Raw genomic sequence first — 55,475 nt, 5'->3', positions numbered from 1 at the left:
GCCCGGCCCCACCGTGCTGCTGCGCGGCGACATGGACGCGCTGCCCGTGACCGAACGCACCGGCCTGGCGTTCGCCGCTCCCGCCGGCACCGGGCGTATGCACGCCTGCGGCCACGACCTGCACACCACCATGCTGGCCGGCGCCGCCCGGCTGCTGGCGGCGCACCGCGAGGAGCTGGCCGGGGACGTGCTCTTCATGTTCCAGCCGGGCGAGGAGGGTTACGACGGCGCCGGGCACATGCTCGCCGAGGGCGTGCTCGACGCCGCCGGGCCCGACCGCCGCCCGGTCGCGGCGTACGCCCTGCACGTGTCCTCGGGCCTGTTCCCCGGCGGGGTCTTCGGGGCGCGCGGCGGCCCGCAGCTCGCGGCGTCCAGCGTCCTGAATGTCACGGTGCGCGGCGCGGGCGGCCACGGCTCGCAGCCCCACCGTTCGCTCGACCCCATACCGGCCGCCTGCGAGATGGTGACCGCGCTGCAGACCTGGATCACCCGCAGCTTCGACGTCTTCGACCCGGTCGTCCTCACCGTCGGCAGCTTCCACGCGGGTACCGCCACCAACATCATCCCCGACACCGCCACCTTCGCCGCGACCATCCGCAGCGTCTCCGCCGCCCACCAGGCGCGGCTCGCCGAGGGCACGGTACGGGTCTGCGAGGGCATCGCCGCCGCCCACGGCCTGGAGGTCGAGGCCGACTTCGCCGAGCAGTACCCGGTCACCGTCAACGACCACGCCGAGGCGGAGTTCGCCGCCGGCACCGTGCGCGAGACCATGGGCGAGGAGCGCTTCACCCCCATGCCCCACCCCATCCTGGGCGCGGAGGACTTCTCCCGCGTCATCGACGAGGTGCCGGGCGCGATGATCTTCCTCGGGGCCACCCTCCCGGGGCTGGACCCCGAGACCGCGCCCAGCAACCACTCGCCGCTCGCGGCGTTCGACGAGGCGGTGCTGCCTGACGGCACGGCCCTGTACGCCGAGCTGGCCGCCCGCCGCCTCGCCCGCGCCGCGTAGGAGCCCGGGGCCCGGGGGTCAGTCCCCGGGCTCGATCTCCACGTGCCGGACGCCCGTTTCCGCCGCCTTCGGAATGATGACGGTGAGCACGCCCTCCTTCAGCGTCGCGGTCACGGCGTCGGCGTTCACCTGCCCAGGCAGCGTCGCCCGGTACTCGAAGTGCCCGGTGCGGCGCGTGCTGCTGTGCAGGGTCCCCTTGATCTCAGCCTCCTTCAGCTCGCCGGTGATGGCGATCTCGCGCTCGCCGACGGAGATGTCGACGTCCTCGTGCTTCAGGCCGGGGAGCTCCGCCTCCACGACGTAGGCGTCGTCCGTCTCCGTCAGATCGGCGAGCGGCGCCCAGCTCACGCGCTCCGCCGGCGTCCCGTACCCGGGGGCGACCGTGGACTCCAGCAGCGACCCGATGCGGTTGAAGAGATCGTCGAACTCATAGAACGGGTACCGCGACATCATCGGCCGATGCCGTCGGGTGGGGAGTGTCATCGCGTCCCACCTTCCTGTCTCTCCGTGATGGGATAAAGGCACACAAAACGTGCACACTCCTCCATGGTAGGAGTCGCTGCGACCATCGCTCCGCGCAAGGCACCGGGAACCCTCGGTGGCCTTGTTTAATTTTGGACCAAAGTCTGAGAAGGTCATGACCGTGCCTGCTGGCACCGCATGGGGCTGGGAGAAAGCCAAGTGAACGACGGCGCGGAGGAAGGGTCCGCGCCGGTCCATCGGGTTGCACCACCAGAAGGGCCTTCACTGCCATGCCGCACGTCACACGTGACATCACTCCACCCGGGGTGGCCGAGGGGCATCCCCTCCTGCGCCATCTCAGCCGGCACGACCGCCGCCTCTTCCGGATCTTCGGAACGGGCCCGGTCCGGCCGGTGCTCGACACGCACATCCACCACGCCTTCGAACGGCACGCCGCCGCGCGGCCGTCCGCCCTCGCCGCCGAACACCTCGGCCGGACCATCACCTACGGTGAGCTCGACCGGCGGGCCGAACGCCTGGCGGCCCGCCTCGCCCGGCTCGGCGTGCGTCCCGGCGACCGGGTCGCGCTGTTCACCCGCCGCTCGATCCCGATGCTGATCGGGCTGCTGGCCGCCCTCAAGGCGGGAGCGGCGTACGTGCCGCAGGACGTGGGCACCACCCCCGCCGCGCAGCTGCGGCACGTCCTCGCCACCTCGCGGGCGCGCGTGGTGCTCACCGAGTCTGCCCACGCCGACCGCGTCCCGGGCGCCGAAGGGGTCACCGTCCTGTCCGTCGACACCGCGACGGACGGACGCGACGCGGGCGAGGGCCGCGACGCGCGCGAGGGCCGCGATGCGGGCGAGCGCCGCCTCGCCACCGTGCCGCCGGGCGAGGACTGCTACGTGCTGTTCACCTCCGGCACCACCGGCACACCCAACGGCGTCGCCGTCACCCACGCCAACGTCTGCAACCTCCTCCTCACCGAGCCGGGAGACCTCGGTATCCGCCCCGGCGACCGCGTCGCCCAGATTCTCAACATCGCCTTCGACATGGCCGCCTGGGAGATCCTGGGGGCGCTCAGCCACGGCGCCGCCCTCGTCATCCGGGGCCGCGACATCGCCGAGGCGGTGCGCGCCTCGCACGTCGTCATCGCCACGCCGACGATCCTCAGCACCCTCGATCCCGCGGCCTGCCCGGGCGTGCGGACGGTGGCCGTCGCCGGAGAGCCGTGCCCCCGCCCGCTCGCCGACGCCTGGGCCCACGGCCGCGCGTTCTACAACGGCTGCGGCCCGACCGAGACCACCATCGTCAACACCATGCAGCTCCACACCCCGTCGGCCGCCCGCCTGACCATCGGACGGCCCACGCCCAACAACACCGTCTACGTCCTCGACGAGCGCGGGCGGCCCTGCCCCATCGGCGAGACGGGCGAGATGTGGGCCGGCGGCGCGGGCGTCTCGGCCGGCTACCTCGGCAACCCGGAGCTCAACGCCGAGCGCTACGCCCCCGATCCGTTCCTGGGCCCCGGACACGTCATGTTCCGCACCCGGGACCTCGGACGCTGGACGCCCGACGGCGAACTGGAGCACCTGGGCAGGACCGACGACCAGGTCAAGATCCGCGGCTTCCGCGTGGAGCTGGACGCGGTCTCCGCGGTCCTGGAGTCCTCCCTGCCCGGCTGCGCCCGCGCCGCCACCGTCAAGCTCGACGACCAGACCCTCGTCTCCTTCGTCGCGCCCGGCTACCTCGCCGGCGAGGCGGCGCGCGCCGCCGTCGCCGCGGCCCTGCCCTACTACTGTGTCCCGGCCGCCGTGCACGCCCTCGACGCCCTGCCCCTCACCAGCCGGGGCAAGATCGACAAGGCGGCCCTGCGCCACCTGGCGTCCGAGCTGAACGAGCGCGCGCCGCGCGCCTCCGAGCTGGTGGGGGAGGCCACGTCGTGACCGCGCCCCTGACCGCCACCTCGGCGGCGCCCCCCGCGCCGCCCGCTTCGTCGGAGCTGCCGGAGCTGCCGCCCCCCACCGGCCCGCTCCGCCGGGCGTTCAAGCACCCCCTCCTCATGCACTACAACCGCCTCATCGCGCTGGTCTGGGCGGTCAACCTCGCCGCCCTCTGGCACGGCCTGTCCGACGGCGACGGGATGGCGGCGCGATCCGTCTCCTACGCCGCGCTCGCCAACCTCACCCTCGCGGTCGTCGTCCGCCAGCAGTACGTCATCAACGCGCTGTTCTGGCTGGCCACCCGAGCGCCCACCACCTGGCCGCTGCGCGTGCGCTGGACCCTGGCGAAGGTCTATCACTTCGGCGGCCTGCACGTCGGCGGCGCGACCGCCGGCGCCGCGTGGTTCCTCGGCCTGCTCCCGGTGCTGGCCACCGGCGGCGCGCCGGGCGATGTGCTCGCCGTCTCCTGCCTCCTCGGGGCGTTGCTCGTCACCATGATCGTCACCGCCCTGCCGCCGCTGCGCGCCCGCCACCACGACTTCTTCGAGCGGGCCCACCGCTTCGGCGGCTGGAGCGTGCTGCTGCTGTTCTGGGCGCAGACCGTGCTGGTTCTCCGCGACCGGGGTGAAGGGCTCTGGTCGGCCCCGGAGACGTGGGTGCTCGCGGTGGTGACGTTCAGCGTCGCGCTGCCCTGGCTGCGGCTGCGCAAGGTGGACGTCGCGATCGAACGCCCCTCCTCCCACGTGGTGCTGGCCCGCTTCGACCACGGCGTCACGCCCTTCGCCGGCTCGTCGACCACGATCAGCAGGAGCCCGCTGAAGGAGTGGCACTCCTTCGCCAACGTCCCCAGCCCCGGGCGGTCCGGCTTCCGCCTGACCATCTCCCGGGCCGGAGACTGGACCGCCTCGTTCATCGACGACCAGCCCGCGCGGGTGTGGGTGAAGGGCATCACCACCGCGGGCGTCGCCAACATCGAGACGCTGTTCACCAAGGTGATCTACGTCGCCACCGGCAGCGGCATCGGACCGTGCCTGCCGCACCTGCTCGCATGCCAGGTGCCCTCCCGCCTCGTCTGGGCCACCCGCGACCCGCGGCGCACGTACGGCGAGTCACTGGTCGAGGAGATCCGCGCCGTCCAGCCCGACGGGCTCATCTGGGACACCACCGAGCACGGCAAGCCCGACCTCGTCTCCCTGGCGTACGCCGCCTACCGGGACTTCGGGGCCGAGGCCGTCATCTGCATCTCCAACAAGAAGACCACCTGGCGCGTCGTCCACGGCCTGGAACGCCGGGGCATCCCCGCCTACGGCGCCATCTGGGACTCCTGAACCGCCGGCCGCGCCACTCGAAAGGGCCTCTTTCATGATCGACACGCTCAACCACATCAAGGTGGAGCGCGAGGAACGGGTCGTCACCGTCCGCCTCCACCGCCCCGAGGTGCTCAACGCCCTCAGCAGCGAGCTGATGACCGAACTGGTCACCACCCTCCAGCCCCTCGACCGGGACCCCGGCGTGGGCTGCTTCCTCCTCACCGGCTCCGAACGCGTCTTCGCCGCTGGCGCCGACATCCGCGAGATGGCCGCCAAGACGGCCGGCGAGATGTTCGACGAGGACTACTTCGCCGGCTGGGAGGCGTTCACCGCGCTGCGCACCCCGAAGGTCGCCGCCGTCTCCGGCTACGCCCTGGGCGGTGGCTGCGAGCTCGCCATGATGTGCGACCTCGTCATCGCCGCCGACACCGCCGTCTTCGGGCAGCCGGAGATCACGCTCGGGGTGATCCCGGGCATCGGCGGCACCCAGCGCCTGACCCGCCTGGTCGGCAAGGCCAAGGCCATGGACCTCATCCTCACCGGCCGCACCATGGACGCCGAGGAGGCCGAACGCTCCGGCCTGGTGTCCCGCGTCGTCCCTGCCGGCCGGCTGATGGAGGAGGCCACCGCCGTCGCCCGGACCATCGCCGGCTACGGAAAGCAGGCCGCGATGGCGGCCCGCGAGACCGTCGACCACGCCCTGGAGGTGGGCCTGGCCGAGGGCACCCGCTACGAACGCCGCGTCTTCCACGCGCTCTTCGCCACCGAGGACCAGAAGGAGGGGATGAGCGCCTTCCTGGAGAAGCGCCCGCCCCACTTCACCGGGCGCTGACGCTGACGCCGCGCGGACGCCGGCCCACCCACCGGGTGGTGTGGGCCGGCGTCCGCCTCGCTCACGCCGCGTTCACGCCGCCGTCCGCACCTCCGCCACCCGCACCGGCCGCCGCTCGCGCAGCGACAGCGTGCACGCCTCCGCGATCCACCCCGCCTCCAGCGCGTCCGCGACGGTGCACGGGGAGGGGCGTTCGCCCGCGACGACCTCCGTGAACGCCGCCAGCTCCGCCCGGTACGCGGCGGCGAAGCGGTCCATGAAGAAGTCGTGCGGCGTGCCCGCGGGGAAGGCGGCGCCGGGCTCGACCGAGCGCAGCGGCAGCCGGTCCTCCAGTCCGACGGCGATGCTGTCGGCGAAGCCGTGCAGCTCCATGCGCACGTCGTAGCCGCGGGCGTTGTGGCGGCTGTTGGAGACGACGGCCAGGGTCTGGTCGTCGAGCGTGAGGACCGCGGCCGTGGTGTCCGCGTCCCCGGCCTCGGCGATATACGCCGCCCCCCGGTTGCCGCCCGTGGCGTACACCTCGGCGACCTCGCGGCCGGTGACCCAGCGGATGATGTCGAAGTCGTGGACCGAGCAGTCGCGGAAGATGCCGCCGGAGGCCGCGACGTAGGCGGGCGGCGGCGGGGCCGGGTCCAGGGTGGTGGACCGCACGGTGTGCAGCGGCCCCAGCTCGCCGCCCGCCACGGCCGCGCGGGCCGCGGCGAACCCGGCGTCGAAGCGGCGGTTGTACCCGATCTGGATCTCCACGCCGCCGTCCCTCACGGCGTTCAGCACCTCCACGCCCTCCTTCATGGAGCCGGCGACGGGCTTCTCGCAGAAGACGGGAACGCCCGCCCGGACCGCCGCGAGGATCAGCCCCGGGTGGGCGTCGGTGGCGGCGGCGATGACGACGCCGTCCACGCCGGCGGCCAGCACCGCCTCCGGCGAGTCCGCCGCCTCGGCCTTCCCGCCGGACCGCCCGACGACGGCCCGCGCCGCGTCCGCGACCGGATCGGTGACGACCAGGGACTCGACCCCCGCCAGCCCGGCCAGGGTCTCGGCGTGGAACGCCCCGATCCGCCCCAGCCCCATGATCCCGATGCGCATGATGATGTCGCTCCTTGCTTGTGGTGCTCAGTCCTGCTGCTCAGTCCATGCCGCCGATGACGTTCTGGTCCCAGTCGATGACCGAGCCGGTGACGACGCCCGAGCGGTCCGAGAGCAGAAAGACGACGAAGTCCGCGATCTCGTCCGGCTGCCCCAGCCTGCCCATGGGCAGCCCGCGGCCCGCCGCCTCCCGCCAGTCGTCGCCCGCGCCGTGGAACGCGCGCTGGGTGGCGTCCTCGCCCTCGGTGTCGGTCCAGCCGATGTTCAGGCCGTTGACGCGGATCCGGTCGAAGCGGTGGGCGTGGGCGGCGTTGCGCGTCAGCCCGATCAGGCCCGCCTTGGCGGCGACGTAGGGCGCCAGGAAGGGCTGCCCGCCGTGGGCGGCGATGGAGATGATGTTGACGATCGCGCCCGGGGCCTTCCGCGCTGTCATGTCCTCGACGGCCGCCTGCATCGCGAAGAACGGCCCCTTCAGATTGACCCCGACGTGCGCGTCGAACAGCTCCGGGGTGGTGTCCAGCAGCGAGCCGCGCGCGGTGAGCCCGGCGGAGTTCACCAGGCAGTCGATCCGCCCGTGCGCGGCCACCACGCGCCGCACGGCGCCCTTCGCCTGCGCGGCGTCGGCCAGATCGGCCCGGAGGAACGACGCGTCTGAGCCCGCCTCGGCCAGCTCAGCCGCCAGCGCCTCGCCCGGCCCCGGCCGCCGCCCGGTCACGGCGACGATCGCGCCCTCCCGGGCGGCGGCCCGCGCTATGGCCGCGCCCAGCCCCTGACTCCCGCCGTTGACCAGCACCACCCTCCGCTCAAGCAGCTGTCGCCCCATCACCTGTCTCCTTCCTGATGGCCGCGTCCCTCAACGCCTCCCGCAACGCCCCCGCCGCCCACCCCTCCTCCAGCGCCCGCCCGGTCAACTCGGCCTGCGACGGCGGCGCCAGCCCATCGACCGGCGGGTCGCGGTCGAGGTTGGTCGGAAACGGGTACCCCTCGGCGGACGCGGCGATCACGGCCGCCAGCCACTCCCTGCTCACGCCCTCGGCCTTGCGCCGCGCGAGCACCGGGTAGACGGCGTTCACCACGGCCTCCCGGTCCACCGTCTCCATCGCCCGCCCGAAGGCGGACGACACCTGCAGCAGATTCGCCATGCGCCGTATCCCCGCCGACCGATTCGCCCCGGCGGCGTGAAAAACGGCCGGATTGAAGAACACCGCATCCCCCTTCCCCAACGGCAGCTGCACGTGGTTCCGCTCGAAGTACGCCCGGAACGCCGGCAGCCGCCACGCCAGATATCCCGGCTCGTACTTCTGCGAGTGCGGCAGATACATCGTCGGGCCCGACTCCACGGGCATGTCGCAGTGCGCCACCGCCCCCTGCAGCGTCAGCACCCGCGACAGCCGATGCACGTGCGCGGGGTACTTGGCCGCGGTCTCGTTCGCCATAAACCCCAGGTGATAATCCCGGTGCGCGCTCTGCGCCGCCCCGCCCGGATTGACCACGTTCACCTGCGAGGTGACCTGGTACCCCGGCCCGAGCCAGGCGGCCGAGACGAGCGCGAGCGTCTCGTTGGCGTAGTAGTCCGAGAACGCCTCGGGATCGCGCGACGCCAGCTTCTCCAGGGCGTTCCACACCCGGTCGTTGGCGCCCGGCACGCCGAAGTGGTCGCCGGCCCGCGCGCCCGCCCGCCGCTGCTCGGCGATCAGCGCCTCGAACGCCGCGGTGACCCGGTCCACCACCGACTCGTCCGGGAACGCCCCCCGCACGACGACGATGCCGGGCCCCTCGGCCAGCGCCCGCACCAGCTCGTCGGCCCCCGGCAGCCGGCCGCCGTCGTAGACCAGGACGTTCCGCTCCACGCCGGCGGCGCCCGGGTAGTCGCCGGGATCGGTCGCCGTCTCGACCAGGGCACGGAGGTCGTCGAGAACGCAGTCGTCCTCGGACAGCCGGGTGGGGGACATCGTCGCGCTCTCGCTTCTCTCGCTGCTCTCGCTTCTCCCGGGACTTGCCACTACGGGTGCTCCCCTCGATTCTTGACAGCCACGTACCATCAATCAACCACCATCCACCCATCAAAAACCCCTCAGGAAGCGGCGTGCCCCACCCCTACCCCATCAAGGAGATCGCCCGCCAGGCCGGGCTCAGCGAGGCCACCGTCGACCGCGTGCTCAACAACCGCGGCGGCGTACGCGAGAGCACCACCCGCGAGGTGCACCAGGCCATCACCGACCTGCACCGCCAGCGCGACCAGGTCCGGCTGAACGGCCGCACCTTCATGATCGACCTCGTGATGCAGGCGCCCGAACGCTTCACCACCGCCGTCCGCACCGCCCTGGAGGCCGAGCTGCCCTCCCTCCAGCCCGCCGTCATCCGAGCCCGCTTCCACCTGCGCGAGACCGGCCCGGTCGACGAGCTGATCGCCACCCTCGACCGCATCGCCCGGGGCGGCTCCCAGGGCGTCATCCTCAAGGCCCCCGACCTCCCCGAGATCACCGCCGCCGTCGCCCGCCTGGCCGCCGCCGGCATCCCCGTCGTGACCCTCGCGACCGACCTCCCCGCCAGCGGACGCCTCGCCTACGTCGGCATCGACAACCGCGCCGCCGGCACCACCGCCGCCTACCTGATCACCCAGTGGCTCGGCGACCGCCCCGGCAGGGTGCTCACCACCGTCAGCCGCGGCTTCTTCCGCAACGAGGAGGAGCGCGAGATGGGCTTCCGCGCCGCCCTGCGCGCCGCCCACCCGCCCCGCCCCGTCGTCGAGACCACCGAGAGCGACGGCCTCGACGCCACCCAACGCGACCTCGTCCTCGACGCCCTGACCCGCCACCCCGACATCCGCGCCGTCTACTCCATCGGCGGCGGCAACATCGCCACCCTCGACGCCTTCGCCACGCTGGGCCGCGACTGCGCCGTCTTCATCGCCCACGACCTCGACCACGACAACACCCGCCTCCTCCACGAGCGCCGCCTCTCCGCCGTCCTCCACCACGACCTGCACGAGGACATGCGCCGCGCCTGCCACACCATCCTCCGCACCCACCACGCCCTCCCCGCCCTCCCGGCCCCGGCCCTTCCCTCGCCGATCCAGATCGTGACCCCGTACAACATGCCGCCGGTGGCCCCCCGCGACTGATACGCCTCGGTGGGGCACCGCCGGACACCGCTATGCTGTGCGCGAGGCCTCAGTAGCTCAGGGGATAGAGCACCGCTCTCCTAAAGCGGGTGTCGCAGGTTCGAATCCTGCCTGGGGCACCAGATCACATTGGGTGATGTAGCAGGTCAGGGTCGGCACTGGCCTCACCCGGACCCGCATGGATACGAAGCGCCTTCTGACCGTTGACCGTTGATGACGAACGTCGTCCTCCTGTCGGCGGAGGTCCACTGGTACCGCAGTACCAGTCACCCCTCGAAGAGTCGCCCGCGGTCCCAGCGATTCCGTCTTTCCCGCCCATAGCTTCGAAAGCAGAGGTCACGACCCTTCCGTGGCCGGTATCGAAGCGAGAAAGGGTGACCTCGGTGATCGAAGCGCGAGAGCTGACCAAGCGGTACGGCGACAAGAGGGTCGTGGACCGGCTGAGCTTCGCCGTCAAGCCTGGTGAGGTGACCGGGTTCCTCGGCCCCAACGGCGCGGGCAAGTCGACGACCATGCGCATGATCGTCGGTCTGGACGCCCCTACCGCGGGCTCCGTCACCGTCAATGGCCGCGCCTACGCGGAGCACCCGGCGCCGCTGCACGAGATCGGAACTCTGCTTGACGCCAAGTCCGTCCACCCCGGGCGCAGCGCGCGTGGCCATCTGATGGCGTTGGCGCACACGCACGGTATTGCGCGCCGCCGGGTGGACGAGGTGATCGAGCTGGCCGGGCTGACCAGTGTGGCCGGCAAGCGGGTGGGTGCCTTCTCGCTCGGCATGGGGCAGCGGCTCGGTATCGCCGCTGCGCTCCTCGGCGATCCGGAGATCATCATGTTGGACGAGCCGGTCAACGGCCTGGATCCGGAGGGCGTGCTGTGGGTGCGCAACCTCCTTCGCGGACTTGCCGACGAGGGCCGGGCGGTCATGCTCTCCTCGCACCTGATGAGCGAGATGGCGCTGATCGCCGACCACCTGATCATCGTCGGCCGCGGACGACTGCTCGCGGACACCACGCTGGACGACTTCACACAGACGGCCGACGGGGGTGGCGTGAAGGTCGTCACCGACCAGGCGGAGCGGCTGCGCCCGCTCATCGCAGGCCCGGATGTGGTGATCACCTCCGATTCCTCCGTGGAACTGGTGGTCTCCGGGCGCACCGCTCGGGAGATCGGAATGATCGCCTTCTCGCACGGGGTGCCGCTGTATGAGCTGACTCCGCAGTCCGCCTCCCTGGAGACGGCCTTCATGGACCTCACCCGCGACGCCGTGGAGTACCACAGCGCACCCGCCGACAACGCTCACACCGACCGAGAGGCGGCATGATGACTACCTCCTCGCTTTCCGTGGCTCCTGCCTCCGCGACGTCGGTGCGCAGGGTGACGACCCGCGGGGTACTGCGCTCGGAATGGGCCAAGCTCTGGTCGTTGCGCTCCAGTTGGATCATCCTGGCCGCCTCCGTGGTCGTGCTGTTCGTCTTCGGGGCTATCGCTGCCTTCATGTACAGCCCCGCCGCGGGAGCGGACTCCGGTCCGTCCCTGTCCGAAGGCGCCACCGACGCGGTCAGCCTGGCCTTGACGGGCTCGCCGTTCGTGTCGCTGATCGTGGGGTCGCTCGGAGTGCTGCTGTTCGCGGGCGAGTACAGCACGGGCATGATCCGCTCCACGCTCGCCGCGGTCCCCAGGCGGCTGCCGGTGCTGTTCTCCAAGAGCGCCGTGGTGGCGCCGGTGGTGCTGGTCCTCACCACGATCGGCGCGCTGGTGGCGTTCCAGCTGGGCGCGATCGGCCTGGACGGCGAGAAGATCGCCCTGTCGCTGGGGGACGACGGTGTGCTGCGCAGCCTGCTCGGTGTCGGGGTCTACATGGCTCTCGTGGCAGTGTTCGGCGTGGCGCTGGGCGCGCTGCTGCGCTCGGCTGCCGGGGGCATCGCCTCCCTGCTCGGCATCCTGCTGATCCTGCCCAACCTGGCCTCGCTGCTGCCCAAGTCGCTGGCCGACACGCTCCACCCGTACTTCCCGAGCACGGCCGGAGAGGCCATGTTCTCCCTGCACCGGTCGGCCGACTCCCTCTCGCCCGGTGCCGGGTTCACGGTCTTCGCCGGCTGGGTGGCCCTCGCACTCGCCGCGGCGGCCATCCGGCTGAAGCGGACCGACGCCTGAGCAGGGAAGTGGAGACAATCGGGCCCATGAGTCCGCACCGCGCGGCCGGCGCCGCCGACCGGGCCCAGGGGGCGGCGCCCTCGCCGTCCCCTGGGCCCGAGACCGGCTGGGGACATCCCCTGCTGGACTGGCTGCTGCGCCGCCAGCGCCGCGTGCAGCAGCTGGGCCAGCGGCATCCCTGGCTGCTCGACACCGCGGTGGTGCTGATCGTCGCGGCGATCGGCCTGACCGACCTGCTCTCCGGCGGCTCTGGCGACGGCCCCTTCGGGAACACCGAAGGCCGCGACCACCTGCCGGCCGCCGTCTCGTACGTGGTGTCCGCCGCGCTCATCGTGCCGCTGTGGTGGCGCCGCCGCGCCCCGGCCCTCGTGTATTTCGTGATCGCCCTGGTCACCCTCGTCCAGGGGGCGCTGGGCCTGCAGGTGGCGGCCGACCTCGCCGCACTCATCGCCCTGTACACAATGGCCCGCTACGGTTCCCTACGGCTGGTGGGCTGGGCCGCCGCCGTGGCCATCGCGCAGGTCATGGTTCCGGTCCTCGTCATCCTGCCGGATGAAGGCTGGCTGCAGAGCCTGTTGTTCCAGCTGGCGACGGTCACCGCTGCCGCCGCCGTCGGGCTGACGCTGCGCACCCGCCAGATGTATCTGAGCGCGCTGGAAGACCGCGCCCGACGCCTGGAGATCGAACGCGACCAGCGCGAACAGCTCACCGTCGCCGCCGAACGCTCCCGGGTCGCCCGTGAGATGCACGACATCGTCGGCCACAATCTCTCCGTCATGATCAGTGTCGCCGACGGCGCCGCCACCCTCGCCGCCAACAGAGGCGAGCAGTCCGAACAGTCCCTGCGCATCCTCGGCGACACCGGCCGTCAGGCCATGAGCGAACTACGGCGCGTCCTCGGCGTCCTGCACGAGAAGCAGCACGGCGAACGGCCGCTCAGTCCGCAGCCCGGCATCCGCGATCTGGACGCCCTCCTCTCCCGGGTCCGCACCGCGGGACTGGACGTCACCTATCGGACCGTAGGCGACCTCGACACGCTCGGTAGCAGTGTGCAGCTGACCGTCTACCGCATCGTCCAGGAGGCCCTGACCAATACCCTCAAGCACGCCGGTGCCGGCTCCACCGCCGAGGTCGCCGTGACCGCGGACGCCGGGCAGGTCCGCGTCCGGATCGCCGACACCGGAACCCCACCAGAGGTACGCGTGCCGGGGCAGCAGCCCGACGATCCCGGGCACGGCCTGGTCGGCATCCGCCAGCGGGCCGCCCTGTACGGCGGCATCGCCACCATCGGCCCGCGCGACGACCGGCCCGGCTGGATCGTCGACGTCGTACTCCACGCATCCGACACGCCCGCCCCGCCGGCACCAGGAGAAGAACCGCTGCCATGACCACTGTGCTGATCGCGGACGACCAGCCCTTGCAGCGCATGGGCTTCCGCATGCTCATCGAGGGCACCCCCGGCCTGACCTGCGTCGGCGAGGCCGAACACGGCGCGGAGGCCGTCCGCATGGCAGCCGAACTGCGCCCCGACGTCGTCCTGATGGACATTCGCATGCCCGGTATGGACGGGCTGGAGGCAACCCGCCGGATCACCGCCGCCGGAGGCCGGACCCGCATCCTCATCGTGACCACCTTCGACCTCGACGAATACGCCCACGACGGACTACGTGCCGGAGCCAGCGGCTTCCTGCTCAAGGACGCCCGCCCCGAAGAGATCGTCGCCGGCATCCACGCGGTCGCCACCGGCGACGCCGTCGTGGCACCCAGCCTGACCCGGCGCCTGCTGGACGCCTACGCCCACCAGGTCCTCACCCCGACCACCACTCCTGCCACCGAGGACCCCCGCCTCGCCACCCTCAGCGGCCGCGAGAGGGAAGTGCTCATCGCCATCGGCCGGGGCTGGAACAACACGGAGATCGCCGAACGGCTCGTCCTCACCGAATCCACGGTGAAGAAGCACGTCGGCCGGGTCCTCGCCAAGATCGGAGCCAGGGACCGCGTCCAGGCCGTGATCATCGCGTACGACGCGGGACTGGTTCGGGCACAGCCGTAGCGGCGTATGCATGCTAGGGAAGCAGCACGGCGAAGCGAGCGCCTTCGTCGGCCGCCGTCCTGAGTTCGACGCGGCCGCCGTGGGCCTCCAGGATCGCGGCGGTGATGGCCAGGCCGAGTCCGGTGCCGCCGCGGGTGCGGGAGCGGGCCTCGTCGACCCGGTAGAACCGGTCGAAGATGTTCGGCGCGGCCTCCAGCGGCACGCCAGGCCCTTCGTCGATCACTTCCAGCACGACGCGGCCGCGCGATTCCCGACTGCCCGCCACGGCTACGGGAGGTTCTGGCCGTTGGACCGGCATGCCTACGCGGATGTGCACGGGTGTGCGGGGCGGGGTGTGGGCCATGGCGTTGCTGACGAGGTTCGTGATCACCTGGCGCATCCGGTGTTCGTCCACGGTGACCCGGATCGGTTTTTCGGCGCTTTCCAGGACCAGCGGCCGCTGGGGGTCGCGGACCCTGGCGTCGTGCACGGCGTCGTCGACGAGCGTGCGGATGTCGAGTTCGGCCAGGTCAAGGGCGCGTTCCTGGTCAAGGCGGGCCAGCAGCAGCATGTCGTCCACCAGCCGGCCCATCCGGATCGCCTCGTCCTCGATCCGGCCCATCAGCCGGTCCACATCGGCCCGGTCCGGCGCGCCGCCGCAGCGGTTCAGTTCGGCGAAGCCACGGATCGACGTCAGCGGGGTGCACAGTTCGTGCGAGGCGTCCGCTACGAACCTGCGCAGCCGCGCCTCGGACCGCTCTCGTTGGCGCAGCGCGGAGGAAAGCCTGCCGACCATGGTGTTCAGCGCGCCACCGAGCCGACCGACCTCGGTATGTGTATCCGACGCGACCCGCAGATCGAGGTGGCCGCCGGCGATGTCCTCCGCGGTCTTCTCGATCTTGGTCAAGGGCCGCAGCCCGAGCAGGACCAGCAGGAACCCGACCCCGCCGAGGGTGAGCAGCAGAGCGATCCCGACCCCGACCTCGATCCAGATCAGCTGTGTCACGGTCGCCTCGGTGGTCTCCGTCGACTGCGCGGCCACGATGATCCGCGGCCCGTCGGGCATCGTCTTCTGCGACACCATGACGCGCCAGTCGGCGCCGCCCTGCCTGTCGGCGACCATGAACGGGCGCCGAAGGTACTGGTCGACGTTGGTCGAGTTGATCACCGGCAGTTCCGGCCCCACCGCGCCGGCCGGGGCGGACAGCTGCGGCGTCCCGTTGTTGTAGAGCACCTGGAGCGCGAATTCCGTGGGCAGGCCGTGGGAGTTGCGCCAAGGGTCATCCGGCGACGGCTCCAGCTTTCCCGGGCGGCCGTCCACTCGGTGCACAAGGTCTCTCAGCTGCTCGTCCATCCGGTCGATCATCGACTCGCGGATCAGCACGACGCTGGCGGCCCCGATGGTGCCCAGGCCGAGGGTGGCCAGCACGAGCAGCGCCATGACCAGGCGCGTCCGTAGGGTCCACGGTCTGCGCCACCGGTTCTTGCTCATCGTTCTTCCCTGGGCAGCCGCAGTGAGTAGCCGATGCCCCGGATGGTGTGGATCAGCGGTGGTTCCACCGAGTCGATCTTGCGGCGCAGATAGCTGATGTACGACTCGACGATCCGGCCGTCCCCACCGAATTCATAGCTCCACACCCGGTCGAGGATCTGCGGTTTGCTGACCACCCGCTCGGCGTTGACCATCAGGTACCGCAACAGGTTGAACTCCGTGGGCGACAGCCGGACCAGCCGACCGCCCCGGTGGACCTCGTGGGCGTCCTCGTCGAGCACGAGATCGGCGTACCGGAGGGTGCCGTCGTCCTGCGGGATGTCGGTGCCGCTGCCCGTGCGCCGGAGGATCGCCCACAGCCGCAGCACCACTTCCTCCAGGCTGAACGGCTTGGTCACGTAGTCGTCGCCACCGGCTGTCAGGCCCGCGATCCGGTCTGCCACGGCGCTCCGCGCGGTCAGGAAGAGCACCGGCAGCCGGTTGTGCACCGTGCGGAGGACGCGGGCGAGGCTGAAGCCGTCGGTGTCGGGCAGCATCACGTCCAGAATGACGATGTCCGGCGGGACGCGCCGGGCCGTGGCCAGCGCTTCGGCTCCGCAGTTCGCCGCGTGCACGGTGAACCCGCTGAGCCGGAGCGCTGCCGACAACAGCTCCAGGATGTTCGGTTCGTCTTCCACTACGAGGACGGTCGCCTCGCCACGTCGATGCTGGTCCACGTGACCAGCATCGACGACGAACCTGGGAACTACCTGGGAACTATCTGAGAACGCTGTGATTCACGCATCCGTGCACTCGTGCAGCGTTGCGCCCTCGCCCGCGGTGAGTACGGGCTTGCAGTTCTGCTCGACCCACGTGGACCGCTCGATGATCCTTTCGCCGTCCGCCATCCCGCCGCCGGTGAGCACGAACCGCAGCTTGCCCTCACGCACCCACGCGGACAGCTGGGCCGTCGAGGGCGCCGGGTCCCGGCCGTCGAACCCACCCATTCCGACGACGGTCTCGTCGGTGGCGACGATGTACGTCTTCGCGGACTGGGAGCCGCCCTCGACCGCCAGCGTGATCTCGGCTCCGGACGAATGCGACGTGACGTAGTCCAGGATCTTGCGCTGGTCAGCGTTGAGTTCCCCGCTGTCCCAGCCATCAGGCATCTCGTCGTCCACCGGCCCCGCGGCCGGCAGGCTCTCGATGGCTGTGGTGGAGACCGCACCGGCAGCCGACCACACGGCAGGTGCCAGCAGCACCGCGCCGAGCCCGAGCACGAGCCCCACCCTCGGGACCGTGCGCAGTGCCAGGATCAGGATCGCGACCACTGCGACGATCAACACCGCGTACCGCAGCCAACCGTGCCACGAGGTGTCCCGGGAGATGAGCACCCACGCCCACACCGCGGCCACTGCGACGCAGGCGGGCAGCACGAGCCAGCCCCGTCCCTCCGGCTCTCGGTACTTCTGGAACGCCCACACCGTGCCCGCACCGATGAGTGCTCCGATCGCGGGTGCCATGACGATGGTGTAGTACGGGTGGAAGACACCCTTCTGGTAGCTGAACACCAGGGCGAACACCACGAGCCAGCCGCCCCACAGCACCCAGCCCGCGCGGTGGGCGGTGTCCGCCGGGGCCGACCGGCGCCACCGCCGGAAGCCGAGCACCGCCGCCACCGCCAGCGCGATCAGAGCCAACGGCAGCAGCCAGCTGATCTGCCCGCCGACCGCCTCGTTGAACATCCGGCCGGGACCGGACTCGCCGCCGAAACTCGTGCCACCGGGGCCACCGGGGCCACCGGGGCCACCGGGGCCACCAGGCCCACCGGGGCCACCTCCGCCCGGCGGGGGCGTACCGGTCGCCGCCCCGCCGTTGCCCGTTCCCTCACCGCCGAACACGCGGCCGAGCCCGTTGTAGCCCAGCACCAGATCCAGGGCCGTGCCGTCGGTGCTGCCGCCGATGTACGGCTTCTTGCCCGGCCACAGGTCGACCGCCGCGACCCACCACAGTGAACTCGCCAACAGCACCACGGCCGCACCGGCCAGGTCGAGCACCTGACGACGCCAAGGCGCCAAGCCGGCGGCCAGGTACGCGGCGAAAAAGACAGGAACGACGACGTACGCGGCCGCCATCTTCGCCAGGAAGCCGCAACCGATCAGGAACGCCGCGAACAGCAGCCACTTCGTCCTCTTGCCTGGTTGCAGCGCCTTCACCGCGCGGGTGAAGGCGTAGGCCGCCGCGACGAGCGTGAGGACGAGCATGGTGTCGGTGTTGTTCGTGCGGGTGATCGCCACGGTGATCGGCGTGAGCGCGAAGACCAACGCCGCGATCAGCGCGGCCTTCTCCCCCGCCCACATCCGGACCGTCCGGTGCAGCAGGAAGATCGCCGCCACGCCTTCGACCACCTGCGGCAGCAGCACGGACCAGCTGTGGAAGCCGAAGATCCACACCGAGACCACCTGCGGCCACAACGCCAACGGCGGCTTGTCCACCGTGACCACACCGGCCGGGTCGAACGAACCGAACAGGAAGTTCGTGAAGTTCAACGACATCGACTTGACCGCGGCCGTGTAGTACGTGTTGCCCCAGCTTCCGCTCCACAACACCCAGGCGTACAGCACCGTCCCCAGCGCGAGGATCGCGATGAGCGCGTACCGCGGCCAGTGTGGGGGACGTTGCTGAGGAGGTTCGACGGGCACTGCCTGCTCCGTCAGTTGCGCTTGGCCGGTATCGGCGGCGGTCATACGTTTCCCTTTTCTTGTTTGAAGACCCAGCCACGCAGCAGGACGAACCGGCCGGCCGTGCCGAGCACGGACGCGCCGAGCAGCACGAACAGCTCCAGGAGACGCGAGGGTTCGGCCACCGCCGAGTGCAGGATGAGCAGCGCGGTCGATGTGAACGCGTAGTAGAGGCCGAAGACGATGAGTCCTTGCAGGTGCGCTCTGCCGGACGAGCCACGGGGGCCGAGGAACGTGAACCGCCGGTTGGCCTCGGTGTTGAATATCGTGGTGACCACGAGCGCCAGCAGGTTGGCTGCCAACGGGTGCATCGCCGGCCGCAAGAGTGCGTAGAGCAGCAGGGTGACCGCGGTGGACACGAGGCCGATCGCGCCGAACGACAGCAGTTGCCAGACCAGACCCGGGTCCCGTCGCGACAACACCGCGTCCGGGTGGGCCGCTTGGGGTTCCGGACGCCGTGGCAGGTCGGCGACTCTTGCCGTGCCGGCGGCTTTCGCCCTCGCCACACGGATCAGACCCCGAATGTCCTCGAGCGCGGTCGATCCGATACTGACCCGGGTGTCGATGTCCTCGACCCAGTCGACCGGCACCTCGTGCACCCGCAGTCCATTGTGCTCGGCCAACAGCAGCAGTTCGGTGTCGAAGAACCAGTTGTCGTCCTTGATGTGGCCGAGCAGCGGGCGGATCACGTCCGTGCGCGCGGCCTTGAAGCCGCACTGGGCGTCGGAGAACTTCGCGCCGTGGCTGAGCCGGATGAGCGCGTTGTAACCCCGGGAGATCAGCTCACGCTTCGGGCCGCGTACGGTCCTCGCGCTCGGGGCAAGCCGCGAGCCGATCGAGACGTCCGAGTGGCCGTTGACCAGCGGAGCCACCAGGGGCAGCAACGCGTCGAGGCCGGTCGACAGGTCGACGTCCATATAGGCCACCACGTCGGCGTCGCTCCATTGCCACGCGGTGCGCAGGGCCCGGCCACGGCCCTTCTCGTCGAGATGCAGCACACGGACCTGGTCCGTCGTTGAGGCCAGCTCGTCGGCGATCGCCAGGGTGGCGTCGGTGCTGGCGTTGTCGACGATGGTGATGGTCCACTCGAACGGCAGCTGTTCGTCCAAGTAGGACTTCAGGACGTCCACGCAGCCGCGCAGCGTGCGTTCCTCGTTGTACACCGGGATCACGACGTCGACCGTGGCGGTCTTGGTCGCACCGGTCAGGTCCGGCGGTGTCGCTGGGGCAGGGGTGCCAGTCATGACAACAGGTGTGCCAGGCGTAACCGCAAGCAGCCCGGACGGAACCTGAAAGAAGCCTGGGAATCCGCGACTTCGGCTCCCAGGTAACTCACACAAACGCGCCCTACGGTCGCGGCGTGTCAGCAACCTCCGAATCCGTCGACATCGACGAGAAGCAGACGCGAACATCCCGCCGAGTGGGCCTGGGCCTGGTGGCTACAGCGGTCGTGCTCGCGGTCGTGGTCAGGTTCGCCATGTTCGACCACGAGTCGAGCGACTATAAAATCTTCGTCAAGGGCTGGTACGAATTCATTTCCACACACGGTGGATTCGGAGCCCTCAAGTACAGCTTCGCGGATTACAACGTCCCTTATCTGTACCTGATAGCGGCATTGACCTATCTGCCGATCCCCGCCCTCACCGGGATCAAGATCATCTCGGTGGCGTTCGACCTGCTACTGGCGTACTTCACCTACCGCGTCGTCGCGCTGCGCCACACCGGCCGCCGGCTGCCGGCACTGGCTGCCCTCATCGTGTTGTTCCTCCCCACCGTGGCGACCAACAGCGGGATGTGGGGGCAGGCCGACTCCATCTACGCCGCGTTCGGCCTCGGCGGCGTGTACTTCCTCCTCCGCAGGCGGCCGTGGCTGGCCGGCGTCTTCTTCGGCCTGTCGCTGGCCTTCAAACTGCAGGCAGTCTTCCTGTTCCCGCTGCTGCTGGTCCTCGCATTGACAAAGTGGATCCCGTGGCGGGTACTGCTGGCCGTCCCCGGGGTCGTCCTGCTCCTTGACGTGCCGGCGCTGCTGGCCGGAGCGCCCGTGGGGCGCTTGCTGTCGGTGTATGCGGAGCAGACGAGCACCTATACGGAGCTGTCCCTGCTCGCGCCGTCGATCTACCAGTTCCTCCCAGCGAGCGCCGACGCGGCGGTGATCCGGCCCATCGGTATCGCGGGGACCGGGCTGGTGATCCTCGGGCTGTGCCTCGGCGTACTGCTCAGCCGAGTGCGCCTTACGACTGCGAAAGTCGTGCTGATGGGAGCTGCCTCGGCAGTCCTGGTGCCGTTCCTCCTGCCGTCGATGCACGAGCGCTACTTCTACCTGGCCGAGGTACTCACCGTGATCGCCGCGTTCTACCTGCCGCGCCGCCTCTGGTATGTGCCTGTCCTCGTACAGGTGGCCTCGTTCCTCGCCTATCTCAACGTGCTGTTCCCGGCAGCGGATTCGACGCCTCCGGGAGACCTGCCAGGGGGGCCCAGCCTCCCCGTGCCCGGCGGGCATTCGGAGCCCGGGGAGATGTCGGACGGTATGCCGGGAGATATGCCGGGCTGGATGTCCGACCAGTACGCGCCCACCCTGGAGTTCCGGGTCCTCGCTGCGCTCATGGCGGTCGCGGTCGTGTCCGTGGTGTGGACGGCATTCCGCGAGTTCCGGCGAGGCTCCCCGCCGGGAGCACGGAAAACACCCATTCACGATGCGCTGAGTACGCGGTGAACCAGCAGGTTTCACTGCGGAATTCCACAGCCAACCCGAGGGAGTCAAAATGATGTATGTGGCATCCGCCGAGCAGCCAGGAGGTCTCGCCGGCCTGGTGGTGGACATCATGGACGAGCTGGGTGGACCGGGCGCGGCGCTCCTCGTCGGTATCGACAACATCTTCCCGCCGATGCCGAGCGAGCTGGTGCTGCCGCTGGCCGGTTTCGCCGCGAGCCAGGGCACCATGAGCCTGTTCATGGCGCTGTTCTGGACCACCCTCGGCTCCGTCGCCGGCGCCCTGCTCACCTACTGGCTGGGCGCGTGGCTCGGCCGCGACCGCGTCCGCTCCCTGATCATCCGCACGCCACTGATGAAACCGTCGGACTTCGATCGCACCGAACGCTGGTTCCTCAAACACGGCACGAAGGCGGTGTTTTTCGGCCGGATGGTGCCCCTGTTTCGCAGCCTCGTCTCGCTGCCGGCAGGCGTCGAACGGATGCCTATGCTGCGGTTCCTGTCCCTGACCACGCTCGGCAGCCTGATCTGGAACGCGGGCTTCGTCGTGGCCGGCTACCAGCTGGGCGCCAACTGGCAGGACGTGGACGAGTACGCGGGCATCTTCCAGAAGGCGGTCATCGCAGTCGTCGCACTGGCCGTCGTCGTGTTCGTGGCGGTCCGGATGCGAGAACGGGAACGGAGCAAGGGCAATGTCCAGTAAGCGCAATCACACTCCACAACGGACGCGCTGACGGTCAACTTGCACTGCCTGGGGCACGCGGTGACGTGACGCTGCGAGGATGACGGACATGACTCCCTGGGTCCTGACCGATATCGAACGGGCTGTCCGCAGCAGTTGGGGCGCCGACACGTGTCCGTCGGAGACGCGCGCTCGGTGGAGCCCGGACAATCCGGCGCGGTGGCAGTGCCTCGTCACCGCGCTGGTGCTCAATGACCTGCTGGGTGGCGAGCTGGTCAAAGGCGAGGTCCGGGTGCGCGGTGAGCGCACCGACTATCACTGGTGGAATCGCCTGGGCCTGGGGGTCGACATAGATCTCACCCGTGAGCAGTTCGGGGCCGAGGAGGTCGTCACCGGTGGTGTGGTCATCCCCCGGCCGCCGGCGTTTGTGCGGCCGCGTGAGGAGTATGAGCTGCTTCGCGGCCGGGTGGTGGAGAAGCTCGGCGGCGGCGCCACCCACTTCTGACCGCGCCCGCAGCACAGGTTGGATAGGTTGGCCGCCATGCCGATAGCGAGGGTGCGGGCCACCAAGGCGGGCGGCAAGGTCGTGGATGATCCGTCCGAGGAGCAGCTGTTCGACCTGCTGGCCGGCATGAACCCGGCCAATCCGTTCGTCGTCGTGGAGCGTCTCGACCGGAAGCCGGTGGGGCAGCACTTCATGCAGGTTCATCTCCTCGACGGCATGAGCTACCAGGTGGAGTACCGCGAGGGGCACCGGAAGAGCCACTTCGAGGCGCTCGTGGAGCCGCTCCCGGAGGTGGTCGGGCCGGCGTTCGTCGCGGGGCTCATCATGGACTGGGCGCGTGACCGCGACGGCTGGCGCGAGGCGCTGCCGTGGAAGCGGATGCGCGGCATGCGCTGAGGGGTGAGTCGAGAGGAGCGGACGGTGGAGACGCGGCGACAGGTCGAGGTGCTGGCCAGGGTGGGGGAGCTGCTGGAGGCGGAGCCGCCGCCGCGGGGCGGGGTGGTGTGGCGGCTCGCCGTGGCCGGGCGGCAGCTGGACGCCAATCTCGTGCGGCTGCCGCCGGGGGGTGAGGTCGCCGCGCATGGTGAGAGTGAGCTCGACGTGCTGGTGTACGTGGTGGAGGGGGGCGGGCGGCTCGGTGACGAGGTGCTGAGCCCGGGGAGCGTGGCGTGGCTGCCCCGGGGGGCCACCCGCAGCCTGACGGCCGGGCCCGACGGGCTGGTTCACCTCACCGTGCACCTCCGGCGCCCCGGCATGTCGATCGGCCGGGACAGCGCCGGCGGGGAGTCGGCGTGCCTGCTTCATCGGGTGTGCCTGGAGTGCGGGCGCTTCGCCCCGGAGCCCGATGCCCGCTACTGCGCGCGGTGCGGCACCGAGCTGCCGAGCGCCGCGGCGTAGGCCTGGAGGGCAAGGCCCTGGCCCCAAGGCTGGATCAGGTCGTCGCGGATGACGGAGTAGCCGAAGGGCACGAGCTGGAGGATGGTGCCCGCGCTGGTGCGGGTGAGGGTGCCGTCGGGGGCGACGTAGGGGTGGATGCCGGCGAGGGCGCGCCAGGCGGCGGGGCGGAGGCGGTCGGGGGCGATGCCGAGGGCGGCGGCGCGGAACATGGCGGCGGCAATGCCGGCCGCGGCCGACGTCTCGGGGATGCCGCGGTTCTCCGGCTGGCCGTCGACGAGGACGTCCCACACGCCGTGGGCCGGCTGGTGGTCGGCGAGGGCGAGGAGCTGGCGGCGGAGGGTGTGGCGTACGCGGGCGGCCGTGGGGCCGTCGGGGGTGGCCTCCAGATATTCGACGGCTGCCAGGGCTGACCAGGCGTTGGCCCGGCCCCAGAAGCACCAGATGGTGCGGCCGGCGTGCGAGCCGTGGGCGTACAGGCCGGTGTCCGGGTGCTGGAGGATCTCGGCGTGGGCCAGGAGCTGTTCGCCGGCCTCGGTGACGAGGTCGGGCCTGCCGGTGCGCACGCCGTAGCGGATGAGGAAGACGCCCGCCATGTACGCCGTGTCCGCCCACACGCCGCCGGGCCAGTGCTCGATGGCGCCGCGCGGGTCGCGGGTCACGCTGCCCTCGCGCCGCAGCCAGGCGTGCAGCCGGGCGCAGCCGTCGGCGTAGCGGGGCTCGCCCGTCAGGCCGTACAGGTCGGCGCAGGCGGCGCCGGGCGCCAGGTTGTTGACGTGGCCGACCTCCAATCCCGCCCGCAGGTGGCGGTCGATGAAGGCGGTGACAAAGGGCGGGGGAGGGGAGCTGGTCGCCGTGGCCAGGCGGAGCAGGCCCTGGAGGGCGACGCCCTCGCCCCAGAACCAGTTCTCAAGCTCCATCGCCTCGGTGCGCGCGGCGATCCGCCCGGCGGTGGCCGCCAGGACGGCCGGGGCCAGGTCGGCGGGGTCGGCGGGCGGGGGAGGCGGGGTGGAGCGCGCCGCCTGGCTGGTGTCGAGGCCCTGCCCGTTGATCACCCCGGCACTCCGAGCGGGTCGCGGCCGCTGCGCAGGTCGATGGTGTGCGGGGTGGTGGTGGTCGTCGGGGAGGACGGCGGCTCGATCACGAGGCGGTCGTCGGCGGGGGTGAGGTGGGTGTAGGGGTTGGTGAGCAGGGGGGCGGTGGGGAGTTCCTGGACACGGCCGTCGACCGTGAAGGGGCCGTCCCAGGTGAGGGAGAGCGTGCGATACGCCACCGAGCCGGGGGCGAAGCGGGGTTCGCCGAGGGCGGCGGTGAAGGAGGCCAGGTCGCCGTGGACGGCGCGCCGGCCGATGGTGCACACCCAGGCGGTGCCGGGGCCGAGGGGACGCAGCTCCTGCCAGGCGTCGGGCCCGGAGGTGACCGGGACGGCTCCGCCCTCGGTGGCGAGGGCCACGTAGCCGTCGCCGACGCGCCCGATGGTCCACACGCCGGACCGCACCCACTCGTCGAAGGTGGCGAGGGGGAACCAGGCGTGGGTGTAGCCCATCGCTTCGTCGCCGGGGATCCGGTACAGCGCCAGCACCGTGTCCTCGTGCTGGCGGGCGCGCGGCAGCACGCGGTGGCCCGCCCAGGCGTTGGGCCGCGCCGCCGGCGAGGTGGAGGCGTTCGGGGCGTGGGTGACGAACACCTGCGTCTCGGGGCCGAGCGTCGCGCCCCAGACGTGCTCCTGGAGCCCGGGCAGCCCGGGCCGGTAGTCCTGGGCGCAGGACAGCATCGCGTCCGGCGTCTTGTAGACGGTCACGTCCGAACCATAGGGGCGGGAGAGCAGGTCGTGGGAGGGGCGGTAGGTGCCTCGGTAGCTCTGGTGGCCGAGCCAGCGCTCGGGCAGGTCGACGGCGGCCTGGCGGATCACCCCGGGCACGCGGTAGCGGCGGGCGGTGGCCAGGGCCGTGGCGGGCAGCAGCGCGTTGTTGAGCGCCCCGGTGCCGAAGCACAGCCACATGATGGGGGCGGTCTCCTCCAGGCGGGACGAGCGGAGGGTGCCGACGTACGAGCGGCCGTGGGCGCAGCCGTGGATGCCGCGCCAGGAGTTCGCCGCCAGGCTGAAGAGGATCCGGTCGGCGACCCCGGCGGCCAGGGCCTCGACCTCGGGGTCGTCGGCGAACTCCACGAGGGAGACGAGGGCGAGCAGGTCGATGGCGAGGTAGGCGTTGGAGTCGAACTCGCTGAAGCCGCCGGCCAGCTTGCGGCGCAGCCAGGCCAACGCCAGCTCCCGGCCGTGCTCCCCGTGCCGGGTGCCGGGCCACCCGGTGTTGGTGAAGGTTTCGCCGGCGAGCGCGCCGCCCCACAGCAGCTCGGCGGTGTGCCACACGAGCTGGTGGTTCTCGGTGAAGTAGCACATGGCGTCCAGGCCGGGCTGGTCGATCCAGAACTTGAAGCCGAGCAGGGCCGCCCGCACCCGCTCCCGCAGGCCCGGCTCCCAGCGGCCGGCGTCGGGGACGCGGTGCCACAGGTGCGCCAGGCCCAGGGCCTCGAAGTCGGCGCAGTCCGCGCGCTGCTCGATCATCCACAGGGAGTGGGCGAGCCCGGCGGCGGTCACGCGGTACGCCGGGTCGGCGAGGGCGCGCACCAGCTCGGCGGCCGGGGCGCCCTGGCCGCGCGCGGCGTGCCGCAGGAACTCCTCGCGCCAGGTGGCGGGGTCGCCCACGGGCGCCGGGCGGTAGTCGGGCGGCAGGGTGGTGACGGGGAACTCCCGGACGATGGGCGTACGTTCGGGGGTTTCGGCGTCGAGGTCGAGGGAGATCCGCAGGGCGGCGTCGGTGGCGAGCATGGAGGCGCTGCCGAGATCCTCTTCGGCGGAGCCGGGCACGCCGAGGCGCAGCGTCGCGCGGCCGTCGTCGCCAAGGCGTACGCGCTCCACCCGGCCGCCGTCGCCGCCGCCGTCGCCCCAGGCCACGCGCAGCGCCGCGCCCGCCGGGCCGGTGAGCGGGACCGTGCCGTCGGTGCTGCCCCAGCGGGCCACTCCCACGGCGTTCAGGACGCGCTCGGCGTGCGCCGCGGCGTACTCGCACGCGCCCTCGGCGGGCACCACGACCCGCACGGGCAGCCCGCCGACGCGCAGCCGCAGCACGTGGCGGCACTCGCGGAACGCCACCTGCCAGGAGGCGACGACGATCGTCGTCGTGCCGGACGGCAGCCAGATCCGCACCTCCTGCTCGGCGGGCTCCATGTAGGTGACCGTCGAGGAGTGGGCGCTCTGCTTGCCGCCGACGAAGAGACGGAACGGGCCGGTGGACGCCAGCCGCAGCGTGCGCCACTCGGCCTGGTCGACCTCCAGCACCGTCGCGGCCAGCCCGAGCCGGTACTCGGGCGTGAAGCAGAACGCGCTCCAGTCGACCAGCCCGTCCGCCGCGGTGTGGACCCGGCGCCACGGGCCGGCGTGGCGTACGCCGGTGGGCCCGATGTACGCCACCTCCCCGCCCTCGGTCACCGGCCCCGTCACCGGGTCGGGCCGCAGCGGCCTGAGCCGGTAGAGCTCCTCCTTCAGCGGGGTGGCGTCCGGGCCGTTCGTCAGCCGCCACCGGCCGCGTTCGCCCCAGGGGTCGCCCTCGGGGGCCAGGCACGCGGCCAGGTCGTCGGCGGGCTCCGCCCAGGCGGCCGTGGTGAGCCAGTCCCGCACGGTGCCGCGTTCGTCGAGGGCGTGGACCGTGCGCCCCGTCGGCTGCTCCGCGGATGTCATGAGCGTCCTCACTTCAGGCCGGTGGCGGCGATGCCACGCACGATGTGGCGTTGGAGCACCAGGAAGATCACCACGACCGGCAGCATGCTGACCACCGACATGGCGAGGATGTAGTTGAACGGCGTGACGAGCTGGCTGTTGAACTGGGCCAGCGCCACGGGGAGGGTGTAGGTCGACTCGTCCTGGCTGATGATCAGCGGCCACAGGAAGTCGTTCCAGCGCCACATCACCGAGAAGATCGTCACGACGGCGAGGGCCGGGCCGCACAGCGGCAGGATGATCCGCGCGAAGATGCGGAACTCGCCCGCGCCGTCCATCCGCGCGGCCTCGATCAGGTCGTCGGGGATGCTGAGCATGTACTGCCGCAGCAGGAAGACGCCGGTCGGGGTGGCGGCGGGCGGGATGATCAGGCCCCACAGGGAGTTGACCAGGCCGAGGTCGGCGGCCGTCTGGTAGACGGGGATGAAGATGAGCTGGAGCGGGATCATGATGGTCCCCAGCACCAGCAGGAACAGGGCGTGCCGGCCACGGAAGTTGTACTTGGCCAGGCCGTAGGCGCACATCGTGTTGACGACCAGCGTCAGCAGGGTCGCGCCGAGGGTCACGATCACGCTGTTCTTCAGGTAGAGGCTGAAGTCGAACGTGCCGAGCGCCTCCGTGTAGTTGCTGGTGTCCAGCGAGTCGGGCAGCAGGGAGGGCGGCGACTGGGCCAGCTCCGACTGGCTCTTGAAGGAGGACAGCACCGCCCACACCACGGGCGCGAGCACCACGATCGACAGGCCGATGAGGATGGCGTACGTCAGGACCCGCCCGGCGCTGGGCCGGGCGGCGCCGGTGCCGCCGCTCATCGACGTCCACTGGCGCTTGCCGCGCGGGTCGCGCACGGTCTTCAGGACGGACAGGCCGCCGCTGCTGCTCACGACGCCTCCTTCCGCTGGGCGAAGAGGTAGTTGAGGACGGTCAGCGCGAAGACGGTGCAGAACAGCACCACGCCGGCCGCCGCGGCCAGGCCGTAGTCGATGGGCGTGGTGAAGGCGTTGGTGTAGATGTACTGGATCATCAGCGTGGTCGCGCCGATCGGCCCGCCGCCGGTGAGGGTCCAGATGTAGTCGAACGCCTGGAACCCGGCGATGAGGCTGAGGATGACGACGACCATCGTGGTGTTGCGCAGCAGCGGCAGGGTGATCAGGCGCAGCTGCTGCCAGCTGCTGGCGCCGTCGATGCGGGCCGCCTCGTAGTAGTTCGGGTCGATGCTCTGCAGGCCGGCCAGGATGATGAGGATGTAGAAGCCGAGGTGCATCCACAGCCCGACGCCGATCACCACCACCATCGCCAGGGTGTCGTCGACGAGCCAGCCGGGCTTGCCCATCCCGGCCCCGTCGAGGACGGTGTTGAGCAGCCCGTTGTTGCGCTCGAAGATCCAGCCCCAGATCAGGCCGACGACCACCGGCGAGATCACCACGGGCAGGAAGAACACCGTGCGGAAGAACGCCCTGCCCCTGATGTTCTGGTTGAGCAGCAGGGCCAGGCCGATGGCCAGCACCGTGGTGAGGACGACGAACGCCACCGCGAAGACCGCCGTGTGCCGGGCGGCCTCCCAGAACGCGTCGTCGCTGAACAGCTCGCCGTAGTTCTCGGTGCCGGTGTAGGTGAAGTCGCGGCCGTTGTCGCTGTCGTACAGGCTGATGTTGACGTTGTTGATCGCCGGATAGATGACGAAGACGCCGAAGATCGCCATGTTCGGCAGCACGAACAGGTACGGCGCCACCCGCTGGTTCCACGGCTTGACGGAACGCCGGCGCGGTCCGCCCCGGCGGGCCGGGCGGTCCTCCCGCCCGGCGCGCCGAGTCCCCTTCGTGAGGCTGCCGGCCTCAGCCGTGTCAGCCATCACCGGATCTCCTCCACCGCTTCCTCGGCCGCCGCGAGCATCGCCTCGGCCGCCTCGCGCGGCGAGGACTCCCCGGCGAGCACCTTGCTCAGCTCCAGGACGGTCGCGTCGGCCACGGCGTCGAACCCGGGGGAGAACGCCGTGCCGTACGCCGCCTCGGGCGTGCGCTGCACGTCGTCGAGGAAGACGCCCATGTCGGCGTCGCGCGTCGGGTAGGTCAGGCCCGAGTCGATGAGGTCCTTGCGCGTGGGCAGGAAGTTGGCGTCCTGGCCCAGCCGCTCCTGGGAGTCGCGGGAGTTCATGAACGCGATGAAGTCGGCGGCCGTCTCCTGCCGGGGGCTCTGCTCGAAGGACACCATGAACTTGCCGCCGGGGAAGCCGCCGCACTCCTCCTGGCAGGGGTTGGGCACGGCCCGCCAGTCGAACGCCGCGTCCGCGTCGAAGGCGCTGACCTGCCAGTTGCCGCTGAGGTACACCGGGACCTGCTCGGCGAGGAAGATCTCGTTGGCTCCCTCGTAGCGGGTGCCGGCCCCGATCCACAGGTCGGCGGGCATGGCCCCGGAGTCGTTGAGCTCGGCGAAGCGCTCGATGGCGGCCGTGGCCTTGTCGACGTCGAGGGCGACCTCGGTGCCCCCGGCGTCGAAGAAGCCGGTGCCGTACTGGCTCAGCATGGTGGAGAAGCGGTGGCCCGAGACGTCCATGGCGACGGCGTACTGCGTGTCGCCGGCCTGCTGCACCTCCTCGGCCGCCGCGACCATCTCGTCCCACGTCCACGGCTCGTCCGGCGACGGCAGCGGCACGCCCGCCGCCTCGAACTGGTCGACGTTGACCAGCGGGCCGTTCATGGTGAGGTCGCTGGGCACGGCGAGCAGCTCGCCGCCGGGCCCGGTGACGTAGGAGTCGGCGCCGTCGAGGAAGACGTCGTCCAGCGCCTTCTCCTCGAACTGGCCGAGGTCCAGCAGGTCGCCGCGGAAGGGCGTGATGTTCGTCAGGCGCGCCACGTCCGGCGCGTTGCCACCCGAGAGTCTCGCCTGGAGGCGTTGTTCGAGGTTGTCGAAGGGGACGACCTCCAGGTCGACCTTCACGCCCGTCTGCTGCTCGTACTCGGCTATGAGATCGCGGGTGGCCTGCTCGTCGGGTCCGTCGGTGAAGTAGAGATACGACAGCGTGCCGTCGTCCTCCTGCTCCACCTCGTCGTCCGAGCCGCCGCCGGGTGCGCAGGCGGCCAGCCCGGTCAGCGCGGCGGTGGCGGTGGCGGCGGCCAGGAAAGCGCGGGTGGTGTGAAGCTGCCCAAGGTGCCGAAGGTACCTCATGAGTTGCTCCCTCTGGGAAGTGCGGGTGGTGCGTAGGTGGCCGCCCCGGTGAATCCGAGCCGGCGGGACAGGAAGAGGGCCACATCGGAGATCCGGCCGGCGACCGCGGCGCGCTTGCCGAACATCCGCTCGCGCGGGCCCGCGACGCTGATGGCGCAGATCGGCGTGCCGCGCTCGTCACGGATCGGCGCGCCGAAGCACATCACGTCGGGCTCGTTCTCGCAGTTGTCGATCGAGTAGCCGCGGATGCGGGTCTCCTCCAGCTCGGCGCGCAGCCGCGCCGGATCCGTGATGGTGTGGGGCGTGTGGGCGGTCAGCACCAGCCCGCCGACGATCGCGTCGGCCTCCTCGCGCGGTAAGGCGGCCAGGTACGCCTTTCCCAGCGAGGTGCTGTGCAGCGGGCGGCGGTGGCCGAGCAGCCGCCGCACCGCGATGGAGTGGTCGGTGACGTCCTCGTGCGCGATGTAGACCATCTCGTCCCCGTCGCGGACGGCCATCAGCGCCGACTCCGACAGCTCCCGGGACAGCTCGCGCAGCCACGTCCGGGCGGCCAGGAACGGGTCGTAGCCGCTGAGCGCCGCCATGCCGAGGGTGACGGCGCGCTGCCCGAGGCTGACCTGGTCGGCGTTGCCGCTCCACTCGACGTATCCGTGCCGCCGCAGCACGCCGAGGATCCGGTAGGTGGCGCTGCGCGAGAGCTCGAGGCGTTCCGCTATCTGCGCGGCGCCCAGCGGCTGGGTGCTCGCCAGCAGGTGGAGGATGGCGAGGCCGCGCTCCAGCGTCCCTGCCCGGCGGTCCAGGCCGTCCGGCACATCGTGTTCACTCACTGCGACACCTCCGCGTCCCATTCAGCGACATTGCTGACCCATGAGTGCGAGCGAACGTAACGTAAGCGCTTACTAGCGTCAATGGCTGGTGCAGCATCCCGATGAGCGGCACAGCGAAAGCGCTCCGGGAGAGGCGAATGCCCGGTGGGTACTCGTCGCCCGTACGCCGCACGGTGACGTCAGAAGGGTGGTCGGTCATGCCGGACGACGCCAGGGGGAGCAGGAGGAAGAAGCCCGGGAACGAGCCGATGGGCGACGACGTGTACCAGCCGGCCGACGACGGCGGGGATGGCGTCACGTACACCGGTGACATGGAGAACGCCCTCGACGAGCCGGACTACGACGAGACGCTGGACATGGGCTACTCGCCGCCCGAGAAGCCCCGGGCCGTGGCGGCGCACGGCACGACGGCGCGGGAGCAGCGGGACGGGGAGCCGCTGGACGCCAGCCTGGCCGAGGAGGTGCCGGACATCGCGGCGCCGGGCGGTGACGGGATCGGCGACCAGGAGGGGATGTGGGGGGAGCCGGTGGCCGACAGCCTGGCGGGGGAGGAGCGGACGGGCCGCCTGGCGGCGTCCGACGAGCCGGCCCGCCGCCGCACGCGCCTGACGGCCCGCGACGTCGGCGTCAACGGCGGCGCGGCCAGCGCGGAGGAGGCGGCGATGCACACCTTCGACCCCGAGCGGGAGGACGGGCGGGAATCCGGGCGGGAAGCCGGGCGGGAGGACGAGACCTAGCCGTCGGAGGGCCCCAGCGCGTCGAGGAAGCGGCGCAGCGCGGCGTTGAAGGGCTCCGGGCGCTCAAGGTTGGGCAGGTGGCCCGCCCCGGCGATGACCTCCAGCGCGGAGCCGGGAACGAGGTCGTGGATGAGCTGGGCATCGGGGATGGGCGTGAACTCGTCCTCGGCGCCGACCACGACGAGGGCGGGAACGGCGACGCGCGGCAGCATCCCGGCGTAGTCCGGCCGCTCGGCGCGGCCCCGGAGCGCGGCGGCGGCGCCCTCGGGAGGGGCGCCGCGCATCATGGCGAGCACGTGCCGGGCCACGTCCGGGCTGGACTCGGTCGTGCCGGGCGCGATCATCTTCGGCAGCGCCTCCTCGGCGTACCCGGCCATGCCCTCGCGGAGCAGCCGGTCGGCGGCGGCGTTGCGCTGCCGCCTGCCCTCCTCGGTCTCGGCGGCGGCGAAGGTGTCCGCCAGCAGCAGGGCGCGGATGCGGCGGGGGAAGAGGCGGTAGCACTCCATGGCGATCTGGCCGCCCATGGACAGGCCGCCGAGGACGAAGCGCTCCACGCCGAGGTGGTCGAGGAGCGCGGCGATGTCGCGGGCGAAGGTCCCCAGCGTCGTGACGCCGGGCACGACGGCGCTCGCGCCGTACCCCCGCAGGTCGGGGACGATGACCCGCCAGCCCTCGCGGGCGAACGCCGTCGCCTGCGGCCGCCACATCGTGCGGTCGAAGGGGTGGCCGTGGACGAGGACGAGCGGCTCGCCCTCGCCGTGCTCGTCGTACGCCAGCGTGATCCCGTTCAGCGACGCCGTGCCCATCCGGTCTGCCCTCCCCGTGGTGCCTTGACGGCTTCAGGCTATGCGGGGCAATATTTCGGTGCAATAGGAGAATTGTTCTCGGTGCAATCTCGGTGCGATCTGGGGTGGTTGTGGACGACTACCGCGCGATCGCCGACCGGCTCGCGGCGGACATCGCGGCCGGCCGGCTCCGGCCGGGCGAACGCCTGCCGCCGCAACGCCGGTTCGCCCGGCAGCACGGCATCGCCAGCTCCACCGCGGCCCGGGTCTACGGCGAGCTGGTGCGGCGCGGCCTCGCCGTCGGGGAGGTGGGCCGCGGCACCTTCGTGCGCGCGGGCGAGCCGCGCCCGCAGCCCGCGCTCGCCGAGCCGACGCCCGGGGCCCGCGTCGACCTGGAGCTGAACTTCCCGACGCTGCCCGGCCAGCCGGAGCTGCTCGCAGGCGGCGTCGGCCGGCTGCTGGCCCCCGCCCGGCTGGCCGCGAGCCTGCGGCCGGTCGGCGCCGCGGGCACGCCGGCCGCGCGCGAGGCCGCCGCCGCGCTGCTGGCCCGCGGCGGCTGGCGGCCGGACCCCGACCGGGTGCTGTTCGCCGGCAACGGCAGGCAGGCCATCGCCGCCGCCGTGGCCGCGCTGGTGCCCCCGGGCGGGCGGCTGGGCGTCGAGGAGCTGACCTACCCGGTGGTGAAGGGCATCGCCACGCGCCTGGGCGTCACCCTCGTCCCGCTGGCGATGGACGATGACGGGCTCGTGCCGGACGCCGTGGCCGCCGCCGCGAGCGCCGCGCGGCCCCCGCACGCCGTCTACCTCCAGCCGGCGCTGCACAACCCCCTCGGCGTCACGATGCCCGGCACCCGCCGGGCCGGCCTCGCCGAGGTCCTGCGGCGGCACGACATCCCGGCGGTCGAGGACGCCGTCTACGGATTCCTCCGCGACGACCTGCCGCCGCTGGCCGCGCTCGCGCCCGAGCGCACCATCGTCGTCGACAGCCTCACCAAACGCCTGAGCCCCGGCCTGACCCTCGGCTTCGCCGTGGCGCCGCCCGGCCCCCGCGCGGACGCCCTCGCCTCCGCGCTCAGGACCGGGGGCTGGGCGGCGCCCCGCTTCGCGCTCGACGCGGCGGCGCAGTGGATCGGCGACGGCACGGCCGCCGCGATCGAGGCCGGCAAACGCCAGGACGCGGCGGCGCGGCAGCGGCTGGCGGCCGAGCGGCTCGCGGGATTCGCCCTGCGCGCCGACGCGCGCGCCTACCACTGCTGGTGGCGGCTGCCCGACCCCTGGCGGGCGGAGACGTTCGTGGCCGCCGCGGCCCGCCAGGGCATCGCGGTCACCCCGGCCGCCGCGTTCGCCGTCGCCCCGGGGCGTGCGCCCAACGCCGTGCGGCTCGCCCTCTCCTCGCCGCCCGCCGACGCGCTGGCGGCGGCGCTGGACCTGCTCGCGGCGCTGGCCCGCCGGACCCCGGAGGACGTCGGCCCCGAGTGACGGGGCCGCCCCGGCGTTGCGGTGCTGCGGTGCTGCGGTGCTGGTCGGGCCCGGCGTTACGTCGGTGAGGAAGCAGTCAGAGAGGAAGCAATCGGATCGGAACCGATCACTTTCGACGATGCCGGGGATTCGTCGGAGGACTCAGAGCGCCAGGTGGCGCCGCAGTGCCGTGTCGATCTCGGCCATCCGCCGGCGCGGCAGTGAGCCGATGCGGTGCCGCATCCGGTCCGGCGCGACCGCGCGGACCTGTTCGCACTGCGCCTTGGAGTCCTTGACCAGCCCTCCGCACTCGTCCGCGCGGAGGAAGACCTGGAAGGTGAGCACGCGGGTGGTGTTCGAGGTGAGGGGCACGACGGTGACGACGCCCTTGCCGGTGCGCTCGGCCGCCCGGTTCGCTCCGTCGTTGGAGACGACGACCGCCGGGCGCGCCTTGTTCGCCTCGCTGCCGCGTGCCGGTTCGAAGTCGATCAGGTAGACGTCACCGCGGCGCATCCGCGAGCCCGTCACCCGTCGTCCGGTCCCAGAGCCCGGCGTCCTCGCCGCCGTCCCACTCCTCGAACGCGTCCGCGTACTCCGCTTCGAGGTCGGCGGATCGCAGGGCGTCGATCGCGGCGTGCAGGGCGGCGGAGCGCGACGCGGCGGCGGTGCGCTCGGCGTAGGCGTCGAGAAAGGCCACGTCCTCCTGGGGCAGGCTCACACTGATCTTCATACCGTCGATGCTACCTCGGGTATGACTCGCTGTGCTACGCGATGCGGTCCCCCGTGTGCCCCAGAACACGCCCGCCCCGCGGCGCCGTCCTGTACGTTGGTCAGTGGTTGTAGACGAAGTTTGCGAACGTGGAAACGCCCGTGAAGTTCTGACAACGGGCGTTTCGCCGTGTTTGAGAAGTCATCTTCGAGGACGGGCGGTCAGCGGCCCGGTGCATGCGACCTTGCACAGCTTGTAATCGACACCTCGAAGGACAAACGCAATGGCTCAGGGAACCGTGAAGTGGTTCAACGCGGAAAAGGGCTTCGGCTTCATCGCGCCGGACGACGGCAGCGCTGACATCTTCGTTCACCACTCGGCGATCGAAAGCAACGGCTACCGCTCCCTGGAGGAGAACCAGCGGGTGGAGTTCACCGCAAGCCGGGGGCCGAAGGGGATGCAGGCCGACCAGGTCCGCGCCCTCTGATCTACCCCGTTCGACGCGAGGCGGGCCAGGCCACTGGTCCGCCTCGTGCCATGTCCAAGGGTCCAAGGAGGACGCCGTGGCCACCGACACCCCCGCTCCGTCCGTATCCGCCGACGCCCCCGCGGCCGTCCGCACGCGGGGCAGCGACTACGCCGTGCTCTCCCGCGAGGTGAAGCAGGCCGGGCTGCTGAAGAGGCGGCCGGGCTACTACTCCGTCAGGATCACGGCGAACCTGCTCCTGCTGGGCGCCGGCTGGACGGCGTTCGCCCTGCTCGGGCCGACCTGGTGGCAGCTGCTGGTCGCGGCGTTCCTGGGGGCGGTGTTCACGCAGACCGCGTTCATCGGGCACGACGCCGGGCACCACCAGATCGCCGCCTCCAAGCGCGTCAACGACCTGCTCGGCCGCCTCCACGGCAACCTGCTGATCGGGCTCAGCTACCGCTGGTGGATCTCCAAGCACAACCGGCACCACGCCCACCCCAACCAGGTCGACCGCGACCCCGACATAGCCAACGGCGCGCTCGCCTTCACCGAGGACCACGCGCGCGCCCGCCGGGGACCGCACGCCTGGCTCGCGCGCCACCAGGCGTGGCTGTTCTTCCCGATGCTCCTGCTGGAGGGCTTCAACCTGCACTTCGCCGCCGTGCGCTCCCTCCTCACCCGCGCCGGTGCCCCGCGCCGGACCAGGCTCGCCGAGGGAGGCCTGCTGGCCGCCCACGTCGTCGGCTACCTGGCCGCGCTGTTCCTGGTGCTGTCGCCCGTCCAGGCGGTGTGCTTCCTGCTGGTGCAGCAGGGGCTGTTCGGTCTGTACATGGGGTGCTCGTTCGCGCCCAACCACAAGGGGATGCCCGTCTTCGCCAAGGACGACAGGACCGACTTCCTGCGCCGGCAGGTGCTGACCTCGCGCAACATCCGCGGCCGGCGCCTGACCGACTTCGCGCTCGGCGGGCTGAACTACCAGATCGAGCACCACCTCTTCCCCTCCATGCCGCGGCCCAACCTGGGGCGTGCGCAACAGATCGTGCGGGCGTTCTGCGCGCGGCACGGCATCCCCTACCACGAGACCGGGCTCGTCACCTCCTACGCCCAGGTCCTGCGACACCTCCACGCGGTGGGCGGTCCGCTCCGCCCCGAGCTGGAGTACTGAGCGCCACCGTCAGGTTCGGCTCGGCGCCGGGCCGGGCCGCGCCGGGCTGGGCCGCGCCGGGGTCAGCCCGGCCGCGTCCCGTGCCGCGGCGAGGACGTCGCGGAGCATGGCGGGGGTCAGGAGGCCGGTGAAGGTGTTGCGCTGGCTGACGTGGTAGCAGCCGAAGAGGGCCAGCGGCGGGTCGCCGTCCAGCGTGACGCGCGCGCCGTGGGCGAACGCCGGGCGCGGGCGGGGCACGGCCCAGCCCGCCGCGGCGAGCGCGGGGAGGGTGGCCTGCCAGCCGAAGCCGCCGAGGATGACGACCGAGCGGAGGGTCGGGCGCAGCAGGCGCAGCTCGTCGACCAGCCAGGGGCGGCAGTTCTCGCGCTCGGCCGGGGTGGGGCGGTTGTCCGGGGGCGCGCAGTGCACGGGGGCCGTGACGCGCACGCCGTGGAGGACCAGGCCGTCGTCGCGGTGGGTGGCGGTGGGCTGACTGGCCAGGCCCACGGCGTGCAGGGCGGCGTACAGCACGTCGCCGGAGCGGTCGCCGGTGAACATCCGCCCGGTGCGGTTCCCGCCGTGCGCGGCCGGGGCCAGGCCCACCACCAGCATCGCGGCGTCCGCCGGGCCGAAGCCGGGCACCGGGCGGCCCCAGTAGTCCCACGAGGCGTACGCCGCGCGGCGGGTGCGCGCGACCTCTTCCCGCCAGGCCACCAGGCGCGGGCAGGCCCGGCAGCCGCCGACCCGCTCGTCCAGCTCGTCCAGATCGGTCAGGTCGGTCAGGTCGGTCAGCTCGGTGTCGGCGTTCCCCATCGTGTCCTCCGGTGTCCTGCCTTCACCCAGCGTAGGAGGCGGCGAGGACCTTGTTGAGGGCGTTGGTGGCCTGGCGGATCATGCCGGGGTTGGTGTCCCAGTAGTAGGCCAGGGCTGTGACGGCCTGGTAGAGGGCCCAGCCGCGGCCGCGCAGCCAGGAGGCGTCGTCGACGGCGAGCTCGGCGCGGAAGCGCTCGCGGCTGGGGCCGGTGAAGACGTTCCATGCGGGCTGGAGGTCGCAGGCGGGGTCGCCGACGCCCAGGGCGCCCCAGTCGATGATGGCGGAGAGGCGGCCGTCGACGACGAGGAGGTTGCCGGGCAGCAGGTCGCCGTGGAGCCACTGCTCGTCGCCGTCCCAGGGCGGGGCGGCGAGGGACTCCTCCCAGGAGCGGAGGGCGGCGGCGCCGTCGATGCGGTCGCCGAGCTGGTCGATGGCGTGGCGTACGTGCGCGTCGAGCTCGGCGAGCGGCGCGCCCCGGGCGCCCTCGGCGCGGGGCGGGGCACCGGTGGTGTCGACGCGGCGGAGCGCGGTGATGAACGCCGCGAGGCCGGCCGCCGCCCGGTCCAGGTCGTGAAGCGTGCCGTTGGCGTTCGCGCCCGGCAGCCACTCGTAGACGGACCAGGAGTGCGGGTAGCCCTCGGCCGGGCGGCCCATCGCGAGCTGCACGGGCAGCGCCAGCGGCAGGTACGGGGCGAGCCTCGGCAGCCACTCGGCCTCCTTCGCCGCCTGCCCCGTGGCCCATCCGATGCGCGGCAGGCGGACGGACATGCGGTCGCCGAGCCGGTAGATGGTGTGGTCGGTGCCGTAGGAGTCCACGGGCGCGACGGGCAGGCCGGCCCACTGCGGGAACTGCCCGGCGAGGAGGCGGCGTACGAGCGCGGGGCTGGTCACCACCTCGTCGGCGTGCATCCTGGCTGGCTGCGGGGGTGTGCTCATCCGCGTCATCATCGTGAACGCCGCCGGCCGGCGGCAACCGAGTTTGCGGCGGCCGCGGCGCCCGCGCCCGCGTGCCCGGCGGCGCTGACCGCACCCTCAGCGCAGCTCCGGCATCCGCAGGCGGTCCACGGCCTGGTTGAGGTGGCGTTTCATGACGCGGGAGGCGGGGCGTTCGACGAGGCGGTGGATGAGCCAGCTCGCGACGAGGCCGGAGGCGATCAGGGCCAGGAGGAGGAGGCGGGGGTCGAGGTCGTCGTGGAGGAGAGCGATCGCGGTGAGGCCGATGGCGTAGTGGATGAGGTAGTAGGGGTAGCTCATCGAGCCCGCCACCGTCAGCCACCTGCCGCGCATGCGCGTGAGGCGGGGGAAGAGACCGAGCGCGATGGCCACCATGAGGGCGAGGAAGGCGGTGTAGAGGACGAGCGCGCCGCGCCAGGAGGAGACGCTCTCGTAGGCGACGCGGTCGATCAGCTCGTACTGGCCCAGCAGCCAGGACATGCCGAGCATCCCCCACAGCAGCAGGTCGGGGCCGAAGCGGTGCATGAGGTAGAGCGCGAGCCCGGCGATGAAGAACGGCGCGCCGGAGGGGTTGGCGACGAGGGTCAGCAGCTCGGAGTCGGCGCTGTGCGCGATGGCGGCGAGGAAGCCCCAGGCGCCGCAGAAGATCACGACCTTGCGGTAGGTGAGGGGGCCCGCGATCGCCATGAGGAGGAGGAAGGCGAGGTAGAAGCGCAGCTCGGACCAGAGCGTCCAGTAGACGCCGTCCACGCCGCGCACGTCGAAGGCCTCCTGGAGCATGGTCATGTTGAGGAGCGTCCCGCTGTAGGGGAGGGGGTCGCGCGCCACCGGCCAGATGGCGATCACGGTGGCGGTGAGCAGGATCGCGAACCAGTAGGCGGGGTAGAGGCGGACCACGCGGGAGACGAAGAAGTCGCGCGGGCGCTTGCCCCAGCAGGACATGCAGATCACGAAGCCGCTGATGACGAAGAAGAACTCGACGCCGATCCAGCCGTAGACGGCGACGGAGAAGAGGTCGGGGAAGATGTCCTCGACCGGGCGGCCCCAGGGGGAGGAGTTGGGCTTGTTGACCCGGAAGGTGCCGACGTAGTGGTGCACGGCCACCATGAGCGCGGCGAGCAGGCGCAGGCCGTCGAGGATGTACAGCCGCGGGGCACCGCCGCCGCCCGAGCCGCCGGCCTTGGTGGACTCGGCGGCCGTGGCGGCCCTGGCTGCCTCGGCCTGCCGGTCCGGCCGGGCGGGGCTTCGGGTCATGGTGGCCATGCGTGGCTCCCTGCGTCGGTCCCTGCGGTTGATCCCTGCGATTGGTCGATCCTCGCCAATCTTCCCTAGATAAGCGGTAGGAAAGGTAGGTTACAAGCCACAGGGCGTGATCGCTGCCTGGGGGGGTGGAGTAGTAGTGCGCCGGGTGGCGGATAATGGCCTCATGCGCGTCTCGGCAAGAGCAGATTACGCCGTGCGTGCCGCCCTGGAGCTGGCGGCCGCACGGGGCGGTGACCCCGTGAAGGCCGAGGCGATCGCCGAGGCCCAGGGCATCCCGCACAAGTTTCTCGAAAGCATCCTCAACGACATGCGCCGCGCGAGGATCGTTGTCAGCCAGCGCGGCGGCCACGGCGGGTACCGGCTGGCGGCGCCGCCGGAGAGCATCAGCATCGCCGATGTGATCCGCGCGGTGGACGGGCCGCTGGTCTCCGTGCGTGGCGAAAGGCCGCCCGAGCTGTCGTACACGGGGCCGGCGCAGTCGCTGCAGCCGATGTGGATCGCGGTCCGGGCCAACGTCCGCAAGATCCTCGGCGAGGTCTCACTGGCCGACGTGGCGGCGGCGAAGCTGCCCTCGGACGTCCACGACCTCCTCGATCTGCCGGACTCCTGGACCAATCCCTGAGCGAACCTGAGTGAACCTGACTGAACTCTGAGCGGGTCGGGCCCGCAAGGGCCCCTGGTGCGCCCCTGATGAAACCGCCATTGATGCGGTAGTTGAGCAGTCACGCTCTGGCGCGTGACCAAGTCCACGCGTCCACTTTCTTCTGGCCGGATGACGCCGGTCGGTTTTCCCTATAAATTCCCTGGGAAACATCGGGATGTTCCGCGGGTCCACACACGGGCAACACATGAGGTGCACATGAAGACGCTGATCCTGCTGGCGCTGGCCGGCCTTGGCGCCCAACTCGTCGACGGCAGCCTGGGGATGGCGTACGGCGTCACCTCCACCACCCTCCTGCTGGCAGCAGGCACCAACCCGGCCGCCGCCTCGGCCACGGTGCACCTGGCGGAGATCGGGACGACGCTGATATCCGGGGCCTCGCACTGGCGCTTCGGCAACGTCGACTGGCGGGTCGTGGCGAAGATCGGCATACCGGGGGCGGTCGGCGCGTTCCTCGGCGCGAACGTCCTCTCCAACCTCTCCACCGAGGCGGCAGAGCCGACCATGGCCCTCATCCTGCTCGCTCTCGGCATCTACGTCTTCACCCGCTTCACCCTCGCCGGGCTGCCGTCCGCGAACCTGGGCAAGCCCCTGCGCAAGCGGTTCCTCGGGCCGCTGGGGCTGGTGGCGGGCTTCGTCGACGCCACGGGCGGCGGCGGGTGGGGCCCGGTCGGCACGCCGGCCATCCTCGCCAGCGGGCGCATGGAGCCCCGCAAGGTGATCGGGTCGGTCGACACCAGCGAGTTCCTGGTCGCCGTCGCCGCCAGCCTGGGCTTCCTCACCGGCCTGAGCGACGAGGGCGTCGACGCCGGCTGGGTGGTGGCGCTGCTGCTCGGCGGCATGATCGCCGCGCCCATCGCGGCCTGGCTGGTGCGCCACGTCCCGCCCCGCATCCTCGGCTCGGCCGTGGGCGGCCTCATCATCATCACCAACGCGCGCACGCTGCTGCGCGGCGACTGGATCAACGCGAGCGACGCGACGTGCTTCGTCGTGTACGCGCTGCTGTACGCCCTGTGGGCCGTGGCCCTCGCCTACTCCCTGCGCGAGCACAGGCGCGCGCTCGCCGCGGAGCGCGCCGAGCGCGAGGCGGAGGCGGCGCGGCAGCCGGCGGAGGCGCCCACGTCCACGGCGTAGGCCCGGAGCCGGCCCCGCGCGCCCTCTCGGCGGGCGGGACCGGAGGGCCGGCGCCGCGTGCGCGGCGGCCACGCGCGGACGCGCCTGGGCGGGCGGCGGCGTCGAGGCAGGCGCCGGAACCCGCCCGCCCTCCCGGCGGGTGCCGTGCCGGGCCGCCGACCGGTCGCGGCCGTGGCCGCCGCCGTCAGGCGTCGTGCGCCGCCGTGAGTCCCTGCCCGGGGCGGTGGGCCGGGGCCCTGGCGGGCGCGGGGCGCCGCCGTGGCCCGGCGTCGATGTGCCGGGCGCCGTGGCCCGCCGCCGCGCTGCCCTGGGCGGGCCCTGCCGCCATCCGGTGCTGTGGCCGCCGCTCACCCCCCGCCGCACGGGCCGGGGCTCCGCCCCCGAACCCCCCGCCGGCCCGTCGCAGACCACTCAGGTGGCCTGGAGGTTGTGGGCGGACGCGCAGAGATTCCTGTTCCGTTGCCTAGCGTTCACCCGCGCTTCGGCTTGAGGACAGAACGGGAGACGGGCGGTTACCTACGATCACCTCAATGGTTGAACTCTCCGTCATCGTGCCGTTCTACAACGTCCAGGCCTACGCCCCCGAGGCGATCCGAAGCCTGCACGCCAATGCCTCTCCCGGCGTCGAATTCATCCTGGTCGACGACTGTTCCACGGATGAGACGCCCGGGATCCTCGAACGCGCCGCCCGCGACCTGTCCGGCGCCGTGCTCGTACGGCACGAGCGGAACGGCGGGCTCGCCACCGCGCGTAACACCGGGCTCGACCGGGCCAAGGGCCGCTACGTGACCTTCCTCGACGGCGACGACTGGCTGGCCCCGGGCTACTACCGCCAGCTCCTCACCGCCATCCGGGAGCTGGACTGCGACTTCCTGCGCACCGACCACGTCCAGTGCTCGGCCCGCGCCCGGACCATCCACCGCGTGCCGCTCGGGCGCCGCGGCGTGGCCATCAACCCCCGCGACGCCATCCTGCCCGCCGACACCCAGACCTCCGTCGACTACGCCTACGCCTGGGCCGGCATCTACCACCGCCGCCTCCTCGACCAGGGCCTGCTCCACTTCACCGACGGCCTGCGCACCGCCGAGGACCGGCCCTGGATCTGGCGGCTGCACCGCGAGGCCCGCTCCTTCGCCGTCGTCGGGCTGCTCGGCGTGTTCTACCGGCGCGGCGTCGCCTCCTCCCTCACGCAGATCGGCGACGTCCGGCAACTCGACTTCATCCGCGCCTTCGACCAGGTCATCGACGAGACCGCCCGCGACCCGGAGGCCGAGCGACTGCTGCCGAAGGCGGTGCGCACCTACTGCGCCATCATCGCCCACCACCTGAGCAATATTGAGAGGTTCGAACGACCCGTGGCACGCAAGCTGCGCGCGATGAGCGCCACCGCCCTCAAGCGCATGCCGCAGGACGTCCTGTCGCACACGCTGGACACGATGGACTACGAGCGCGCCGGGCGGCTGAAGTGGCTGCGCCGCCGCTTCGGCTCCGGGCCGTCCGGCGGCCAGGCCGACGCCCCACGTGCGGAGGCCGCCGCCCGATGAGCATCGCCGAGTCCCCCCGCCCCGCCAGGCGGCGTACGCAGATCTTCGTCGCCTCCACGCTCTACGGTGCCGCCACCCTGGCCGCCGCCCTCGACAGCGGGCTGTTCCCGGACGCCCGGCGCCGCCTGCTGCTGGTCTGCAACAACGCCACGAGCCCGGAGACCACGCCCTCCGTCGACGAGTCGCCCGGCTTCGAGCGGCTGCGCGGCCGCTTCGACGACGTGCTCTCCTGGAACGACGCCATCCGCCCCATGCACCCGGGCGCCTGGGAGCCGCGCGCCGGCGACGTGCCCATCTGGGAGCGGCACCTGCGGCTGCTGTGGCGGCTGGGCGACGACGACATAGCACTGATCCTGGAGTCCATCCAGGTCAACCCGTCCCGCGCGCTGGCGCAGCTCTTCCCCTCCGCGCCGATCGACGTGTACGCCGACGGGCTGATGAGCTACGGGCCGACCCGCAACAAGCTGCCCGTCCTCATCGGCACCCGCATCAACCGGCTGCTCCACCCCGAGCTGCTGCCCGGCGTACGGCCGCTGCTGCTCACGGAGTTCGGCGTGGCGCCGGAGACCGTGCCGACGACGGCGATGAAGAAGGTGCTCGCCGACCTCTCCGACGCCTCGCCCGGCGTCGCCATCCGCGAGGAGGAGGAGCCGCCCGCGCTGCTGCTGGGGCAGTACCTGTCCGCCCTCAGCATCCTCAGGGCGGAGGAGGAGCAGCAGCTCCACGTCGAGATGCTGCGCGGCGTCGCCGAGCTCGGCCACCGCCACGTCGTGTTCAAGCCCCACCCCACCGCGCCCCCGGACTGGACGCGGCGGCTGGCCTCCGAGGCCGAGTCGCTGGGTCTCGACCTCACCGTGCTGGACACGCCCGTCCTCGCCGAGGTGCTGTACGAGCGGCTGCGCCCGGCGATCGTGGTCGGCGCCTTCTCCACCGCGCTGCTGACCGCCGCCGTCTTCTACGGCCTGCCGGTCGCACGCGTCGGCACCGAGATGCTGCTGGAGCGCCTGACCCCGTACCAGAACAGCAACCGTGTCCCGGTCACGGTCGTTGACGCGCTGCTGCCGCCGCTGTCCGACACCAAGGCGGTGCGTGCCTGGCGGCCTCCGGCCGAGGACGAGACGGCGGACCGGCTGACCGGGCTGCTCGTGGCCGTCGGCTTCGCCATGCAGCCGCACATCTATCCGGACCTGCGCGCCGAGGCCGAGCGCTACCTTGCCAGGGATCTGAACGCCACCACCTGGCGCTACTTCAAGCGCAAGCGCCTCACCTCGCTGGCGCTGCCCGGCGCGGTGCCCCGGCGGCTGGCGTTCATCCCGCGCAACCGCACCGTGCGCAGCGCGGCGCGCAAGGTCCGTGCCCTGCAACGCCGCTTCGCCAGCACTGCCTGACGGGCACCCCCGGTGCGGTCAGCGGGGGTAGCCCCAGGCCTCGGCGATCCTGGTGAGCTGCGGCGACAGGCCCTCGTAGTGGTTGCCCTCGCGCGCCGGCTGGATCTTGCCCGACTTGATCTTCTCGCTCCAGTCGCCCATGTGCGGGCGGAAGGCGCCGTGGTCCTTCTGCCCGTACTCCAGCATCCCCTCCTCCCACTCCACGCCCAGGTAGTCGCAGATCTCGCGGGTGGTCTTGTCGGGGTCGGCGGTCAGCCGCTCGTAGGTCACCACGTGGCCGTCGAGTCCGGCCTGGGCCTCCTCGAGGGTCTCGGCGTACCGCAGCACCTCGGCGTGGATCGCCTCGAGGTCGGGGTCGGTGCGCCGGTTGACCAGCGAGGTCATGACCGCGCCGGGGTGGCGCAGCAGGAACAGGAAGCGCGCGTTCGGCCAGCACTCGTGCAGCCGCCGCCACACGAGGGTGTTGGCGGGCGTCTTGTCGACGATGATGTCCTTGCCGCTGCGCTCCAGCTCAACGTGGAGCACGCGGTCCCACAGCAGGTGCTCCAGCTCCGGCCGGTCCAGCTCCAGGCCCTTCATCGCCTCGGCGGTGAAGGGGCGGGTCAGGTTCACATGCAGCGTGCGCAGGTGCATCTCGTGCGGGGCGCGGATGCGGGAGTGGCTGTTCAGCAGCACGCGCAGCAGCGTCGAGCCGGAGCGCACGGAGGACAGGACGAAGACGGGCGAGTCGACCAGGCGCCCGGCGTGCGGCGCCACGTAGGCGGGCTTCTCCGGCTTCGCGGCCTTGGCGGGCTTGGCCGCCTTGGCGGCGGGCGCGGCCGGCTGCGCGGGCTTCGGCGCGGCCTGCGCCGGCTGCGGCTCCTTGACCTGACGCGGGGCAGAGGCGGCGGCCGCCGGGCTTCGTCGCGGCGGGCTGAACGCCTCCCTGATGAGCCTGCCTCGCCTCTTGAGCCCCTTGCTAACGGTCGTCACACGCACACCCTTACCTTCCTCGGAGTCGATGGGCCATTCCATGTGACGGCGGCAAACAGTAGGCATCGACGAGGTTACGATGAGGCGGCCATGGCACCTGAACCACGTATTCGCAGTTTTGTAGCGCTGGGCGACTCCTTCACGGAGGGCATGTCCGACGCCCTCCCGGTCGGCGGCTACCGGGGGTGGGCCGACCGGCTCGCCGAGCGGCTGGCCCAGCGGGCGGCGGAGGACGGAGACGGGTTCCGCTACGCCAACCTCGCCGTGCGCGGCAAGCTGATCCGGCAGATAGCGCAGGAGCAGGTGCCGCAGGCCGCCGCCATGCGGGCCGACCTGGTCACGTTCGTCGGCGGCCTCAACGACCTGCTGCGGCCCCGCTGCGACGTCGACCTCGTCTGCGACACGCTGGAGCGGTCGGTGGCGCGGCTGGCGCCCACCTGCTCCCAGCTCGTGCTCATGCGCTCCCCCGCCCGGCGCGGCCCGATCCTGGAGCGGTACCGCACCCGCCTGGCGCACCTGTACGCCTTCATCGACGCGCTGGCCGAACGCCACGGCGCGATCGTCGTCGACCTGTACGCCTCGCGGTCGCTGGGCGACCCCCGGATGTGGGCCGAGGACCGGCTGCACCTGACCGGAGAGGGCCACCGGCGGGTGGCCGAGGCCGTGTGGCAGCGGCTGGGCTACCCCGCCGCCGACGACGGCTGGGACACGCCGCTGCCCGCCGCCGTGCCGCCGCCCTGGACGGCGCGGCTGGGCGCGGACGTGCGCTTCGCCCGCTCGTACCTGCTGCCGTGGATCGGGCGACGCCTCACCGGGCGTTCCTCCGGCGACGGCCGCGCGCCCAAGCGGCCCGAACTCGCCCCGGTGGTCTACGAGGAGACGGCCTAGGATCCTCCCCCCGGGGACCCTCCCTCGGGAGGCGGGCACCGGGGCGGGCCGTCCCCGGGCGCGACCAGCCGCACGTCCTCGCGCCGGACCGCGAAGGTGTCCGGCGCCTCCGGGTCGGACGCGCGCTCCGGGTCCCACAGCCATATCCAGTCCTCGGAGCTGCCGAAGGACAGCACGGCGCGGTCGGCGGGCACCGGCCCGTTCTCCACGGGTATGGGGGCCTCGCCGATCGGCAGCACGCACACCAGCTCGCCCTCCAGGCCGAAGTACGACGAGGACGGGTCGCGCCCGTGCCGCGCCTCGGCCATCGCCTGCCGGGCCTCGGAGTTGGCCTCCTCGATGCCGAGCCCGATGGCGGTGAGCGCGTAGACCACCGACAGGACGAGGATGGTGACCACCGCGAAGAGGCGGTTGTCCCCCAGCGCCAGGTAGGCGTAGCGCATCCAGCCGAGCGCGCCGATGAAGAGCAGCGCGAAGGCGAGGGCCACGGCCAGGGGCTCGGCGGCCGCGGCGTAGTCGTACAGGCTCTCGGTGCGCCGCACCGAGCCGGAGGGTATGCCGAACGCCTCCAGGTAGACCGCGCGCATCAGTCTGCCCAGCCAGGCGACCATGGACCAGGCCACCGGTATGGCGACCGGCACCAGCCAGACCGCGTTCCGCGAGACCCAGGTCTGCCGCAGCGCGAAGTAGACCCCGGGGAGGCCGAGGAGGATCAGCCCCGCCAGCAGCCAGGCGCCGACCGGCCCGCCCAGGCCCGAGCCCTCCGGGGGCTGGTTCCCCGCCGTCAGCCAGCCCATGAGCCCCAGGAGGCCGGACAGCAGCAGGCCGACGGCGGCGCGCGCGGGCGGCCGCAGGGGCTCCCGCCAGCGCAGCGACGAGAAGACGGCGGCCGACAGCAGCAGCACCCCGAGCGGCACGCCGAGCACGAGCCCGGACGCCTCGCGCACGGCGTACCCGCTGCCCAACGCCGCGAGCAGCGCGGCGATGAAGCGCGCCATCTCCGGGGCGGACGGGCGGTCGGTGCGCCGCCGGGCGGCCTCGTCCTCGTCCTGCGGCGGGCGCGGCAGCAACTCGTGCTCGGCCGTGGCGAAGCGGTGGCCCGCCAGGCGCCGCCCGCCCAGCTCCCGCTCGATCTCCGCGCGGGTGAGCGAGACGGGCAGCCGCAGCAGCCGGTGGGTGTCCCGGCCGCCCGCCCGCGCCCACAGGCGGTGGAGCGGCCCGTCACCGGCGGGCCTGCGGATCACGCGGTAGGTGACGCGCTCCTCGGCCGGCACCGTCACGAGCGCGGCGTCGCGCACCCACAGCGCGAGCTTGTGCCGCTTGGCCAGGGTCTCGACTATGCCCCGCGCGGCCCGCTCCGCCCGCCACCGGGCGCCGTTGAGCCGCATCTCGACGACGAGCGGCCGCCTCGGCCCGGGCCCCGGCGACCCCGGTGGCCCCGGCGACCCCGGTGGCTCCGGCGCCTCACCCGGCCGCGGCTCGCGCACCGGCCAGCCGCGCTCCTCCAGCAGCCCGCGCACGAGGGCCACCTCGTCGTCCTCGTCCACGACCTCGACCAGCACGAGAACCCGCTGCGTGAACGGCCGCTCCGGCCGCTCCGGCGCCCCCTCCATGGCCCCACGCCCCCTCATCACCCACCGTGACTCCCTGTTACCCCGACCATACCGGGCCGGGGTGACAATCAGTCACGACGTGCAGCGGCGGCATTCGGCCAGGCGTTACGCCGGCGGGGGCGGGTGGGCGGCGGCGCCGCGGAAGACGAGCAGGTAGCGCCAGAACAGCAGCCTGCGGAGGCGGTGTCCGGGCAGCAATGCCGCCGCCTCCCGGCGGATTTCCGGCAGCGACATGAGCGGCGCCGTCACCGGGGCCCTCACCGGCGCCGCGACGGCTCCCTGCTCGAGGGCCCCCCGCCCCCGCCCAGCGGCGCCGGGCGTCGCGCGGGCCCTCTCGCCCACGGCGACGCCGAGCCGCGCGGCGGCGTTGACGGGCACGGCCGTCAGGCTCCACGCCAGGTCCGCGACGGTCGTCTCCCGATAGCAGCCGAGGATCGCCAGGACGCCGCCGGGCGCGAGCGCGTCGCGCAGCGTGGCGACCGTCCCGAAGGGCATGTGGTGGAGGCTGGCCAGGCACGAGATGAAGTCGTAGCGGCCCGTAGGGAGTCCGGTCTCGGTGACGTCCGCCTGCCGGAAGCGCGGGCGTCCGTCGGCGTCGCTCCCCTCCGACAGCGCGCGGGCCCGGGCGATGACCTCCTCGGAGCGGTCGATCGCGTCGACTTCGACGCCCAGCCCGGAGAGGCGCCGCGCGAAGCGGCCGGTCCCGCAGCCGACGTCCAGCGCCGTCGCGCAGCCGGGCGGCATCTGCCGCAACAGCAGGCGGTGGTAGTGGTCGTTGTGGTCGAAGGACATGGCCCGACCCTGTCACATGGCGGCCACACGGCGGCGCCCGCGGGCGCCAGCCCAGGGCCAGCCCGGGGGCTGGGGGGAACGGTGCTGGCCCTGGGAGGCACCGACACCGCGCCGCGGCGGTTCGCCGGCTCCATTGCCGGCTGGTGTTCGCTGCTGCTGCTAACTGCCGTGACACGGCGAGTCGTTACACCCGCGAGACTTCCGTCTCCCAGCCCACTGGGGAACGTACCAGCGACCCGGCGCGCCCGTCCAGACTTCCGAACCATGTTCGATATGCCGAACAATCGCGCCGACTTCAGGCCACCGGCTACCGGCTACCAGCTACCAGATGGAGGCGCTGATGCGCCGCGGCGCGTCGAACAGGCGGCTGACCGCCTTGACCGCCGTCGGCGGCTGGTCCACGTGGTCCTGATCGGCCGTCATCACGTAGTACACCTGCTCGATCGACGGCGGCCCCACGGCCAGCGTCCGCAACGCCGCCTGCCGCGAGCTGGCCTGGTCGGTCTCGACGAGGTACGCCGCGCTCATCGACCCCGTGCGGCCCACCCCGGCCCCGCAGTGGACGAAGACCGGGCCCGGGGACTCCCGGACCGTCTCGATGAACTGGTCCACCTGCGCGTTCGTCGGCGTCTGGCCGTCCCGGATCGGCATCCGCACCACGTCGAGGCCGGCCCGCACGGGCTCGGCGAGCTCATGCGCCGACATGTCCTCGGCCCTCAGGTCGACGACGGTGTGAACGCCGCGTTCCGCCAGCTCCCGGTACCCCTCGACGCCGGGGGCCGAGCCGCGCCAGACCTTGTCGTCCACCTGCTCGAAGTGGTTGATCCCGGCGACGTTCTCGCCCGAGGAGTAGTGCTGCCCGGCCCAGGCCGAGGCGCCGAGCATGCCCAGCACGACCGCCAGCCACAACACGGTGTAGCCGAGTGCGCAGATCCCGAGCACCTTGGCCGCCTTGCGGAGGAACGGGACCAGCCGTTCGCGGAGGGGGAGCGCGAGCGGGGTCTGGGCTGGGATCGAGGACACGTCATCACCGCCTGAAGGTGGTCGGGGGGTCGCGCCACGCTAACCCGGTCCACGCCACGCTGAGGGCGAAACGTCCTCCTTGTGGTCAAGCACACAGATCAACGCCGTGGGGCGGGTCACCGCTCAGCTTGCGTGCCCACGGGCGGTGCCTGGCCCTCGCCCAGCACCCGCGCCAGGGCCCGGTTGGCGGTGGTGTCGTTGAGGCAGCCGCGTAGCCGCTTCAGGTCGTGTTCGGGCAGCCCGGGCCGCAGCAGGCCCGCGAAGACGCCGCGATCCAGCCGCGCCAGCGCCACGCGCTCGCGCGGCGCGGAGGTGGAGCGGTGGCAGGTCGCCCACAGGTCGTGGGCGGCCTGGGCGAGCGCCTGCGGGTCGCCCGCGTCGCCGCCGCGCAGCTCGATACGGAAGACGACGGTGCTGGCGGCGGAGGCCGGGGCGGGCTCCGGGCGGGTCTGGGTGGCGTCGGAGACGACGTCCACCGCCGCGACCCCCAGGACCGCCGCGGCCAGCGCGGCGAGGCCGAGGACCATGGCGCGCAGCGGCCGGGCGGGCGGGATGGGCGGCTGGTCGGCCAGGTCCCGGCGCGGCGGCGTGGTGGCGTACGTGCCGCCGAGACCGGCGGCGGGCGCGCTGGCCCGGCCGCGGGGGTCGCCGGGGCCGCTCGGGCCGCTGGGGCCGCTGGGGCCGCCGCCGAGGATCCCGCCGGGCGGGGCGGCCAAGGTCGCCAGCCGCCCGGCCAGCCGCCGCTCCGCGCCCGCGCGGGCGCTCACCCCGGCGATCCGCTGGATGACCACGGCCACCATGGAGAGCGCGGCCCCGGCCGCCACCAGCACCGGCACGAAGACGTACGTGCCGGTGCCGGTGGGCGGGCCGCCTCGCTCGCCCAGCCAGCGGAACGGCTCGGGGGACGGCGGGCGCGAGGCCTCCAGGCGCCGCAGCACCTCCTCGGCGCGGGCGTCCGCCTCGGCCAGCCGCCGCTGGAGCCGGGCCACCCGGCCCAGGACGACGGCGGTGGCGAGGAAGACCTCCAACACCAGAAGCAGAACGCCGCTGATCAGGGCGCGCTGCCACTCCCACCGGTAGAGGTAGACGACGACGTAGACGGCGGCAGCGGTGGCCGACACCGTCCCGAGGGCGTAACCGAGCCACCCCAGGTACCGCGCCGCGTGCCTCATGCCACCCTCACCGCCTCGACGCGCGCCCCGAGCGGGACGCACGACGACCGGCCGAGCCGGGCGCCTCGGGAGCCTCGGGCGCTTCAGGAGCTTCGGGCGGGGCCTCCGCGTCCTCGGCGCCCGCTGGACTCGCCTGGGCCTCGGGGCTCGTCTGGTCCGCCGGGTCCGTCTGGTCCGCCGGGTCCGCCGGGTCCGCCGTCCCGCCCGAGGGCCGCTCGCGCGCCGCGGGCTCGGCCGGCTCCGCGGTCTCCGCCGAGGCGGCCGCCGGCTCCACCGTGCCCGTCGAGCCGTCCACCGTGACCCCGGTGCCGTCGGGAAAGCGCTCCAGCGCGTCCGGGACCCCGACCACCGTGGGGATGCGGTGTTCGCGGGCGAGGATCGCCAGGTGCGACAGCACGCTGCCGGTCTCCGACACCAGCCCGGCCAGGCCGGGCAGGGCGGGTGCCAGAACCGGGTCGAGGGCGCGGACCACCAGCACGGCGTTGCGGGGGCGCTCGCCGTCGCCGCCGTGCCAGGCGGTGCCCGTCGCGAAGCCGCCCCCCGCGCCCTGGCCGCCCGGGGCGCCGTGCCCCGGGCGTTCGGCGATGAGGCTGCCGTCCTCGGCGAGGCGGAACGCCGCGGGCAGGGGCGGCGTCTCCGGCCTCGGCTCGCGCCGGTCGAGCCCGGGCGGCGGCCCGGCGCCGCCCTCCAGCGCGGCGGCCAGCTCCGGCCAGGTCAATACCGCCAGCCCTCTCAGCGCCTCGTGCTGCCCCGCGGCCGTCAGCCGGGCGGCGTACTCCCGCACCATGCTCGCCTGCATCTCCTGCACCCAGCGGATGCGGAGCCGCAGCCCTTCGCGGGGCGGCAGCGCCGCGACGCCGCGCGGCGCGCCCGTCCAGCCGGTGCGCTGTGGCAGGGACGGACGCTCGCCCAGCGCGCCGAGCGTCGGGGGCAGCAGCGCCAGCAGCACCGGATGCCGGGCGATCAGCCGCTCCGCCTCGCCGCCGTCACCGCCGCGGCCCGCCTCGCCGCCGTCACCGCCGCGGCCCGCGCGCTCCCGGCGTTCCTCGGCGAGCACGGCCATGGCCTCCCCGGCCGCGGTGGTGCCGCCAGCCGGGCTCCGCAGCAGCGCCCCGGCCAGCGACTCCTGCGCGTGGAGCGAGGAGAGCACCTCGCGGCCCCAGGCCAGCGCCGCCAGGAGCTGGCTGCCCCGCAGCACCCCCGGCGACGGCAGCTGGGCCAGCTCCCGGTCCACCTCGGCCATCAGGTCGGCGGCGAGCATCGGCAGCGCGGCGCGCAGCCGCCCCACCCGCCACGCGGCCGAGGTCCGGCGGGCGCCGGGCAGCGGGTTGAGGGCGCTGAGCACGGGGTGGGCGGCGGGCACGGCGCCCAGCAGCCGCAGGTCGGCCACGGCGCGGCCACCCACCGTGGTCACCGGCGGCACCGCGCGCAGCAGCCGGCGCGGCGCGCTGCCCGCGATGTCCAGCGCGCGGGTCAGGCCGTGCGCCATGGGCACGAGCCACAGCTCCTCCTCCAGCGGCTGGAGTACGCCGGGGAAGGTCTCGGCCACCGGGCCCGGCCCTAGCAGGCGGGCGCCGCGCGGCGCGTGGGCGGCCATCGCCGTGATGGGGCGCGACTGGAACAGCCATAGCCGGTCCTCGTCGTCGAAGCCGAACTCGATGTCCTGCGGGGCCCCGAAGGTCCGCTCGGCCTGGCGGGCCAGCCGCGCCAGGCGGGCCAGGCGGCGGTGGGTCAGCAGCCGGGCGCGGCGCGGCTCGGGCGGGTCGGTGTGGAGCAGGCGGCCCAGGCGGGTGAGCTGGTAGCGAACGCCCTGGGCGCCGCCGCCGACGAGGCGGTCGGGTCCGCCGCGTACCGCGCTGATCAGGATGCGGTCCTCGCGCCCGGCGACCGGGTCGGCGCCGAACATCACCCCGCCCACGGTGGCGCGCAGCATGGGCTGCACCAGCACGGCCATCTCCGCGCCGGACGCCTGGACGCGGCGGACGGCGGCGGTGAACGCCTCCCAGCCGCGCACGTCGAGGACCGACAGGAAGCGGCCCGCCATGGCGGAGGTCTGGGCGTCCTCGCCCGCGGCGGAGGAGCGGACGACGAGCGCGTCGTGGGACTCGGCCAGGCGGCGCCAGGCGCGGCGAAGCGGCTCGGGGCCGGTGGGGGCGCCGGGCGCGCGGTCGGCGGGGACGAGGGCGAAGCCGGGCAGCACGGGCAGGCCCGCGGCGTGCGCGCGGGCGAGGTTGGCCGCCTTGGCGCCGGTCAACGCGGTGTCGCCGGCCGTGGCAACGGTCAGGCCGTCGTCGCCGGCCAGCGGCACCACCGCGAGCCGTTCCGCGTCTAGCCCCACGCGCCAAGCCTTCTGCGGGCCGGGCCGGCCCGCCACCGGAACCGGCGATCGGGTGACGGGCGACGCCCCCGGCAGGGGGGTCAGTACGGCGCGCTGTTGAGGTCCTGGATGTTGCCGATGAGCTGGCGCAGCGAGGTCAGGCGCATCGTCGGGAACAGGGCCGCGTCGGGGTGGTGCTGGTGGATGACGCCCCACGGGCCGCGCACGATCAGGGCGGTGTGCAGGCCGGTCGCCGCGGCCGGGCGGACGTCGTGGTCGAGGCGGTCGCCGACGTAGAGGATCTCCTCGGGCGCGGCGTCGCCGCCGAGGCGTTCGGCGACGCGGTCGACCAGCTCCGTGAAGAACCGCTGGTCCGGCTTTGCCACGCCCCACTCGCCCGAGGTCCCGGTCAGGTGCACGTGCCCGGAGAACATGGTCCGCAGCACCGTCCCCATGCGCGCCGTGTGATTGCCCGCGATGCCGAGGAACAGACCCGCCTGGCGCAGCTCCTTCAGCGAGAGCCGCACGTCGGGGTAGAGGTCGTTCTCGCCGTACCACTCGGCCTCGCCGCACGCCTCGCGCTTGGCGCGCTCCTCTTCGAGGTCGAAGCCGGGCCGGAAGACCTCGAAGGTCTCGCGGTGGTCCCGGCCCTGGGCGACGAGCGCGCCGAACTGCGCGGCGAAGGTGTGGCGTGGAACGCCGAGCCAGTCGGCCCAGCCACCGAACTCCCGCGTCTGGTCAATCACACACTCACCGATGCCGAACACCACAGCGCGGATCATGGCCCGCAGCGTATAGAGCGCGGCGGCAACGGCGAAACCGGGGGTCGCATCACCCGTTCGGGTGAACCATGGCCGGGGTTACGGGTGGAAGTGGATATCTGCCGACACGGTGACGTGGTCGAGGACGTGCTCCAGGGGGTCCTCGACCTGACCGATCCTGATCAGCGCGAACTGCGGCCCGAGCCGCGCGTTGTCGCCGTAGCTCTCGTCCGCGCTCGCCGCGCCCGCGCCCAACGCCGACGCCGCGCCCGCCGTCAGCGCCACCGCCGACCACCGCGCCCAGACCCTCACCCTCGCCCGGCTGCCGTCCACCCCGCACCACTCCTCGCCGTCCGGTCACTGATCACCGATCACCGATCACCGCTTCGGTGTCTCAGTCGGTTAATCAGCAGGACGCCCAGAAGGTTACGGTCTCAGCTGCTGTTATTACCTTCAGTCGAGAACGGTCGAGGCCCGGACGCCGACGATCGCCAGTCGGTCCACATCTGACGGGTCTACAGCGGAGGCCGGTAGTTCTCGGCCTTGTCCAGGATCGCGGTGAACCGCGCCCATTGCGCGGCCGCCTCGTCCGTCGGGCCCACGGTGAAGTCCTCCGGGTCGAGGAAGTCCAGTCGCTCCCGCGTGGCCGGGTCCAGGTCCCGCCACGCCGCCTCATCCTGCGGTGACCGCGCCACAGTCGTCGCACACCCAATTGCCGTTGTTAAGTCTGTGACCGTTGCTCGACCCGCATGATGGACATTCCACAGGGCTGCCCCCTCACGCATCCCTAGCTGTCGAGACCACTGACTGTAGCGTGCGACGGCCCGGCACGGCAGACCGAAGGGCCTTTCGTGCCGGGCCGTCGGGCCGTTCGGGCGACCGGCGTTACCCGAGTCGACGCAGCCGGGCCGCGAAGCCGGGCTCGCCGAGCTTCTCGGCCAGCTCCACGGGCACGGTCACGCCGCCGTCGTCGTTCCCCAGCCGCAGGTCGCCGACGCCCGTCCCGGCGTCCGCCGTGTGCGGGATGCCGTCCTCGGCGGCGGCGAGCTCGACGCCGACCTCCAGACCGGGCCAGCCGAACGCCGTCACCTCCTCCGCGACCCTCACCGGCGTCTCGCCGCCGAGCCCGTCGTCCACCTGCCCGACCACCTCGCCGGAGGAGAACACCTCCGCCGAGGTCAGCTCCTCCTGCGCGAAGTCGATCAGCGTCTGCCCGGCGTTGAGCGCCTCGGTGAGGATCGAGTTGTCCTCGGCGGCCGGGGGCTGGCCCAGCACCGCTCCCAGGATCAGCTGCCGCTCGCCGTCCACCTCCTGCTCGGCTGCGAAGAGCAGGCAGCCGCCCGCCGCCGAGGAGGTGCCGGTCTTGATCCCGATCACGCCGTCCACCGGCACCAGGTAGTTCCAGTTCCCGTGCTCGACGCCGTAGCTGTCGGTGTAGCCGGAGACGCCCACGACCTCCCGGAAGACCGGGTCGGCCATCGCGGCCTCGGCCAGGCGCACCTGGTCGGCGGCGGTGCTCACGGTGCCCGAGTCCAGCCCGCTGGGGTCGGTGTAGGTGGTGTCCTCCATCCCCAGCTCGGCGGCGGCGTCGTTCATCTTCTCGACGAACGCCTCTTCCGAGCCCGCGTCCCAACGCGCCAGCAGCCGGGCCACGTTGTTCGCGGAGGCAATCATTATCGCCTGCAACGCCTCGTGTTGGCTGATGCTGTCGCCTGCCTGCACGTCCACCGTGGACTCGCCCTCGGTCTCGCTCAGCCCGGCCTCCTCCTCGGCCACCTGGTCGATGGGGATGGCCGGGCCCTGGGCGCCCGGCTCCAGTGGGTGGTCGCGCAGGATCACGTAGGCGGTCATCACCTTGGCCACGGAGGCGATGGGCACCGGCTCCTCCCCGCCGGAGGTGCCGAACGAGCCCACGCCGTCCACGCCCAACGCCGCCTGCCCGGTCTCGGGCCACGGCACGGTGGGCGTTTCACCCTCGAAGGTGAACGTCTCGGCCGCGGCCAGCTCCAGGGAGGGGTCGGGCAGGGGGCGCAGCGCCTGGGCGGTCGCGAGGGCGACCAGCAGCAGGAGGACGAGCGGCGTGTAGATCTTGAAGCGGCGCACGGTGTTGCGCCAGGGGGTGGGCGGTGGCGGGGGCCGGTTGGTCAGGGCGGCGAGC

Annotated in this window: 54 protein-coding genes and 1 tRNA gene (1 of these 55 running past the window's edge); 24 read left to right on the top strand and 31 right to left on the bottom strand. The window is 72.5% G+C overall.

All coding sequences use genetic code 11. The features are described 5' to 3' along the window. On the top strand, positions 1 to 1,009 hold the 3' portion of the coding sequence (locus tag ACTWQH_RS22590; RefSeq protein WP_443288514.1) for a M20 metallopeptidase family protein. The gene continues 206 nt to the left of window position 1, outside the view; only the last 1,009 of its 1,215 coding nucleotides appear in the window; the start codon falls outside the window, past its left edge; its stop codon occupies positions 1,007 to 1,009. Positions 1,010 to 1,027: 18 nt separating this feature from the next. Here the strand turns inward: ACTWQH_RS22590 and ACTWQH_RS22585 are convergent, their stop codons facing one another. Then, positions 1,028 to 1,492, bottom strand: coding sequence for an Hsp20/alpha crystallin family protein (locus ACTWQH_RS22585; RefSeq protein ID WP_443288513.1), 465 nt, complete (start codon positions 1,490 to 1,492; stop codon positions 1,028 to 1,030). Positions 1,493 to 1,761: 269 nt separating this feature from the next. On the opposite strand from ACTWQH_RS22585, the gene ACTWQH_RS22580 reads away from it, so the two are divergent. The 3 genes from ACTWQH_RS22580 to ACTWQH_RS22570 are packed head-to-tail and all read left to right on the top strand — an operon-like array spanning position 1,762 to position 5,553. Continuing rightward, the gene (locus tag ACTWQH_RS22580) at positions 1,762 to 3,414 is read left to right on the top strand and encodes an amino acid adenylation domain-containing protein (protein WP_443288512.1); all 1,653 of its coding nucleotides are present in this window, start codon (positions 1,762 to 1,764) and stop codon (positions 3,412 to 3,414) included. Next, complete coding sequence (locus ACTWQH_RS22575) at positions 3,411 to 4,739, top strand: hypothetical protein (protein ID WP_443288511.1); 1,329 nt, start codon at positions 3,411 to 3,413, stop codon at positions 4,737 to 4,739. The genes ACTWQH_RS22580 and ACTWQH_RS22575 overlap by 4 nt, the downstream gene beginning before the upstream one ends. Before the next feature lie 34 nt (positions 4,740 to 4,773). Then, a complete protein-coding gene (locus tag ACTWQH_RS22570; protein WP_443288510.1) occupies positions 4,774 to 5,553 on the top strand; it encodes an enoyl-CoA hydratase-related protein in 780 nt (259 codons plus the stop codon). A gap of 72 nt (positions 5,554 to 5,625) precedes the next feature. On the opposite strand, the gene ACTWQH_RS22565 is transcribed toward ACTWQH_RS22570, so the two are convergent. From ACTWQH_RS22565 to ACTWQH_RS22555, 3 genes are read right to left on the bottom strand one after another with little or no spacing between them, the layout of a single operon-like run. Beyond that, positions 5,626 to 6,639 carry a Gfo/Idh/MocA family protein gene (locus tag ACTWQH_RS22565; protein ID WP_443288509.1) on the bottom strand — a complete coding sequence of 338 codons (1,014 nt, stop codon included), beginning with the start codon at positions 6,637 to 6,639 and terminating at the stop codon, positions 5,626 to 5,628. A gap of 40 nt (positions 6,640 to 6,679) precedes the next feature. Beyond that, positions 6,680 to 7,462 carry an SDR family oxidoreductase gene (locus ACTWQH_RS22560; protein ID WP_443288508.1) on the bottom strand — a complete coding sequence of 261 codons (783 nt, stop codon included), beginning with the start codon at positions 7,460 to 7,462 and terminating at the stop codon, positions 6,680 to 6,682. Further along, a complete protein-coding gene (locus tag ACTWQH_RS22555; protein WP_443288507.1) occupies positions 7,443 to 8,591 on the bottom strand; it encodes a phytanoyl-CoA dioxygenase family protein in 1,149 nt (382 codons plus the stop codon). The genes ACTWQH_RS22560 and ACTWQH_RS22555 overlap by 20 nt, the downstream gene beginning before the upstream one ends. A gap of 134 nt (positions 8,592 to 8,725) precedes the next feature. Here ACTWQH_RS22555 and ACTWQH_RS22550 point away from each other — a divergent pair, with 134 nt between their 5' ends. From ACTWQH_RS22550 to ACTWQH_RS22525, 6 genes are all read left to right on the top strand, one after another. After that, entirely contained in the window at positions 8,726 to 9,763 is a 1,038-nt protein-coding gene (locus ACTWQH_RS22550; protein ID WP_443288506.1) for a LacI family DNA-binding transcriptional regulator, read from the top strand. Positions 9,764 to 9,809: 46 nt separating this feature from the next. Further along, a tRNA-Arg gene (locus ACTWQH_RS22545) sits at positions 9,810 to 9,885 on the top strand. A 261-nt stretch (positions 9,886 to 10,146) separates the two neighbouring features. Further along, positions 10,147 to 11,085: an ABC transporter ATP-binding protein gene (locus tag ACTWQH_RS22540; protein ID WP_443288504.1), complete on the top strand. Its 939-nt coding sequence runs from the start codon at positions 10,147 to 10,149 to the stop codon at positions 11,083 to 11,085. Beyond that, a complete protein-coding gene (locus tag ACTWQH_RS22535) occupies positions 11,085 to 11,918 on the top strand; it encodes an ABC transporter permease (RefSeq protein ID WP_443288503.1) in 834 nt (277 codons plus the stop codon). The genes ACTWQH_RS22540 and ACTWQH_RS22535 overlap by 1 nt, the downstream gene beginning before the upstream one ends. Before the next feature lie 26 nt (positions 11,919 to 11,944). Then, the gene (locus ACTWQH_RS22530) at positions 11,945 to 13,306 is read left to right on the top strand and encodes a sensor histidine kinase (RefSeq protein WP_443288502.1); all 1,362 of its coding nucleotides are present in this window, start codon (positions 11,945 to 11,947) and stop codon (positions 13,304 to 13,306) included. Next, positions 13,303 to 13,971 carry a response regulator gene (locus ACTWQH_RS22525; protein ID WP_443288501.1) on the top strand — a complete coding sequence of 223 codons (669 nt, stop codon included), beginning with the start codon at positions 13,303 to 13,305 and terminating at the stop codon, positions 13,969 to 13,971. Before ACTWQH_RS22530 ends, ACTWQH_RS22525 begins: the two co-directional genes overlap by 4 nt. 13 nt (positions 13,972 to 13,984) lie before the next feature. On the opposite strand, the gene ACTWQH_RS22520 is transcribed toward ACTWQH_RS22525, so the two are convergent. From ACTWQH_RS22520 to ACTWQH_RS22505, 4 genes are all read right to left on the bottom strand, one after another. Next, positions 13,985 to 15,334, bottom strand: coding sequence for a sensor histidine kinase (locus tag ACTWQH_RS22520; protein WP_443288500.1), 1,350 nt, complete (start codon positions 15,332 to 15,334; stop codon positions 13,985 to 13,987). A 104-nt stretch (positions 15,335 to 15,438) separates the two neighbouring features. Next, entirely contained in the window at positions 15,439 to 16,158 is a 720-nt protein-coding gene (locus ACTWQH_RS22515; RefSeq protein WP_443288499.1) for a response regulator transcription factor, read from the bottom strand. Between the two features lie 60 nt (positions 16,159 to 16,218). After that, a complete protein-coding gene (locus ACTWQH_RS22510) occupies positions 16,219 to 18,123 on the bottom strand; it encodes an ArnT family glycosyltransferase (RefSeq protein ID WP_443288498.1) in 1,905 nt (634 codons plus the stop codon). A 41-nt stretch (positions 18,124 to 18,164) separates the two neighbouring features. Then, positions 18,165 to 19,406, bottom strand: coding sequence for a glycosyltransferase (locus ACTWQH_RS22505; RefSeq protein ID WP_443288497.1), 1,242 nt, complete (start codon positions 19,404 to 19,406; stop codon positions 18,165 to 18,167). A 116-nt stretch (positions 19,407 to 19,522) separates the two neighbouring features. On the opposite strand from ACTWQH_RS22505, the gene ACTWQH_RS22500 reads away from it, so the two are divergent. The 5 genes from ACTWQH_RS22500 (at position 19,523) to ACTWQH_RS22480 (ending at position 22,956) form a co-directional block, all read left to right on the top strand. Further along, a complete protein-coding gene (locus ACTWQH_RS22500) occupies positions 19,523 to 20,875 on the top strand; it encodes a hypothetical protein (RefSeq protein ID WP_443288496.1) in 1,353 nt (450 codons plus the stop codon). Positions 20,876 to 20,927: 52 nt separating this feature from the next. Then, on the top strand, positions 20,928 to 21,575 hold the full coding sequence (locus tag ACTWQH_RS22495) for a DedA family protein (RefSeq protein ID WP_443288495.1): 648 nt from the start codon (positions 20,928 to 20,930) through the stop codon (positions 21,573 to 21,575). An 88-nt stretch (positions 21,576 to 21,663) separates the two neighbouring features. Continuing rightward, a complete protein-coding gene (locus tag ACTWQH_RS22490; RefSeq protein ID WP_443288523.1) occupies positions 21,664 to 22,059 on the top strand; it encodes a YunG family protein in 396 nt (131 codons plus the stop codon). A 36-nt stretch (positions 22,060 to 22,095) separates the two neighbouring features. Further along, positions 22,096 to 22,455 carry a hypothetical protein gene (locus ACTWQH_RS22485; protein WP_443288494.1) on the top strand — a complete coding sequence of 120 codons (360 nt, stop codon included), beginning with the start codon at positions 22,096 to 22,098 and terminating at the stop codon, positions 22,453 to 22,455. 24 nt (positions 22,456 to 22,479) lie between these two features. Next, the gene (locus ACTWQH_RS22480; RefSeq protein ID WP_443288493.1) at positions 22,480 to 22,956 is read left to right on the top strand and encodes a cupin domain-containing protein; all 477 of its coding nucleotides are present in this window, start codon (positions 22,480 to 22,482) and stop codon (positions 22,954 to 22,956) included. Here ACTWQH_RS22480 and ACTWQH_RS22475 read toward each other — a convergent pair. From ACTWQH_RS22475 to ACTWQH_RS22450, 6 genes are read right to left on the bottom strand one after another with little or no spacing between them, the layout of a single operon-like run. After that, positions 22,911 to 24,008, bottom strand: coding sequence for a glycoside hydrolase family 88 protein (locus ACTWQH_RS22475; RefSeq protein ID WP_443288492.1), 1,098 nt, complete (start codon positions 24,006 to 24,008; stop codon positions 22,911 to 22,913). The two genes, ACTWQH_RS22480 and ACTWQH_RS22475, sit on opposite strands and share 46 nt — an antisense overlap. Beyond that, entirely contained in the window at positions 24,005 to 26,692 is a 2,688-nt protein-coding gene (locus tag ACTWQH_RS22470; protein ID WP_443288491.1) for a hypothetical protein, read from the bottom strand. The genes ACTWQH_RS22475 and ACTWQH_RS22470 overlap by 4 nt, the downstream gene beginning before the upstream one ends. An 8-nt stretch (positions 26,693 to 26,700) precedes the next feature. After that, positions 26,701 to 27,612 (bottom strand): carbohydrate ABC transporter permease, encoded by a 912-nt coding sequence (locus ACTWQH_RS22465; protein WP_443288489.1) that lies wholly within the window; start codon positions 27,610 to 27,612, stop codon positions 26,701 to 26,703. Then, positions 27,609 to 28,580, bottom strand: coding sequence for a carbohydrate ABC transporter permease (locus tag ACTWQH_RS22460; protein WP_443288488.1), 972 nt, complete (start codon positions 28,578 to 28,580; stop codon positions 27,609 to 27,611). Before ACTWQH_RS22460 ends, ACTWQH_RS22465 begins: the two co-directional genes overlap by 4 nt. Beyond that, positions 28,580 to 29,893, bottom strand: a complete 1,314-nt coding sequence (locus ACTWQH_RS22455) for an ABC transporter substrate-binding protein (protein WP_443288487.1) — start codon at positions 29,891 to 29,893, stop codon at positions 28,580 to 28,582. Before ACTWQH_RS22455 ends, ACTWQH_RS22460 begins: the two co-directional genes overlap by 1 nt. Then, a complete protein-coding gene (locus ACTWQH_RS22450; protein ID WP_443288486.1) occupies positions 29,890 to 30,720 on the bottom strand; it encodes an IclR family transcriptional regulator in 831 nt (276 codons plus the stop codon). The genes ACTWQH_RS22455 and ACTWQH_RS22450 overlap by 4 nt, the downstream gene beginning before the upstream one ends. A 197-nt stretch (positions 30,721 to 30,917) precedes the next feature. Between ACTWQH_RS22450 and ACTWQH_RS22445 the strand changes: the two genes are divergently transcribed. Beyond that, entirely contained in the window at positions 30,918 to 31,457 is a 540-nt protein-coding gene (locus ACTWQH_RS22445; protein ID WP_443288485.1) for a DUF5709 domain-containing protein, read from the top strand. Here the strand turns inward: ACTWQH_RS22445 and ACTWQH_RS22440 are convergent. After that, positions 31,454 to 32,263, bottom strand: coding sequence for an alpha/beta fold hydrolase (locus ACTWQH_RS22440; protein WP_443288484.1), 810 nt, complete (start codon positions 32,261 to 32,263; stop codon positions 31,454 to 31,456). The two genes, ACTWQH_RS22445 and ACTWQH_RS22440, sit on opposite strands and share 4 nt — an antisense overlap. Before the next feature lie 110 nt (positions 32,264 to 32,373). Here ACTWQH_RS22440 and ACTWQH_RS22435 point away from each other — a divergent pair, with 110 nt between their 5' ends. Then, a complete protein-coding gene (locus tag ACTWQH_RS22435) occupies positions 32,374 to 33,720 on the top strand; it encodes an aminotransferase-like domain-containing protein (RefSeq protein WP_443288522.1) in 1,347 nt (448 codons plus the stop codon). Between the two features lie 141 nt (positions 33,721 to 33,861). On the opposite strand, the gene ACTWQH_RS22430 is transcribed toward ACTWQH_RS22435, so the two are convergent. Both ACTWQH_RS22430 and ACTWQH_RS22425 read right to left on the bottom strand, forming a co-directional pair. Next, on the bottom strand, positions 33,862 to 34,212 hold the full coding sequence (locus ACTWQH_RS22430) for a type II toxin-antitoxin system PemK/MazF family toxin (protein WP_443288483.1): 351 nt from the start codon (positions 34,210 to 34,212) through the stop codon (positions 33,862 to 33,864). Further along, positions 34,199 to 34,429, bottom strand: coding sequence for an antitoxin (locus ACTWQH_RS22425; RefSeq protein ID WP_443288482.1), 231 nt, complete (start codon positions 34,427 to 34,429; stop codon positions 34,199 to 34,201). The genes ACTWQH_RS22430 and ACTWQH_RS22425 overlap by 14 nt, the downstream gene beginning before the upstream one ends. Before the next feature lie 262 nt (positions 34,430 to 34,691). Here ACTWQH_RS22425 and ACTWQH_RS22420 point away from each other — a divergent pair, with 262 nt between their 5' ends. Both ACTWQH_RS22420 and ACTWQH_RS22415 read left to right on the top strand, forming a co-directional pair. Beyond that, complete coding sequence (locus ACTWQH_RS22420) at positions 34,692 to 34,895, top strand: cold-shock protein (protein WP_443288481.1); 204 nt, start codon at positions 34,692 to 34,694, stop codon at positions 34,893 to 34,895. 76 nt (positions 34,896 to 34,971) lie between these two features. Next, positions 34,972 to 36,042 carry a fatty acid desaturase family protein gene (locus ACTWQH_RS22415; RefSeq protein WP_443288480.1) on the top strand — a complete coding sequence of 357 codons (1,071 nt, stop codon included), beginning with the start codon at positions 34,972 to 34,974 and terminating at the stop codon, positions 36,040 to 36,042. 9 nt (positions 36,043 to 36,051) lie between these two features. Here ACTWQH_RS22415 and ACTWQH_RS22410 read toward each other — a convergent pair whose 3' ends face one another. From ACTWQH_RS22410 to ACTWQH_RS22400, 3 genes are all read right to left on the bottom strand, one after another. Continuing rightward, a complete protein-coding gene (locus ACTWQH_RS22410) occupies positions 36,052 to 36,834 on the bottom strand; it encodes a uracil-DNA glycosylase (protein ID WP_443288479.1) in 783 nt (260 codons plus the stop codon). Between the two features lie 22 nt (positions 36,835 to 36,856). Beyond that, positions 36,857 to 37,771, bottom strand: coding sequence for an aminoglycoside phosphotransferase family protein (locus tag ACTWQH_RS22405; protein WP_443288478.1), 915 nt, complete (start codon positions 37,769 to 37,771; stop codon positions 36,857 to 36,859). A gap of 96 nt (positions 37,772 to 37,867) precedes the next feature. Then, positions 37,868 to 39,052: an acyltransferase family protein gene (locus tag ACTWQH_RS22400; protein ID WP_443288477.1), complete on the bottom strand. Its 1,185-nt coding sequence runs from the start codon at positions 39,050 to 39,052 to the stop codon at positions 37,868 to 37,870. Between the two features lie 163 nt (positions 39,053 to 39,215). On the opposite strand from ACTWQH_RS22400, the gene ACTWQH_RS22395 reads away from it, so the two are divergent. The 4 genes from ACTWQH_RS22395 (at position 39,216) to ACTWQH_RS22380 (ending at position 43,779) form a co-directional block, all read left to right on the top strand. After that, complete coding sequence (locus ACTWQH_RS22395) at positions 39,216 to 39,674, top strand: RrF2 family transcriptional regulator (RefSeq protein WP_443288476.1); 459 nt, start codon at positions 39,216 to 39,218, stop codon at positions 39,672 to 39,674. A 237-nt stretch (positions 39,675 to 39,911) separates the two neighbouring features. Then, positions 39,912 to 40,847 carry a sulfite exporter TauE/SafE family protein gene (locus tag ACTWQH_RS22390; RefSeq protein WP_443288475.1) on the top strand — a complete coding sequence of 312 codons (936 nt, stop codon included), beginning with the start codon at positions 39,912 to 39,914 and terminating at the stop codon, positions 40,845 to 40,847. Positions 40,848 to 41,377: 530 nt separating this feature from the next. Beyond that, the gene (locus ACTWQH_RS22385; RefSeq protein ID WP_443288474.1) at positions 41,378 to 42,391 is read left to right on the top strand and encodes a glycosyltransferase family 2 protein; all 1,014 of its coding nucleotides are present in this window, start codon (positions 41,378 to 41,380) and stop codon (positions 42,389 to 42,391) included. Next, positions 42,388 to 43,779: a polysialyltransferase family glycosyltransferase gene (locus ACTWQH_RS22380; RefSeq protein ID WP_443288473.1), complete on the top strand. Its 1,392-nt coding sequence runs from the start codon at positions 42,388 to 42,390 to the stop codon at positions 43,777 to 43,779. The genes ACTWQH_RS22385 and ACTWQH_RS22380 overlap by 4 nt, the downstream gene beginning before the upstream one ends. An 18-nt stretch (positions 43,780 to 43,797) precedes the next feature. On the opposite strand, the gene ACTWQH_RS22375 is transcribed toward ACTWQH_RS22380, so the two are convergent. Further along, positions 43,798 to 44,751 carry a sulfotransferase family protein gene (locus ACTWQH_RS22375; protein WP_443288472.1) on the bottom strand — a complete coding sequence of 318 codons (954 nt, stop codon included), beginning with the start codon at positions 44,749 to 44,751 and terminating at the stop codon, positions 43,798 to 43,800. 90 nt (positions 44,752 to 44,841) lie between these two features. On the opposite strand from ACTWQH_RS22375, the gene ACTWQH_RS22370 reads away from it, so the two are divergent. Continuing rightward, the gene (locus ACTWQH_RS22370) at positions 44,842 to 45,639 is read left to right on the top strand and encodes an SGNH/GDSL hydrolase family protein (protein WP_443288471.1); all 798 of its coding nucleotides are present in this window, start codon (positions 44,842 to 44,844) and stop codon (positions 45,637 to 45,639) included. On the opposite strand, the gene ACTWQH_RS22365 is transcribed toward ACTWQH_RS22370, so the two are convergent. The 10 genes from ACTWQH_RS22365 to ACTWQH_RS22320 form a co-directional block, all read right to left on the bottom strand. Beyond that, positions 45,636 to 47,270 carry a hypothetical protein gene (locus tag ACTWQH_RS22365; protein ID WP_443288470.1) on the bottom strand — a complete coding sequence of 545 codons (1,635 nt, stop codon included), beginning with the start codon at positions 47,268 to 47,270 and terminating at the stop codon, positions 45,636 to 45,638. The genes ACTWQH_RS22370 and ACTWQH_RS22365 overlap by 4 nt on opposite strands. Positions 47,271 to 47,357: 87 nt before the next feature. Next, on the bottom strand, positions 47,358 to 48,044 hold the full coding sequence (locus ACTWQH_RS22360) for a class I SAM-dependent methyltransferase (RefSeq protein ID WP_443288469.1): 687 nt from the start codon (positions 48,042 to 48,044) through the stop codon (positions 47,358 to 47,360). 321 nt (positions 48,045 to 48,365) lie between these two features. Beyond that, positions 48,366 to 49,067 (bottom strand): fused DSP-PTPase phosphatase/NAD kinase-like protein, encoded by a 702-nt coding sequence (locus tag ACTWQH_RS22355; protein WP_443288468.1) that lies wholly within the window; start codon positions 49,065 to 49,067, stop codon positions 48,366 to 48,368. A gap of 116 nt (positions 49,068 to 49,183) precedes the next feature. Then, complete coding sequence (locus ACTWQH_RS22350; protein WP_443288467.1) at positions 49,184 to 50,239, bottom strand: hypothetical protein; 1,056 nt, start codon at positions 50,237 to 50,239, stop codon at positions 49,184 to 49,186. A gap of 7 nt (positions 50,240 to 50,246) precedes the next feature. Next, positions 50,247 to 52,577 (bottom strand): PEP/pyruvate-binding domain-containing protein, encoded by a 2,331-nt coding sequence (locus ACTWQH_RS22345; protein WP_443288466.1) that lies wholly within the window; start codon positions 52,575 to 52,577, stop codon positions 50,247 to 50,249. Between the two features lie 80 nt (positions 52,578 to 52,657). Beyond that, positions 52,658 to 53,338, bottom strand: a complete 681-nt coding sequence (locus ACTWQH_RS22340) for an HAD family hydrolase (protein WP_443288465.1) — start codon at positions 53,336 to 53,338, stop codon at positions 52,658 to 52,660. 78 nt (positions 53,339 to 53,416) lie between these two features. Further along, the gene (locus ACTWQH_RS22335) at positions 53,417 to 53,650 is read right to left on the bottom strand and encodes a hypothetical protein (RefSeq protein WP_443288464.1); all 234 of its coding nucleotides are present in this window, start codon (positions 53,648 to 53,650) and stop codon (positions 53,417 to 53,419) included. A 182-nt stretch (positions 53,651 to 53,832) separates the two neighbouring features. Continuing rightward, positions 53,833 to 54,012 carry a hypothetical protein gene (locus tag ACTWQH_RS22330; RefSeq protein WP_443288463.1) on the bottom strand — a complete coding sequence of 60 codons (180 nt, stop codon included), beginning with the start codon at positions 54,010 to 54,012 and terminating at the stop codon, positions 53,833 to 53,835. Continuing rightward, positions 53,990 to 54,082, bottom strand: a complete 93-nt coding sequence (locus tag ACTWQH_RS22325) for a primase-helicase zinc-binding domain-containing protein (RefSeq protein ID WP_443288462.1) — start codon at positions 54,080 to 54,082, stop codon at positions 53,990 to 53,992. Before ACTWQH_RS22325 ends, ACTWQH_RS22330 begins: the two co-directional genes overlap by 23 nt. A 120-nt stretch (positions 54,083 to 54,202) precedes the next feature. Further along, on the bottom strand, positions 54,203 to 55,475 hold a 1,273-nt coding region (locus ACTWQH_RS22320), incomplete at its 5' end, for a D-alanyl-D-alanine carboxypeptidase family protein (RefSeq protein ID WP_443288461.1).

This window comes from Streptomyces sp. 6N223 (genome assembly GCF_052246635.1).
GTDB lineage: Bacteria > Actinomycetota > Actinomycetes > Streptomycetales > Streptomycetaceae > Streptomyces.
This window is presented reverse-complemented; position numbering and strand designations above follow the sequence as displayed.

Bases quoted from the DNA above. Each gene is read 5' to 3' on its own strand.
- ACTWQH_RS22585 (WP_443288513.1), bottom strand. From the start codon at position 1,492: ATGACACTCCCCACCCGACGGCATCGGCCGATGATGTCGCGGTACCCG.
- ACTWQH_RS22580 (WP_443288512.1), top strand. From the start codon at position 1,762: ATGCCGCACGTCACACGTGACATCACTCCACCCGGGGTGGCCGAGGGG.
- ACTWQH_RS22570 (WP_443288510.1), top strand. From the start codon at position 4,774: ATGATCGACACGCTCAACCACATCAAGGTGGAGCGCGAGGAACGGGTC.
- ACTWQH_RS22565 (WP_443288509.1), bottom strand. From the start codon at position 6,639: ATGCGCATCGGGATCATGGGGCTGGGGCGGATCGGGGCGTTCCACGCC.
- ACTWQH_RS22560 (WP_443288508.1), bottom strand. From the start codon at position 7,462: ATGGGGCGACAGCTGCTTGAGCGGAGGGTGGTGCTGGTCAACGGCGGG.
- ACTWQH_RS22555 (WP_443288507.1), bottom strand. From the start codon at position 8,591: ATGTCCCCCACCCGGCTGTCCGAGGACGACTGCGTTCTCGACGACCTC.
- ACTWQH_RS22535 (WP_443288503.1), top strand. From the start codon at position 11,085: ATGACTACCTCCTCGCTTTCCGTGGCTCCTGCCTCCGCGACGTCGGTG.
- ACTWQH_RS22530 (WP_443288502.1), top strand. From the start codon at position 11,945: ATGAGTCCGCACCGCGCGGCCGGCGCCGCCGACCGGGCCCAGGGGGCG.
- ACTWQH_RS22525 (WP_443288501.1), top strand. From the start codon at position 13,303: ATGACCACTGTGCTGATCGCGGACGACCAGCCCTTGCAGCGCATGGGC.
- ACTWQH_RS22505 (WP_443288497.1), bottom strand. From the start codon at position 19,406: ATGACTGGCACCCCTGCCCCAGCGACACCGCCGGACCTGACCGGTGCG.
- ACTWQH_RS22495 (WP_443288495.1), top strand. From the start codon at position 20,928: ATGTATGTGGCATCCGCCGAGCAGCCAGGAGGTCTCGCCGGCCTGGTG.
- ACTWQH_RS22490 (WP_443288523.1), top strand. From the start codon at position 21,664: ATGACTCCCTGGGTCCTGACCGATATCGAACGGGCTGTCCGCAGCAGT.
- ACTWQH_RS22485 (WP_443288494.1), top strand. From the start codon at position 22,096: ATGCCGATAGCGAGGGTGCGGGCCACCAAGGCGGGCGGCAAGGTCGTG.
- ACTWQH_RS22470 (WP_443288491.1), bottom strand. From the start codon at position 26,692: ATGACATCCGCGGAGCAGCCGACGGGGCGCACGGTCCACGCCCTCGAC.
- ACTWQH_RS22460 (WP_443288488.1), bottom strand. From the start codon at position 28,580: ATGGCTGACACGGCTGAGGCCGGCAGCCTCACGAAGGGGACTCGGCGC.
- ACTWQH_RS22455 (WP_443288487.1), bottom strand. From the start codon at position 29,893: ATGAGGTACCTTCGGCACCTTGGGCAGCTTCACACCACCCGCGCTTTC.
- ACTWQH_RS22445 (WP_443288485.1), top strand. From the start codon at position 30,918: ATGCCGGACGACGCCAGGGGGAGCAGGAGGAAGAAGCCCGGGAACGAG.
- ACTWQH_RS22440 (WP_443288484.1), bottom strand. From the start codon at position 32,263: ATGGGCACGGCGTCGCTGAACGGGATCACGCTGGCGTACGACGAGCAC.
- ACTWQH_RS22430 (WP_443288483.1), bottom strand. From the start codon at position 34,212: ATGCGCCGCGGTGACGTCTACCTGATCGACTTCGAACCGGCACGCGGC.
- ACTWQH_RS22425 (WP_443288482.1), bottom strand. From the start codon at position 34,429: ATGAAGATCAGTGTGAGCCTGCCCCAGGAGGACGTGGCCTTTCTCGAC.
- ACTWQH_RS22420 (WP_443288481.1), top strand. From the start codon at position 34,692: ATGGCTCAGGGAACCGTGAAGTGGTTCAACGCGGAAAAGGGCTTCGGC.
- ACTWQH_RS22410 (WP_443288479.1), bottom strand. From the start codon at position 36,834: ATGGGGAACGCCGACACCGAGCTGACCGACCTGACCGACCTGACCGAT.
- ACTWQH_RS22405 (WP_443288478.1), bottom strand. From the start codon at position 37,771: ATGAGCACACCCCCGCAGCCAGCCAGGATGCACGCCGACGAGGTGGTG.
- ACTWQH_RS22400 (WP_443288477.1), bottom strand. From the start codon at position 39,052: ATGGCCACCATGACCCGAAGCCCCGCCCGGCCGGACCGGCAGGCCGAG.
- ACTWQH_RS22395 (WP_443288476.1), top strand. From the start codon at position 39,216: ATGCGCGTCTCGGCAAGAGCAGATTACGCCGTGCGTGCCGCCCTGGAG.
- ACTWQH_RS22390 (WP_443288475.1), top strand. From the start codon at position 39,912: ATGAAGACGCTGATCCTGCTGGCGCTGGCCGGCCTTGGCGCCCAACTC.
- ACTWQH_RS22385 (WP_443288474.1), top strand. From the start codon at position 41,378: ATGGTTGAACTCTCCGTCATCGTGCCGTTCTACAACGTCCAGGCCTAC.
- ACTWQH_RS22380 (WP_443288473.1), top strand. From the start codon at position 42,388: ATGAGCATCGCCGAGTCCCCCCGCCCCGCCAGGCGGCGTACGCAGATC.
- ACTWQH_RS22370 (WP_443288471.1), top strand. From the start codon at position 44,842: ATGGCACCTGAACCACGTATTCGCAGTTTTGTAGCGCTGGGCGACTCC.
- ACTWQH_RS22365 (WP_443288470.1), bottom strand. From the start codon at position 47,270: ATGAGGGGGCGTGGGGCCATGGAGGGGGCGCCGGAGCGGCCGGAGCGG.
- ACTWQH_RS22360 (WP_443288469.1), bottom strand. From the start codon at position 48,044: ATGTCCTTCGACCACAACGACCACTACCACCGCCTGCTGTTGCGGCAG.
- ACTWQH_RS22350 (WP_443288467.1), bottom strand. From the start codon at position 50,239: ATGAGGCACGCGGCGCGGTACCTGGGGTGGCTCGGTTACGCCCTCGGG.
- ACTWQH_RS22340 (WP_443288465.1), bottom strand. From the start codon at position 53,338: ATGATCCGCGCTGTGGTGTTCGGCATCGGTGAGTGTGTGATTGACCAG.